The organism is Phycisphaerales bacterium, from assembly GCA_040221175.1.
GTDB lineage: Bacteria > Planctomycetota > Phycisphaerae > Phycisphaerales > UBA1924 > JAHCJI01.
Map to the genome: position 1 here is coordinate 57461 of JAVJVK010000011.1, position 57671 is coordinate 115131.

At 69.4% G+C, this 57671-nt stretch carries 45 protein-coding genes (2 of these 45 running past the window's edge); 23 read left to right on the forward strand and 22 right to left on the reverse strand.

What is annotated here, in order from left to right; all coding sequences use genetic code 11:
* Positions 1 to 1121, reverse strand: partial view of a response regulator gene (locus tag RIE32_09605; GenBank protein ID MEQ9096505.1) — the 5' portion only. 628 nt of this gene lie to the left of the window's left edge; only the first 1121 of its 1749 coding nucleotides appear in the window; it begins with the start codon at positions 1119 to 1121; its stop codon lies beyond the left edge, outside the window.
* Positions 1122 to 1356: 235 nt separating this feature from the next.
* Here RIE32_09605 and RIE32_09610 point away from each other — a divergent pair, with 235 nt between their 5' ends.
* Genes RIE32_09610 through RIE32_09620 form a run of 3 tightly spaced genes read left to right on the forward strand, consistent with a single transcriptional unit; the run spans position 1357 to position 5173 of the window.
* The gene (locus RIE32_09610; protein ID MEQ9096506.1) at positions 1357 to 2337 is read left to right on the forward strand and encodes an ABC transporter ATP-binding protein; all 981 of its coding nucleotides are present in this window, start codon (positions 1357 to 1359) and stop codon (positions 2335 to 2337) included.
* Positions 2334 to 3065: a hypothetical protein gene (locus tag RIE32_09615; GenBank protein MEQ9096507.1), complete on the forward strand. Its 732-nt coding sequence runs from the start codon at positions 2334 to 2336 to the stop codon at positions 3063 to 3065. The genes RIE32_09610 and RIE32_09615 overlap by 4 nt, the downstream gene beginning before the upstream one ends.
* Positions 3062 to 5173, forward strand: a complete 2112-nt coding sequence (locus RIE32_09620; GenBank protein MEQ9096508.1) for a hypothetical protein — start codon at positions 3062 to 3064, stop codon at positions 5171 to 5173. Before RIE32_09615 ends, RIE32_09620 begins: the two co-directional genes overlap by 4 nt.
* On the opposite strand, the gene RIE32_09625 is transcribed toward RIE32_09620, so the two are convergent.
* The 7 genes from RIE32_09625 to coaE all read right to left on the reverse strand — a co-directional run bounded on the left by RIE32_09625 (position 5090) and on the right by coaE (position 12641).
* Positions 5090 to 5641, reverse strand: a complete 552-nt coding sequence (locus tag RIE32_09625; GenBank protein MEQ9096509.1) for a hypothetical protein — start codon at positions 5639 to 5641, stop codon at positions 5090 to 5092. The two genes, RIE32_09620 and RIE32_09625, sit on opposite strands and share 84 nt — an antisense overlap.
* Before the next feature lie 64 nt (positions 5642 to 5705).
* Positions 5706 to 6704 carry a hypothetical protein gene (locus RIE32_09630; protein ID MEQ9096510.1) on the reverse strand — a complete coding sequence of 333 codons (999 nt, stop codon included), beginning with the start codon at positions 6702 to 6704 and terminating at the stop codon, positions 5706 to 5708.
* Positions 6701 to 9283 (reverse strand): hypothetical protein, encoded by a 2583-nt coding sequence (locus tag RIE32_09635; protein ID MEQ9096511.1) that lies wholly within the window; start codon positions 9281 to 9283, stop codon positions 6701 to 6703. Before RIE32_09635 ends, RIE32_09630 begins: the two co-directional genes overlap by 4 nt.
* 46 nt (positions 9284 to 9329) lie before the next feature.
* Positions 9330 to 9662 carry a hypothetical protein gene (locus tag RIE32_09640; protein ID MEQ9096512.1) on the reverse strand — a complete coding sequence of 111 codons (333 nt, stop codon included), beginning with the start codon at positions 9660 to 9662 and terminating at the stop codon, positions 9330 to 9332.
* Between the two features lie 47 nt (positions 9663 to 9709).
* The gene (locus RIE32_09645) at positions 9710 to 10159 is read right to left on the reverse strand and encodes a DUF6334 family protein (protein ID MEQ9096513.1); all 450 of its coding nucleotides are present in this window, start codon (positions 10157 to 10159) and stop codon (positions 9710 to 9712) included.
* Positions 10160 to 10189: 30 nt separating this feature from the next.
* Complete coding sequence (gene rho, locus RIE32_09650) at positions 10190 to 11446, reverse strand: transcription termination factor Rho (protein MEQ9096514.1); 1257 nt, start codon at positions 11444 to 11446, stop codon at positions 10190 to 10192.
* Positions 11447 to 12020: 574 nt separating this feature from the next.
* A complete protein-coding gene (gene coaE / locus RIE32_09655) occupies positions 12021 to 12641 on the reverse strand; it encodes a dephospho-CoA kinase (protein MEQ9096515.1) in 621 nt (206 codons plus the stop codon).
* 285 nt (positions 12642 to 12926) lie between these two features.
* Here coaE and RIE32_09660 point away from each other — a divergent pair, with 285 nt between their 5' ends.
* The gene (locus RIE32_09660) at positions 12927 to 13532 is read left to right on the forward strand and encodes a hypothetical protein (GenBank protein MEQ9096516.1); all 606 of its coding nucleotides are present in this window, start codon (positions 12927 to 12929) and stop codon (positions 13530 to 13532) included.
* Positions 13533 to 13637: 105 nt separating this feature from the next.
* On the forward strand, positions 13638 to 14126 hold the full coding sequence (locus tag RIE32_09665) for a thioredoxin domain-containing protein (protein ID MEQ9096517.1): 489 nt from the start codon (positions 13638 to 13640) through the stop codon (positions 14124 to 14126).
* An 87-nt stretch (positions 14127 to 14213) separates the two neighbouring features.
* Here the strand turns inward: RIE32_09665 and RIE32_09670 are convergent, their stop codons facing one another.
* Positions 14214 to 14864 carry a hypothetical protein gene (locus RIE32_09670; protein MEQ9096518.1) on the reverse strand — a complete coding sequence of 217 codons (651 nt, stop codon included), beginning with the start codon at positions 14862 to 14864 and terminating at the stop codon, positions 14214 to 14216.
* A 927-nt stretch (positions 14865 to 15791) separates the two neighbouring features.
* Here RIE32_09670 and RIE32_09675 point away from each other — a divergent pair.
* A complete protein-coding gene (locus tag RIE32_09675; GenBank protein MEQ9096519.1) occupies positions 15792 to 16028 on the forward strand; it encodes a hypothetical protein in 237 nt (78 codons plus the stop codon).
* Between the two features lie 60 nt (positions 16029 to 16088).
* Positions 16089 to 16784 carry a hypothetical protein gene (locus RIE32_09680; GenBank protein ID MEQ9096520.1) on the forward strand — a complete coding sequence of 232 codons (696 nt, stop codon included), beginning with the start codon at positions 16089 to 16091 and terminating at the stop codon, positions 16782 to 16784.
* Positions 16785 to 16799: 15 nt separating this feature from the next.
* Here RIE32_09680 and RIE32_09685 read toward each other — a convergent pair whose 3' ends face one another.
* The 5 genes from RIE32_09685 to RIE32_09705 all read right to left on the reverse strand — a co-directional run bounded on the left by RIE32_09685 (position 16800) and on the right by RIE32_09705 (position 23882).
* Positions 16800 to 18488 (reverse strand): dihydrolipoamide acetyltransferase family protein, encoded by a 1689-nt coding sequence (locus RIE32_09685; protein MEQ9096521.1) that lies wholly within the window; start codon positions 18486 to 18488, stop codon positions 16800 to 16802.
* Between the two features lie 75 nt (positions 18489 to 18563).
* Positions 18564 to 19538, reverse strand: coding sequence for an alpha-ketoacid dehydrogenase subunit beta (locus RIE32_09690; GenBank protein ID MEQ9096522.1), 975 nt, complete (start codon positions 19536 to 19538; stop codon positions 18564 to 18566).
* A 24-nt stretch (positions 19539 to 19562) separates the two neighbouring features.
* Positions 19563 to 20696, reverse strand: a complete 1134-nt coding sequence (gene pdhA / locus RIE32_09695) for a pyruvate dehydrogenase (acetyl-transferring) E1 component subunit alpha (GenBank protein ID MEQ9096523.1) — start codon at positions 20694 to 20696, stop codon at positions 19563 to 19565.
* Positions 20697 to 20822: 126 nt separating this feature from the next.
* On the reverse strand, positions 20823 to 22883 hold the full coding sequence (locus tag RIE32_09700) for an acyl-CoA dehydrogenase family protein (GenBank protein MEQ9096524.1): 2061 nt from the start codon (positions 22881 to 22883) through the stop codon (positions 20823 to 20825).
* 147 nt (positions 22884 to 23030) lie between these two features.
* Positions 23031 to 23882: a hypothetical protein gene (locus RIE32_09705; GenBank protein ID MEQ9096525.1), complete on the reverse strand. Its 852-nt coding sequence runs from the start codon at positions 23880 to 23882 to the stop codon at positions 23031 to 23033.
* A gap of 129 nt (positions 23883 to 24011) precedes the next feature.
* On the opposite strand from RIE32_09705, the gene RIE32_09710 reads away from it, so the two are divergent.
* On the forward strand, positions 24012 to 24443 hold the full coding sequence (locus RIE32_09710; protein MEQ9096526.1) for a hypothetical protein: 432 nt from the start codon (positions 24012 to 24014) through the stop codon (positions 24441 to 24443).
* A gap of 9 nt (positions 24444 to 24452) precedes the next feature.
* On the opposite strand, the gene RIE32_09715 is transcribed toward RIE32_09710, so the two are convergent.
* Positions 24453 to 25331 carry a hypothetical protein gene (locus tag RIE32_09715; protein ID MEQ9096527.1) on the reverse strand — a complete coding sequence of 293 codons (879 nt, stop codon included), beginning with the start codon at positions 25329 to 25331 and terminating at the stop codon, positions 24453 to 24455.
* 318 nt (positions 25332 to 25649) lie between these two features.
* Here RIE32_09715 and RIE32_09720 point away from each other — a divergent pair, with 318 nt between their 5' ends.
* Positions 25650 to 26327 (forward strand): hypothetical protein, encoded by a 678-nt coding sequence (locus RIE32_09720; GenBank protein ID MEQ9096528.1) that lies wholly within the window; start codon positions 25650 to 25652, stop codon positions 26325 to 26327.
* 48 nt (positions 26328 to 26375) lie between these two features.
* On the opposite strand, the gene RIE32_09725 is transcribed toward RIE32_09720, so the two are convergent.
* Complete coding sequence (locus RIE32_09725; protein ID MEQ9096529.1) at positions 26376 to 27287, reverse strand: enoyl-CoA hydratase/isomerase family protein; 912 nt, start codon at positions 27285 to 27287, stop codon at positions 26376 to 26378.
* Between the two features lie 108 nt (positions 27288 to 27395).
* Positions 27396 to 28277 (reverse strand): OmpA family protein, encoded by an 882-nt coding sequence (locus RIE32_09730; GenBank protein MEQ9096530.1) that lies wholly within the window; start codon positions 28275 to 28277, stop codon positions 27396 to 27398.
* Positions 28278 to 28502: 225 nt separating this feature from the next.
* On the opposite strand from RIE32_09730, the gene RIE32_09735 reads away from it, so the two are divergent.
* From RIE32_09735 to ccsA, 3 genes are all read left to right on the forward strand, one after another.
* Positions 28503 to 29732 carry an amidohydrolase family protein gene (locus RIE32_09735; GenBank protein ID MEQ9096531.1) on the forward strand — a complete coding sequence of 410 codons (1230 nt, stop codon included), beginning with the start codon at positions 28503 to 28505 and terminating at the stop codon, positions 29730 to 29732.
* Positions 29733 to 29820: 88 nt separating this feature from the next.
* A complete protein-coding gene (locus tag RIE32_09740) occupies positions 29821 to 32286 on the forward strand; it encodes a hypothetical protein (protein ID MEQ9096532.1) in 2466 nt (821 codons plus the stop codon).
* Positions 32283 to 34064: a cytochrome c biogenesis protein CcsA gene (ccsA, locus tag RIE32_09745; GenBank protein ID MEQ9096533.1), complete on the forward strand. Its 1782-nt coding sequence runs from the start codon at positions 32283 to 32285 to the stop codon at positions 34062 to 34064. The genes RIE32_09740 and ccsA overlap by 4 nt, the downstream gene beginning before the upstream one ends.
* An 11-nt stretch (positions 34065 to 34075) precedes the next feature.
* Here the strand turns inward: ccsA and RIE32_09750 are convergent, their stop codons facing one another.
* Positions 34076 to 37174 (reverse strand): proline dehydrogenase family protein, encoded by a 3099-nt coding sequence (locus RIE32_09750; GenBank protein ID MEQ9096534.1) that lies wholly within the window; start codon positions 37172 to 37174, stop codon positions 34076 to 34078.
* A 439-nt stretch (positions 37175 to 37613) separates the two neighbouring features.
* On the opposite strand from RIE32_09750, the gene ribF reads away from it, so the two are divergent.
* From ribF to RIE32_09775, 5 genes are all read left to right on the forward strand, one after another.
* On the forward strand, positions 37614 to 38636 hold the full coding sequence (gene ribF, locus RIE32_09755) for a riboflavin biosynthesis protein RibF (GenBank protein ID MEQ9096535.1): 1023 nt from the start codon (positions 37614 to 37616) through the stop codon (positions 38634 to 38636).
* On the forward strand, positions 38633 to 39679 hold the full coding sequence (locus RIE32_09760) for a DHH family phosphoesterase (protein ID MEQ9096536.1): 1047 nt from the start codon (positions 38633 to 38635) through the stop codon (positions 39677 to 39679). Before ribF ends, RIE32_09760 begins: the two co-directional genes overlap by 4 nt.
* Positions 39676 to 40467 (forward strand): DNA methyltransferase, encoded by a 792-nt coding sequence (locus RIE32_09765; GenBank protein MEQ9096537.1) that lies wholly within the window; start codon positions 39676 to 39678, stop codon positions 40465 to 40467. Before RIE32_09760 ends, RIE32_09765 begins: the two co-directional genes overlap by 4 nt.
* A gap of 6 nt (positions 40468 to 40473) precedes the next feature.
* Positions 40474 to 41211: a hypothetical protein gene (locus tag RIE32_09770; protein MEQ9096538.1), complete on the forward strand. Its 738-nt coding sequence runs from the start codon at positions 40474 to 40476 to the stop codon at positions 41209 to 41211.
* 69 nt (positions 41212 to 41280) lie between these two features.
* On the forward strand, positions 41281 to 42795 hold the full coding sequence (locus RIE32_09775) for a PhoPQ-activated protein PqaA family protein (protein ID MEQ9096539.1): 1515 nt from the start codon (positions 41281 to 41283) through the stop codon (positions 42793 to 42795).
* 12 nt (positions 42796 to 42807) lie between these two features.
* Here RIE32_09775 and RIE32_09780 read toward each other — a convergent pair whose 3' ends face one another.
* Both RIE32_09780 and glyA read right to left on the reverse strand, forming a co-directional pair.
* Positions 42808 to 45105 carry a VCBS repeat-containing protein gene (locus RIE32_09780; protein ID MEQ9096540.1) on the reverse strand — a complete coding sequence of 766 codons (2298 nt, stop codon included), beginning with the start codon at positions 45103 to 45105 and terminating at the stop codon, positions 42808 to 42810.
* Between the two features lie 118 nt (positions 45106 to 45223).
* Positions 45224 to 46570, reverse strand: coding sequence for a serine hydroxymethyltransferase (gene glyA / locus RIE32_09785; GenBank protein MEQ9096541.1), 1347 nt, complete (start codon positions 46568 to 46570; stop codon positions 45224 to 45226).
* Between the two features lie 61 nt (positions 46571 to 46631).
* Between glyA and RIE32_09790 the strand changes: the two genes are divergently transcribed.
* The 5 genes from RIE32_09790 (at position 46632) to RIE32_09810 (ending at position 53315) form a co-directional block, all read left to right on the forward strand.
* Positions 46632 to 48104: an aldehyde dehydrogenase gene (locus tag RIE32_09790; GenBank protein MEQ9096542.1), complete on the forward strand. Its 1473-nt coding sequence runs from the start codon at positions 46632 to 46634 to the stop codon at positions 48102 to 48104.
* Positions 48105 to 48107: 3 nt separating this feature from the next.
* Positions 48108 to 48548, forward strand: a complete 441-nt coding sequence (locus RIE32_09795) for a RidA family protein (GenBank protein ID MEQ9096543.1) — start codon at positions 48108 to 48110, stop codon at positions 48546 to 48548.
* A gap of 15 nt (positions 48549 to 48563) precedes the next feature.
* Positions 48564 to 49976, forward strand: coding sequence for a glucose-6-phosphate isomerase (locus RIE32_09800; protein MEQ9096544.1), 1413 nt, complete (start codon positions 48564 to 48566; stop codon positions 49974 to 49976).
* A gap of 9 nt (positions 49977 to 49985) precedes the next feature.
* Positions 49986 to 50348: a cupin domain-containing protein gene (locus tag RIE32_09805; protein ID MEQ9096545.1), complete on the forward strand. Its 363-nt coding sequence runs from the start codon at positions 49986 to 49988 to the stop codon at positions 50346 to 50348.
* Positions 50349 to 50411: 63 nt separating this feature from the next.
* On the forward strand, positions 50412 to 53315 hold the full coding sequence (locus RIE32_09810) for an insulinase family protein (GenBank protein ID MEQ9096546.1): 2904 nt from the start codon (positions 50412 to 50414) through the stop codon (positions 53313 to 53315).
* Between the two features lie 252 nt (positions 53316 to 53567).
* Here the strand turns inward: RIE32_09810 and RIE32_09815 are convergent, their stop codons facing one another.
* Positions 53568 to 55019 carry a hypothetical protein gene (locus RIE32_09815; protein MEQ9096547.1) on the reverse strand — a complete coding sequence of 484 codons (1452 nt, stop codon included), beginning with the start codon at positions 55017 to 55019 and terminating at the stop codon, positions 53568 to 53570.
* Between the two features lie 764 nt (positions 55020 to 55783).
* On the opposite strand from RIE32_09815, the gene RIE32_09820 reads away from it, so the two are divergent.
* Entirely contained in the window at positions 55784 to 56476 is a 693-nt protein-coding gene (locus RIE32_09820; protein ID MEQ9096548.1) for a hypothetical protein, read from the forward strand.
* Between the two features lie 619 nt (positions 56477 to 57095).
* On the opposite strand, the gene RIE32_09825 is transcribed toward RIE32_09820, so the two are convergent.
* Positions 57096 to 57671: the 3' portion of an MqnA/MqnD/SBP family protein gene (locus RIE32_09825; GenBank protein ID MEQ9096549.1), read on the reverse strand. Its footprint extends 375 nt past the window's final position; only the last 576 of its 951 coding nucleotides appear in the window; its start codon lies off the right edge, out of view — the gene reads right to left on this strand; it ends in the stop codon at positions 57096 to 57098.

A 57671-nucleotide genomic window follows, 5' to 3' on the forward strand; every position in this document is an offset into this window, starting at 1 on the left:
TCGTCCAGCGGCTCTCGCAGTTCGCCCTGCATGCGGCCCGAGACGGTCGCGTTGGTCTCGCAACGCTCGACAACCAGGAGATCCAGCACCCGCAGGGCCATGGCCAGGTGTCGCGCGAAGTGTTCGGCAAACCGGCGGTCTTCTTCGTTGAACGCTCCGGGCTTGAGGGCTTCGACGTCCAGCACGCCGATGACGCGATCATGCAGCCGCAGCGGAACGACCATCGCACTACTGGCCCCCTGGAGGCAGGGCAGGAATCGCGCGTCGTGGGCCGCGTCGTTGGAGACTTCGCTGACGCCGGTGGAGGCCACGAAGCCGGCGATGCCGTTGCCCTGTCGCGACGGGTAGAGATCAAGTTCGGCGGCCTGGGGGCTCAGGCCCTCGGAGATCACCAACTCGAGCTTGCCGGTCTTCTCGTTGATCAGGCGGATGGCAAAGTGGTCGAAGTTGAGCAGCTTGTGGGCGGTCTCGATGATCCGGTTCTCGAGCACGCTCAGGCGTTCCATCGCGTTCTTGGAGCGCACGAACTCGGGGTCGATCGAGACCAGATCGCGCCCGGCCTGCTCGATGGCCGTCATCTTGCGATCGAGCCGGCGAGACTCGGAGACGTCGCGGATGACCGCGACCATGCGCGTATCGGCGACGCCCGCGCCTTCGCCCTGGGCCAGCGAGATCACGACCTCGTACCAGTTCTCTGATTCGTCGTCGCCGATCTCGACATTTCGGGTCGTGCACCGGCCTCGCTGGTTGCGGCGTTCGACCAGCCAGTTGTAGCTGTCGCGGGCAGCCCCGCGGACGCGATCGCCCACGTCGGGGTCCAGCGTCCGGAAGAAGGCATTCGCCCACACGATCGAGCCGTCGGGGGCCATCAGACAAACACCCTCGTTGACGGCGTCAAGGAGGGCGTAGGCACGATCCATCTCGCTGAATTCGGGAAGGCTCTGGCCCTTTTGAAGCACCACGACGCGGCCGCCGGCCTCCCGCAGCTTGGCCGCTTTCTCGCGGACCTCGTTCGGCGAACAATGTTCCACGCGGGCAATCTGATCGGCATGCTGGTCAAGCTCGGAAGCATCAGCCTCCGAAGTGCCGACAATCAGGATGGTGTACGCTGGATCACCCATTGCCACCCTGCCCCAGGACGCCCCCGCAGCAAACTCTAGGGGGCTGGCTGGCGAGGAATGCCCACGCCGGCCGGTTTGCCCCGCGATCGTCCACTCCCCAAGATCGGCATTTGACCTTGCCATGTTTCATCCGAACGGATAAACCCATCTCCGCGAAGAATCCATCCCGGCCGTCCAGTCCGGCCAGGCGTTCCAGCCCGCCTTCCGCCCCCGCCTTGCCCAAGATACTCGGACCATGATCGAAGCCCGAAACCTCCAGAAGAGCTATGGCCCCATCTACGCCCTGAGCGGTGTGAGCTTTGACGTGCCGCCGGGGCAGGTCACCGGGCTTCTGGGGGCCAATGGGGCGGGTAAGAGCACGACAATACGAATCATCACCGGATATACGTCGCCCGACGCGGGTTGGGTCCGTGTTAAGGGCATCGATGCTTCCCGCGAGCCAATCAGGGTTCGCCAGCATATTGGGTATCTGCCCGAGTCGGCGCCGACCTACGGTGAGATGCCGGTCGAAGCACTCCTGCGTTTCCGGGCCTCGCTGCACGGGCTGCGTGGGAAGCGCCGCACCCAGGCCGTCGATCGAGCGATCGATACCTGCGTGCTCGAATCCGTTCGCCGTCGTCGGGTCGGCAACCTCAGCAAGGGCTACAAGCAGCGCGTCGGGTTGGCGACTGCCATCCTGCATGACCCGGCCGTGCTCGTGCTTGACGAGCCGTCCAACGGGCTCGATCCCGGCCAGATCACCGAAACGCGGTCGCTCATTCGCCGGCTGGCCGAAGGCCGGACCGTGCTCGTGAGCAGCCACATCCTGCCCGAAATCGAGCGGACGTGCGACAGGGTAATCATTCTCGCCCGGGGGCGACCCTGTGCCGAGGGACCGCTGGATGAACTCCTTGCCCAGGGCGACCACGAACTCGTGTGCGAGGCGCGGTTTGCCGATCATCGGGCCGCGGCCGCGTCCGCGCGACAGGTGGAGGCAACCGAAGGCGTTGTATCCCTGGTCTCGCGAGACATGGACGGCGGTGTCGCTCGCTGGCGCGTGGGATTCGACCCTGCCCGCATCACCGAACCGACGTTGCGCGAGCGCATCGGGGCCGAGCTTTCGAGAGCACAGGCCCAGGTACGCTTGCTGGAGCGTGAGAAAGCCTCGCTCGAGGGGTTGTTCCTTCGGCTCATGGAGCAGGGCCCGCAGCCTGCGAGCGGCGGGAGTGCGGCATGAAGGGGCTCCGCGTGACGTGGGCGATCGCCTGGCGCGAATTCGTGGCGCTGTTCCGCGTGCCCGTCGGCTGGCTCGTGCTGGCCCTGTATGCCGGGCTGTGGGGCGGCATGTTCGTGCAATTCGTACTGGTTCCAGGCGCGCCGGCGACCATGCGGCCCCTCTTTGCCACCGCGGCCTGGCTGATGCTGCCCATTGCTCCGGCGATCTCCATGCGCTTGGTGAGCGATGAACTGCGAACGGGCAGCTACGAACTTCTGGCAACTTCGCCCGCGGGCGATCTCTCCCTTGCATTGGGCAAGTTCGTCGGCGCCGGCCTCTTCCTGCTGGCCCTGCTGGGCAGCACGCTGCCGCTGGTCGGCGTGCTGCTCGCGTTCAGTGATCCCATGCCCGATCCCGGTCCATTGATTGCCGGCTACCTGAGCGTCACGCTGCTGGGGCTCCTGTTCCTGTCGGTGGGCCTGCTGGCCTCCACGCTGACCGCGAGCCAGACGCTGAGTTTCCTTGGGGCCATGCTCGCGTTGTTCGTATGGCTGCTGGCCACGACCGCCGGCAGGGCGCGCGCACCCGACGAGATAGCCGACGTCCTGGCCACCCTGGCCATCACCGATCGCCTCGAGGGCTTCGCCAAGGGCGTCATCGACACCGGCGACGTCGGGTACTTTGTTGTATTGACCGGTTGGTTCGTCCTGGCTGCCTCCATGTGCCTGAGCGTCAGGAGGTGGCTGTGACTCGGTCGAGCAGGCAACGAGGGCCGTGGCGCAGACGGCTGGCGATCGGTTGGCTCGCGGCCACGTTCCTGATCGCCAACGGCGTGTCTGCTGCGTTCCTGATTTCGATCGCCGATCGCCACAGCGTGCGGGTCGACGTGACGGCAACCGGTGAGCATCGGCTGGCGCCCCAGACGCGTCGATTGATCGAGGCCGCCGACCCTGCGTCAGGCTTTGAGCTCGTCGTGGCCGCCGACGCGGCACGCATCGACCCCCGCGCGTGGCAGGCGCTGCTGGACGTCGGTAGCGAGCTCGAGGCTGCCGGAGCATTCACGCTCACCGCGCTCGAGGGCCCGAGCGCTCGCGAGGGACTGGAAGCCCTTGCCCGTCGACTCGCCGAGCGCGAAGCCACGGAAATCGAGGCCCAGGCACGTACGCTGCTGCGCTCGGCGGCGGATCTCCGACGGGCCGCCGAGATCGTCGAGCAAGCCGTCACGCCGAGCCTGAGCGACGCGGCAAAGGCGGCCGACGACGAACAACGACAGATCGCATCGGTCATGGCCGCCCGAGCCCAGACGGCGCCGCGACTGGCGACCGACCTGCGGGCGATTGCCGACGAGGTTCAGGGCCAACTGCAAACGGCCATCATGCCCGGCATCGAAGTTCCGGCGATCGATCGAGCGCGTTCAGGCTTGGCAGCCCGGGCCCGCGACGCGGCCGCACAGCTCTCGCTGCTGGCCGACGAGGCCCAGGTCATTGGGAACGATCGGCAGTACGCACAGGGCCTCCGCCGCGCTGCGATGGAGGTTCGCCGGGCCACCGGACCCGCACGCGACCTGTGCGCGTCGGCGGCGGAGGCGGCCGAGCGGCTGCCCACGCTCGACATCGTCCGCGTGCTGCGATCCGTGGGCGATGCCGCTGCGGCGGTGCTCATTGGCCCCGACGGCGCTGTTGCGATCGATGCCGAGACACTCCTTCCCCCGCCCGGCGTGCTGCGTCCCGAGGCCGCAACGGCGCCCTCCCTGCGCGGACGAATCGAAAGCCTGGTGTCCACGGCCATGCTCACCGCGGTCGATCCACGCCGCCCCATCGTGGTCGTCGCCCATGCCGAGGATGCCAGATTCATTGAGCGTCCTGGCGCCCTCGGCGGCGCCATCACGCACTTACGGCGACAGGGCATCGACGTGTTGGAATGGCCGCTGCTGCTCGAGCCCAACGCCCCGGGCCTGGCAAGGCTGGACCCAACGCGATCGAGACCGGTCATCCATCTGGTGCTGAATACCAACACGAGCGTGCGTTCCCCCGATCCGCTGGCCGCCCGGCCCGACGAGCGCGTGGCCGAACTCGGGGAACTCGTCCGTCGGCTCATCGATGCGGGCGAACCCGTTCTGGTGAACCTGACGCCGAGCGAAGTGGTCGTCGGGGGTGGCATCGACGCGACGGCAGCACCACTGGAGGCGTTCGGGCTCCGCGCCCGCTCGGGCGTGGCGTTGATGAGCAAGCCGGCACAGAGCAAAGTTGTCGAGCACGACGTGCTGGTCTCCAGCCCCGGCGGGGCGCATCCGATGCAGAGCGCCATGGCGGGCCTGATGGCGTATGCCCCGTGGGCGGTACCGATCGAACATGAAGGCGGCGGCGACGCGTGGCCACTGTTGATCGTCGACGATGCCGATACCTGGGGCGAATCGCGATGGTCCGGATACCGCCGCGTGGCCCGGGCCGAACGCCCGCGCGTTTCGAATCCGCCGCAACGAGAACCACAGACCGATGACGTCGAAGGGCCGTGGACCATCGCCTGGGCCGCCGAGCGCGACGTGGGCGAAGAAGTAGGCCGCGTCGTGGTCGTAGGCAGCAACGACTGGCTGGCCGACGAAATCACCAGTGCGGGCCAGAGCCTGGATGGACGCATGGTGGCTAGCTACCCGGCGAACCTGGCGATGCTCGACGCCGCAGTGCTGTGGCTCGCTGGCCGAGATGACTTCATCGCGCCAACCGTCAGTTCCTCGAGCGTCGCGATGGTCGGTCAGATCGACTCGGCCCTGCTCTCAACCCTTCGATGGTCGCTGGTGCTCGGCGTACCGGTCGGCATCCTTCTCGTGGGGGGCGTCTGGCGTTTCATGCGACGCTGAGTTTTCGCGCCCGATGCTCGAATGGCTCAGAAGGTCGGCCATGTCCCTGGGGGCGCGCGACCGCGCGGCCGGCTCGGGTGCCGCCACGATGGCCTGGGCCCGTTGCTCGGCTGCACGCAGGGTGGTGTCATCGATGGGTGTGCCGCATTCGGGGCACACGTTGGCAAAGCCGGGAACGCCCGTGAGGTCGTAGTGACAGCGCTCGCAGCACCATGCCTTGCGAGCATGCGGAATGCACGCAATGAAGAACCCCACCATTCCGACGAGCAGCAGGTAGCTCCAGAGCAACGTCTGCAAGACCGGCAGATAGATCTCGTAGTTGGTCCACGCATTGAGCAGCACGTGGAACTGGATCACCGCGAGCACGCCCAGCAGGCCACCGGTGACCCATGCGAATGCGCGCCAGTTGTATCGCCAGCGAACGGCGCCGTACCAGACCGCGACGGCATAGAAGACGAAGAGCAACACCTCCCAGAATGATAAACGCTCGACACGCAAACCCGCTCCCCTGTACGAGCGTTTAGGGAAGGCCTCAGGTCGTGGTGGGGGAGGTTCGCCGAGGCAGGCCCTTCAATCGCCGCGCGATAAGCGCCAGGCAAGCAAGGCCGATGGGGACGGCCACGATGACCTCCGCCACGCGGTTCAGGACGTCCGCGGTCAGCCCGGCCGAGAGCCCCGCATCGCCGCCGTAGAGCATCGCGGCCGGCAGGTTGGCGGCGAGGGCTCCGATAAGCCACTCTCGCAAACCCAGGCCGTTGCCCGCGAAGGGAACGAGCATGGCGATCTGGCTGGCGACGGCCAGGATCAGGGCGGCCGACAAGTCGATCGGAGCGCCAACGATCTCGAACGCCAGTGCGTATCGGCCGGCCCAGATCGCCATGTCGAGCACGCGCAGGGCGCCCGAGGCGCAGTAGCGGGCGGTGATTGGTTTGGCCTTCCACGCGGCCACGGCGATGACGCCACCCACGAACACGGGCAGGCCCACCATCAGGCTCCATGCAGCCAGGGCGCCGACGCCCCGCAAGAGCAGCGCTCCCAGCAGCATCACACCGCTGGCGACGGCGGTGATGACCGCGCCTTCCAACAGCGTCTGGCCCGTCCGGCGCACCGGTATGCCGTTGACGGCCTTGTGGTACGCCACGCGGCCCACCATGCCCGGCCGCATGGGCAGGTAATTGAGCAGCCAGGCCATGCCCACCAGGGCGCACGTTTCACGTACACCGAGCCGGCCAAATCGCGAGAGCAGGAACCAGATCGAGCCCGAGATGCTCAGCCAGTTCAGCAGCGGCAAGGCGATGAACAACAGCACGAACCACCACGGATGGTCGCCCAGGGCCTGAACCGACCGGTGCATTGCCTGGGGATCCTGGCGGAGCGCCGCGATGATTGCCAGCACCACCAGTGCAGCGCCCGCCACGAAGCCCGCGATGCGGAACCAACGTGTCTGGCGCCACCGGTTGGCCTTGGTGGCCAGGGTGCGCATGCGGCCGGCGGCCGAGCGCGGCAAGCGCTGGCCGGCGATGCGTTTCATGGCGATGCTGGCGTCGTCGCGGGGGTGCCACGCTGCTGACGTGCCTGCGGGGGACCGAAACCCTGGTAGTTCGCGTAGCTGCGGTCACCGTTCTGCAAGCGCGTCTGCAGGAGTTCGGCCAGTTCCACCAGCCGGGTGTCTTCGCTCTGTGCTGCCCGCTCGAAGGCGGGGTCCGCGGCATCGCTTGCACGCGTCAGCAGAGCCGTGGCAAGGGCCACAGGCCCTTGGGCGTTGTCCAGTGCAATCCGATCGAACGGCGCAGTGGCGCGCGCGATCTTTTGGTTCGGAAGGGCCACCATCATCGCCACCTGCACCATCTCGGGAGAAATCTTCAAGCGATCCCCCGCTGCCTCCATCACGGGCACGTATGGCTCAGGGGGCCAGCCCTGTGGCGGCGTGCCTGGCCTGAGTAGATAGCTCTTTATTGCTACAGAGAGGGTTGGAATGACAGCCTGATCGTCAAACTTCAGCCGATCAGACAACCGTGTTATGTTGATGCGCTGGCCCTCGGAGCTCATTTCTGGAAGTGGTCGACGAACGAGCAGGCCTGTCTCGGCGCTCAAGCACATCGGCCCCGGCCGATAGCTTGCGTTTCGGGTGTAGATAAATCCTTGCAGGGCCCGCCACCGTGTACGAGTCGTGCGCTGTCCGGCGGCCTCAAGCACCCAGCCGGCAAGTCCTGCGCCCGCCCAAACGTCGATGACCAAGCGCTCACGCGGCATGAGCCGAAGCCGGGTGTCGACGCTGCACACCTCTGGGATTGCCACGGGCGTCAGTCGTTCCAGGTCGGCGTCGAGCACGGGCGACAACAGGATGCGGCTGTTGATGGGCGTACTGGGGCCAACGCCAAGCGGAATCGGCGAGTTGTTCCGCAGCGTCAGACGCAAACGCGTGATGTCGGTCACGTGTTCGTGGGGCGTCGGTGCTTCGATCGTCAACTGCATGAAGTTCTCTGGTTTTTCGACGATGCGGTCGAGCCAGTCGGGAATCGCTCGCGCGGCAGCGCCGACGCCCTGCGCGTCGGGGTAGGGCGATGCAACGCCCAGGTCGAGCAGTTCCTGGTGGGCCCATGCGCCCCAGGTCGTTGCCGGGTCCTGGCGAACCAAGCCACGGAGCAGCGGAATCGCGTCGATCGTGCGGCCGTGCTCGATCAAGGCGTGGGCGTAGGCCAGAGGCGCCATCGGGGCTGTCTGCTCGTTCATCCGGCGTTCAAGATCGGCGAGCCGCTCGTCGGCCTCGGGCCTGCCGACGGCGTCGATGGTGTCCAGCAGCGCGACCACAAGGGCGAGCTGCTCGCGTGCGGGGGTAATGACCTCGATATCGACCTCACCAAGGATGGTCTCGTCGGCGATCGCTCGGTCCATGGCCTCGTTGGCCTGGCGGATGTCGGCACGCACCAACTCGGTCTGCACGCCAGCCAGCACCATGGCCAGGGCCGTCTCGGCGCGCACCTGCGTCGCGAGCAGGGCCACCTTCCGCGCCTCGTTACGATCGCCTTGCGTGGCCACCAGCATCTGGCGCAGCCGCTCGGCGGTCGAGCCACGCAGATCTTCCGAAGCCCGGCTGGCAGCCGCGGGATCGCCCCCGGCATCGGCCAGCAGCATTCGGAGCAGAGCCGCGTCGGGCGACGGAAGAATGTCGAGGGGTTGTTGCATGCCCTGCGTGTCTTCGCCACGCTGTTGCATCATCTGAAGCATTCGCGCCAGCCTGGCGCGCTCTTGCAAAATCGGCAACTCGAGTTCCTCAGCCAGGCCCTTGGGGCCAAACGCCAGCCAGCGAAGCTGCACGCGGCGCAGGGCGGTGGCCGTGTCGGACGAGCGACCGGCGGCAGCCAGCAGCGTCTGGGCATGATCGTGGAACCGGATGGCCTGCGAGAAGGCGCCGTTCCGGGCCAGGTGGTCCGACAGCTGCGCATGCACCTGCGGATCGACCGGGTCGGCAAGCAGCAGGTTGGCGAGCATCTCGACGCGGCCGATCGAACCGCCGCCGGCCTGGTCGTAGTAGGCCAATGAAATAGCCGCTGCTTCCTTGTTGGTCGAGTCGAGTTCGGCCGCGGTGGCCAGCAAATCGACGAACCGGCGCTCGTCGCCCGTCTCGCGCGCCAGGAGTGCGGCATCCAGCGCAAGGCGGCTGCGAATCGCCGGCGACACGCTCTCGGCGCGCAACAGCCGTTCGTACGCCGACAGGCGCTCTTCGACCGTCTGGATGTTCTCGATGCCCGCGGCGATGACGCGGAGCAAGGCGACCTCGTCGGCCGGGTCGAGCTTGATGAGTTCGCGGGTCAGTTCCAGGGCTCGATCGTCCATGCCCGCCGACCATGCCGCCTCGATCTGGCGACGCAGCAGGATGGGCTCGTCGGGGGCGTAGGTCCGGGACAGGTCCAGCGCCAGCATGGCGATGCGGTAGTCGTCCGGCGTGGGGCTGCCCTGCATGCGCAGGTCGAGAAGGGCGATGCGACCCAGCCCGAAGGCGGCGTACTCGTCCAGCGGCTCGGGAACGGGCTGCGCGAGCCCACGGGCCGCGAACAGCCCTGCGAACGCGAGGATGAGACCAACTGCCAGCCGATACGAACGGGTCAAGAACCACCTCCAACCTGCGTGCCGCGGCGATCGATCCCCGGCCGCCTCAGAACCAGAGCGTCCAGGCCGTGGCCACGAAGCCGATGCAGAACAGGCATACCAGCGCCACCTCGACGATCCAGCCCAAGGTCCTGCTCGCCTTGGGGAACACCCTGTCGGCCACAAGGAACATGAACACGAAGGTCCCCATGGCCACCGCCGTCCAGCCTCCAAGGGCGGCCGGTACCGAGAACATCGGCCATCTGGGCCCCGCGCTAAACACCAGCCAGAGCCCAGCGACGACCAGCACCCCCGCCCACGCCGTGGCCACGAGGGCCAACGCCGCCGTGCTCAGGCGCCTGGGGGTGAGTACGGGGTGGCGGGGGCTGGGTTCGGGCATGGTGCTGCTTCGAGGGGACCATCCGAAACGTCCTTGCTCTCGGTCTGTCACTCCTGGTCGAGTTCGAGGACATCCGGTCTGGGCGTCCATTGCCGAGACAAGACCAGAGTCGGCACGAGCAGGTCTATGCCGCCGGTCGCCAAAAGCATAACGCGAGGCGTGTCTGCAAAGCTGTCCGAGAGGCACAGACCGTCGAAGTAACCCATGCTGTTCTGCATTCGCCAGCGAAACCGCAACTCTCGTCCGATCAGGAGATCCCACGGTTCCCGCTCGGTCATGTCCTGTATCTGAAAGCAGTCAGATTCGGCCAGCGTCGCGGTATCATGGGAATGGCGGAACAGCCGAAGCGTGACCGTCTCGTTGTCCAGAGAAACATGCCAGTCGGATCGATCTGTGCCGAGCAAGAGCGCGTGGATTTCGCCAACTTCGGCGTCCACCATGTGCTTCACGCTGCGAAGCACGAACGACTCGGACAGTTCGTCGGTCCAATCCCACATGGCTCTACCACAATCCTCGGGTCGCTCGACCTACCCCAACTGCATCGTCATCAAGAACTCCGCGTTCGTTTTCGTCTTCTTGAGCCGGTTCAGGATCAATTCCATGCCCTCGACGACGTTCATGTCGCTGAGGACCTTGCGAAGCTTGTAGGTCAGCTCGAGTTCCTTGGGGTCGAGCAGCAGTTCCTCGCGACGCGTGCCGCTGGAGCCGACGTCGATGGCGGGCCACACACGCTTCTCGACGAGCTTGCGGTCCAGGTGCAACTCGCTGTTGCCGGTGCCCTTGAACTCCTCGAAGATGACCTCGTCCATCTTGGAGCCGGTCTCGACCAGCGCGGTGCCGATGATGGTCAGGCTGCCGCCGTCCTCGATCGCGCGGGCGGCGCCGAAGAACTTCTTGGGGCGTTGCAGGGCGTTGGCGTCGATGCCGCCCGACATGATCTTGCCGCTGTGGGGCTGCTCGGCGTTGTACGCGCGGGCCATGCGGGTGATCGAGTCGAGCAGGATGACGACGTCGTCGCCGAACTCGACCATGCGCTTGGCCTTCTCGATGACCATGTCGCACACCTGCACGTGGCGATGGGCGGGCTCGTCGAAGGTGCTGGCGACGACCTCGACGTCTTCGCTGGTGTTGCGGCGGAAGTCGGTGACCTCCTCGGGCCGCTCGTCGACGAGCAGCACGATGATCTTCACCTTCGGGTGGTTCTTGGTGATGGCCTGGGTGATCTTCTGCATCAGCACCGTCTTGCCCGTGCGGGGCGGGGCGACGATCAGGGCGCGCTGGCCCTTGCCGATGGGCGCCACCAGGTCCATGATGCGCGTCTCGACCACCTCGGGCCCGGTCTCCAGGTTGAACCGCTCCTCGGGGTGCAGCGGCGTCAGGTCCTCGTACTGCTTGAGCTTGTGGGCGGCCGAGGGATCGCGGCCGTTGACCTCGTCGACGCGCAGCAGGGCGAAGTAACGCTCACTTTCCCTGGGCGGGCGGATCAGGCCGCGGACGACCATGCCCTTGCGCAGGCCGAAGCGGCGGATCTGGCTGGGGCTGACGTAGATGTCGTCGGGCCCGGGCAGGTAGCTCTGCTCTGCGGAGCGGAGGAAGCCGAAGCCGTCGGACATGATCTCCAGCGTGCCGTCACCGACGAGCAGGCCCTGGCTGGCGGCGCGGAGCTTGAGCAGCTTGAAGATCAGGTCCTGCTTGGTCAGGCCCTCGTAGTCTTCCAGGCCGTCCTTCTTGGCGAGCTTCTTCAACTTGTCCAGGTCCATCTTCTGGAGGTCGCTGATGCTCAGGGCTTCCTTGAGCGCCTTGGGGTCGGCCTTGGCGGCGATCTTCTCGATCTCGGCCGCCTCGCGCTCCAGTTCGTCGTCGCTGGGCAGGCCGTGGTCGAAGCTGCCCTGCCCGCCCGAGCCCTTGCGCTTGCGACGCTTGCGGCGTCCGCCGCCCTCGCTGTTGCCGTCGCGCCGTCCGCCGCCGGAACGCGATCGAGGCCGGTCGCCGCCGCCGCCGCCATCGCGGTCGCGGGTCTCGGCGGTCGCCGTTGCGGTGCTCTCGTCGCGGTCTTCACGCTTTTCGGCTGGCGGGGTCTTCGCCATGGCGTCCTCGCAGGATGTTGGATGGGAACCGGGCTTGCGGAGGGCTGGTGCCGTCACGAGCGGCGACACGGCCGGCCAGAATGCCGGCGTCCAGCCAGGATGGCGTGCCAATCGGTGGCCTGACGACGGCCAACTGACGAGGGGGGCGGGGCGACGCAACGCGTGCCCGACGATTCGCCCGGATTGGCAGGGGAAAGGGTCGCCACGGCTCGCGTGGCTGGCTAGACCATAGCCGGCCACGATGACCCGGGCAAACGGCCCGGGGTGTCGCTTAGGACCGCCCCGCGCCGCTGCGGATCGCCTCGAACGCCGCCCGCACGCGGGCCCTGAGGGCCTCCAGGTCGCCGTCGTTGACCACCACCCGATCGCTCCGCCGCCGCTTTTCGTCCAGGGGCATCTGGGCGGCCTCGCGGCGGGCCAGCTCGGCCTCGCTCCAGCCGCGACCGTCCGACACGCGCCTGAGCCTGAGGGCCCGGGGCGTATCCACGAAGATCACCGCGTCGCACTCGGCGTCCACGCCGGCCTCGAACAGCAGCGGGGCGTCGATGACCACGCCCGCCGCGCCGCGCCTGCGGGCCGCTTCCACCAGCCGCGCGCGCTCCTCGTGCAGCCTGGGGTGGACGATGCCCTCGAGCGTGCGCCGGCGCGCCTCGTCGGCGAAGACCGCGTCGGCGATGGCCCGGCGATCCGGACGCCCGTGCTCGTCCAGCACGCCCTGGCCGAACGCCTCGACGAGTTCCTTGACCACCTCGGGCCGCTCGAGCACGGCCCGCGCGCCGGCGTCCGAGTCGCTGACGATAAAGCCGAGCTCGCCCAGGATGGCCGCGACGACGCTCTTGCCGCTACCCACGCCGCCGGCCAGGCCCAGAATCATGAAATCACCCTTCGCCATGGGGAATAGTTGACACGCCCGCGCGGCTGGGGATCATTCTCCCCCGTCTTTTCCCAGGGCGGGCCCGAAAGGAACCGTGCGATGCAGGTGCTCTACACATCACGATTCGCCAAGGCCAGCGGGCCGGGCGGCATCGTGCGCGCCCTCGATTGGCGTCCGCTGGTTCTTCGCCTGGCCCACGGCTGAGGCCCACCCTTTCCCGTTCATCCCGATTCGTTCCGTTTCACTTTCTGCGATGCCGCGTGCGCGTTCGAGCCGAGCGCGTGCGTGGCGGGAGCGTGCATCATGACCGAGCACCAGCGTCCCCGCGCCGTCCCCGCCCGGGTCCCCGTGTCGTCCGCCCACGCCGTCGAGGGCGTCGTGCGCCTGCTCGCGCCCGAGGACGTGCGGCCCGGCCAGTTCGTGGCGGTCTTCGTGGTCCACCGCGAGGCCTTCCGCGTCGACGAGTGCACCGGGCAGATCGAGCGGCAGGGCGTCGCGGTCCTGCCCGAGGTGGCCCAGCACGAGTTCGGCCCGGCCCACCCCGGCGGGCCGGCGGGCACGCCGCTGCTGGTCGTCGCCGTCGCGCTGCCCTTCGTGGTCGTGCGCCGGCCGGCGATCGCCGTGGCGGCGCCGGTATCGGCCGACCCCGACGAGGGGCCGCCCGAGCCGGGCCCTTCGCCGGTCGCCACGCTCGACCTGCGCCAGGTCTCGCTGGCCGAGGTGGGCGAGGCCTACGCCCGGGCGTTCGCCAGCGCCCACGCGCCCCAGGGCGCGGGCGCACCGGCCGGGGCCGAGGGCGGCGAGGAAGGCGGCGATGGCGGGGGTCCGGACGAGTCCGGCCCGCCGGACGCCCCGGCCCCGCGCCGGGGCCTGGCGGCCCGCCTGCGCATGGCCCGGTGGCGGGAATAAACCCCCGGCGCGCCGTCCTCTCCCCGCTGGACGCCGCCGGGGGCCTCGCCATGGGGCGGGCGCCCCGCCGGGGGCGCGTTCCGCACACCCGCAGGAGACCCCGCCATGCCCAAGCCCGCCACTTCGACCCCCATCCGCACCGCCATCGCCACCGGCCTGCTGGCCGCCTCGCTCGCGCTCACCGCCTGCGCCATCACGGCCCCGGGCGACACCGCCGCCATGACCCCCGCCGACGCCCAGCGCCTGGCGAGCGCCGCCGACGGGGCCGAGGTGGTCGCCGTTGTCATGCGGGCGGACTGGTGCGGCCCGTGCAGGCAACTCGAGCCGAAGTTCGAGGAGGCCCTGGCCGCCCTGCCCGCCGGCCGCGTCCGCGTGATCGAGGCCGACTACACCGACCGGCGCGACCCGAGCGCCACGCAGACGCTCCAGGGCGCGGGCCTGGCGAGCCTGGCCGAGACCAACGGCGGGGCCACCGGCGTGGTCTACCTGCTGGACGCCGATTCGGGCGAGGTCCTGGGCCGGATCGCCGGCGGGGGCGCGAGCGTCGAGGAGATCCGCCGGACCCTCGACGACGCGCTGGCGCAGGCGGGCTGAGGCGCCGCGACGCGGGCGCACGCCAACCGCCGCGGCCCGAACGGGCGCCGCGGCGGGGCGATGGGGTTCGTGCGAAGCGCTCGCGACTTAGGCCGCCTGCTCCCCCGACTGGCTCCCGTTGCCCACGCCCAATTGGACGTTCTTCTCGGGGCCGTAGACCAGCTTGTCGGTCTGCTGGGCGTCGATGGCGTAGACGGCCTTGTCGATGCCAAAGGGCAGGCTCTCGTCCGTGAACACCTTGTCGGTGACGGTCGCGATGACCGTGAAGGCGTTCTCGTTGAGCAGCCGGCGCTTGACGATGTAGAAGGTCCCCCGCGGCCCCTTGCCCTTCCAGGTCAGGCGCACGCGCCCCTGGTCGAGCAGCTCGGCCTTGATGTCGCTGGGGACGTCGGGGGGTGGCGTCTCGCCGGGGCTCGCCTTGGGGCTCACCTGGGCGAGGACGTAGACCTGGGGGTCGTCGTCGACGGCCGCCTTGGTCTTGATCTTGAGGATCAGATCCCGCGCGAAGTCCATGGCCTGGTCGGCCTTGTCGTACCAGTTCTGGGTCGCCGCTTTCGAAGCGCTGCGCGCCGCATCCGCGGCCACCCTCGCTTCATCAGCAGCCCCCGCGAGGGCGACCAGCGCGGCCGGGTCGGTTAATTCGAGCCCGATCGCGGCGGCGTTTTCCTCCCAAGGTTCCAGTCGCGCGTTGATCCAATCCAATGCTTGCCCGCGCTCGGCGGGCATGTTCTTGCCCATGACGTATCTCCTGTCTTGGACGCTTTGGGCCCGACCAACCCGGCCGACGCCCACGAGACTCGGTGGCCGCGGGTCACACGCCCGGGGCCGAAAAGTTGATCGACGGTCTGGAGGGGCGACTTTGGTCCGAGATGGCCGGACCACGAAAGTGTTTTGCAAGTCGCTGCGCAGCAATCAGTTGCGCGCCGAATTTTTTCGGCGGTGGGGGGGCCGACGCCGCGGGATCAACCGTGCACGCCGCGAAACGGCGCCCCGAAGCAGTGGGATCGGCCGGCCGCCGGCGTGCCCGGGGCGTCCGATACCCATGCGCCGGAAGAGCTCCTGCGCCCATGGATGCTCTTCCGGCGCGCGTCGGAGCCCTCCCTGCGCCCATGGACGCTCTTCCGGCGCGCCTCGGAGCCCTTCCTGCGCCCATGGACGGCCTTCCTGCGCCCGCTACCGTCCCCCATGCGCCCCCGCCGCGAAGCGAAGCCGCCGCGACGACCACGCGTGCTCACGTGGCGGCTCGTTATTGTGTCGCTCGTCGTTGGGGGTGTACTGGCGGTGGGGAGCGTGCCGGTGGGGCTGATCGCGAACCATGTGGTCTGGAAGAATGCCTATCGCCACGAACCCATCGAGGTCCTGTTGTTCGATGGGCGTGTGATGACCGTGGACCGGACGCACCACGCCACGACAGACATGACGATCTACGGGAGCGTGGAGACCTCAAGGGCACGGCCTTCGTACGATCGAGGAACGTCCCCCAATCCGGTCCCCGCGGGCGTGGATCCTCGGCCGTGGTTCGCGCGAGCGTATCTTGATGAAGCGGACGGTGGCGTTCACTCGCTTCGCGCCGGCTGGCCGCTCAGGTGTGCTCGGGCGCTTGCGTTTAAGCCGATGGACGGTCCGCTTGCGAACCCCCTCGCGCGCCAACCGGTGGAGTCTGGTGTGTGGCGTTTCTCCGCGCTCGGCCGCAGGTGGATTGTCCCACTCCTGCCAATCTGGCCCGGCCTGCTGGGCAATGCGATCTTCTATGCGCTCTTTGTGCTGATGCCCGTTGTGCTGTGGCGCGGGCCCAAGCTCCGCCGCCGCGCGCGGCGTGGCCTGTGCCTGGCGTGCGGGTACGAGCTGGGCGAGGGCGTCGACGCGTGCCCCGAGTGCGGGCTGGCGCGGGCGGCGTCCTGACGAGCCCGCCGCGTGCTCATCGGCCACACCCCGCCACGGCCCGGCCCGCTACCGTCCCCCATGCGCCCCCGCCGCGAAGCCAAGCCGCCGCGAAGGCCACGTGTGCTCACGTGGCGGCTGGTGATCGTGTCGCTGGTGGTTGGGGTGGTGCTGGCGGTGGTCAGCGTGCCGGTGGGGGCGGTCGCCGGGCGCGTGCACCAGGCGTGGCAGTCGGGCTGGCCGCCGCCCGATTGGCAGGGCGAGATCGACCGGCGCGACCACGTCGTGTTCATCGCACGCTACGAGTGGATCGGCTGGACGATGACCGGCTCCGAACTCGTCCCCACGCCGCTCAATCCCGCGTGGGAGGACTCGCGCTCGCGATGGATCGAGCCGCGCGAGGACCCGCGCCCGCCGTTCGCGCGCACGGGCCTTGCCGGCCGGGAAGGATCGGTGTACCACTTCTCGGCCGGATGGCCGACGGCCGCCGCGGCGGGCCGCGAGGTCATCGAGCCGGCCACCGGGCTGCGGCGCGAGCGGCTCGCGCTCATCACGGTGCGCGGCCAGTTCGTCCGCCTGCCGCTGCGCCCGATCTGGCTTGGGCTTGGCGCCAACGCGCTCTTCTTCGCCCTGCTCGTGCTCGTTCTCACGTGCCTGCTGCGCGCCCGCCGCATCCGCCGCCGCGCGGGGCGTGGGTTGTGCCTCGCCTGCGGGTACGAGCTGGGCGAGGGCGTCGACGCGTGCCCCGAGTGCGGGCTGGCGCGGGCGGGGGCGTGAGCGTCGCGATCGGCGTCAGCGGAGCTCGCCGGGCTCCTGGAGCAACTTGACGATCTCGGCCAGGCACAGCGCCGCCGTCGCGCCGTCGACGACCCTGTGGTCGCAGGCCAGGCTCAGGGGCATCTTCTTGCCAACGACCGCCTGGCCATCACGCACGACCACGGCGTCGTAGACCTTGCCGACGGCGAGGATGCCGACCTCGGGCGCATTAATCACCGGCGTGGCGAACATGCCCGCGTGGCTGCCGACGTTGGAGATGGTGAACGTGCTGCCCGAGAGATCCTCACGCGCGGCGGTGCGCTGGCGGGCGCCGTTGGCGGCGTTGGCGATCGCATCCGACATGCTGGAAACGTCGAGCGCATCGGCATCGCGGATGACGGGGACCATGAGCCCCGCGTCGGTGTCCGTTGCGATGCCCAGGTGCACGGCGTGGTGCTCGACGATCTCCTGATTGTCCTGCTGGCCCTCAACCCGAGCGTTGAGCGCCCCGAAGCGGCCGCCCGCGCGCGGCGCGATGGCCCGGCACACCGCCGCGGCGACGAAGGGCAGGAAGCTGAGCTTCTTTGACCCAGAGGTCCCCGCCTCGGCGAACTGGCGGCGGAGGGCATCCAGGTCGGTGACGTCCGCCTCGTCCATCACCGTGAAGTGCACGGCGGTGTCGACGCTCTCGCGCAGCTTGCTGGCGATCGTGCGCCGCACGCCGCGGAAGGCCGTCGACGCGTCGCCCGAACCGGCCTTGCTCTGCTGGGCGGGGTCGGGAATGGGCCGGTGGCTGGCGGGCACGTAGCCGGGGGCCATGGGGACCCCGCCGGAGCCGCCCATGCCGCCCATCATGCCGGGCATGCCCCAGGGCATCATCATGGGCACGGGCATCATCATCATGGGCATGCCGTATGGCATCCCCATCTGCTGGGGCATGCCGTAGCCCATCTGCTGCTGGTACTGCTGCTGGTACTGGGGCTGGTATTGGGCCTGCTGGTATTGCGGCTGCTGGAACTGCTGCTGCGGTTGCGCCTGCGGGCGCGGCATGGGCTTGCGCGTGGTGCCCGCGTCCTGCGTGCCGCCCTGGCGGGGCTGGCTGGCGGGCTTCTGCGGCGCGCCGCCGGCGGCCCCGCCCGACTCGGCGAACTTCTTGAGGTCCTTCTCCAGCACGCGGCCGCCCATGCCCGAGCCGGGCACCTGGTTGATGTCGATGCCCATCTCGCGGGCCCTGCGACGCACCACCGGCGTGGCGAGCGCCTTGCCCTCCTGGCGCGTCATGCCGGGCATGTCGCCGGACATCTTGCCGACCACCGTGCCCGCGTCCTCGCGCGCGGCGGCCGAGTCGGGGGCGTCGGGCGTGTCGGGCGCCGCCGCGGCGCGCTCGGTGCGGCTGGGCTTCTTGCTGGACTGGCCGCTGTCCTGGCTACCGGTCTGGCTGCCGGGCGCCGCGCCGTTGCTCGCGGCCCCGCCCTCGAAGCTGACGAAGGGCTCGCCCACCTTCATGACGTCGCCATCCTTGCCGTGCAGCGTCTTGATGGTGCCGGCGCGGGGACTGGGGATCTCGGTGAGGGCCTTGTCGGTCTCCACCTCGGCCAGGCTCTGCTGCTCTTCGACGGTGTCGCCCTCCTTGACCAGCCACTTGATGACCTCGGCCTCTTGCAGGCCCTCGCCGATGTCCGGGAGGAGGAAGACGTTGGGATCGGAAGAGACTTTGCCGGCCATGGGAATCCTCGGTTGGTCTGCGGACGGTTCGGCGAGCGGGGCGTGTTGTTGGACGGGGCGGGCGGTCGAGTGAGCCTAGTAGGCCAGCACCTGCTCGATGGCTTCCTTGATGCGCGGGGCCTCGGGCAGGTAGTGGTTCTCGAGCTTGTAATACGGCATGACGGTATCGAAGCCGGTCACGCGCTGCACGGGGGCTTCCAGGTGCAGGAAGCACTTCTCTTGCAGGATGGTCGCGATCTCGGCGCCCATGCCCGCCGTGCGCGCCGCCTCGTGGGCGATGACGCAGCGGCCGGTCTTCATGACGCTCTCGACGATCGTGTCCTCGTCCATCGGGTAGATGGTGCGCATGTCGATGAGTTCGACGCTGACGTCCTCGGGCAGTTCGTCGAGGGCGGCCAATGCCTGGAAGACAGTCGCGCCCCAGGTGATGACCGTGACGTCGTCGCCCTCGCTGACGATCTTGGCCTTGCCGATCTCGACGGTGTAGTCGTCCTCGGGGACCTCTTCCTTGTAGCTGCGGTACACGCGCTTGGGCTCGAAGAACATCACCGGGTCGGGGTCGCGGATGGCCGCCAGCAGCAGGCCCTTGGCGTCGTACGGCGTGCTGGGCATGACGACCTTGAGACCCACGTGGTGGCTGTAGATCGCCTCGGGGCTGTCGCTGTGCAGCTCGGGCGCGTGGATGCCGCCGCCAACCGGCACGCGCACGGTCATGGGCACCGTCACGGCGCCACGCGTCCGCGTGCGCATGCGCCCGGCGTGGTGCACGATCTGGTCGTACGCCGGCCCGAGGAAGCCCTCGAACTGGATCTCGGGAACGGGCCGCATGCCGTTGATGGCAAGGCCGATCGAGGTTCCGAGGATGCCCGATTCGGCCAGCGGCGTGTCGACGACGCGGTCCTCCCCGAAGCGCTTCTGCAGGCCGTCGGTCACGCGGAAGACGCCGCCGTTGAGGCCGACGTCTTCGCCCAAGATCATGACGCGATCGTCGCGCTCCATCTCCTGGGCGAGGGCGAGGTTGATGGCCTGGACGAGGTTGAGTTCAGCCATGGTCGATAGTTCCTTCGTCGTCTCTTAGTGCGCCGCGCGAGCGCCAAGCCCGGCCTGCTCGGGGTCCTGGCCCAGCGAAGTGGTCCGCATCGTGTCACGCTGCACGCGCAGGCTCTCGGGGAGTTCCTCGAACGTGTAGTCGAAGATGTCGGTGATGTCGGGCTTGGGCATCTCCTCGGCGGTCTTGACCACCTCCTGCACGATGGCCTTGGCCTTGGCCTCGAGCGCCTCCTGCTGCTCGTCGGTCCACAGGTCCTTGCTCTCGAGATATTTGCGCAGGCGAATCAGTGGGTCCTTGGCCTTCCACGCGTCCAGGTCCTTGGGGTCGCGGTACCTCGATGCATCGTCGGCGGTGGTGTGGTCGGCCAGGCGATACGTGACGGCTTCGATGAACGACGGCCCCTCGCCCTTGCGGGCCCGCTCGTGGGCCTGGCGCGTGGCGGCATACATGGCGAACAGGTCGTTGCCGTCGACCTGGATCGTCGGCATGCCGTAGGCCAGCGCCTTCTGGGCAAAGGTCTCCGAGGCCGTCTGCTTCTCGCGAGGCACGCTGATGGCCCACGAGTTGTTCTGGCAGATGAAGATGCACGGGACCTTCAGGACGCCCGCGAAGTTGGCCGCCTCGTGGAAGTCGCCCTCGCTCGTCGCGCCGTCGCCGAAGTAGGTCAGCGCGACGCTGTCTTCCTTGCGGATCTTGGCGGCCCAGGCGATGCCCGTGGCGTGCAGCATGTGGGTGCCGATGGGCACGCTCAGCGGGGTGATCTTCACGCCCTCGGGAATCTTGCTGCCCCGCTCGTCGCCCATCCAATAGGTCAACACGTAGTGCATGGGCAGCCCATGCATGAAGAGCGCTGCGTTCTCGCGGTAGGCCGAGACCAGCCAATCCTGGCCCTTGCGGGCGGCCAGGGCGCTGCCGATGGCGACGGCCTCCTGGCCCTTGTTCTGGGGGAACGTGCCCATGCGGCCGGAGCGTTGCAGCTTGAAGGCCACCTCGTCGTACTGGCGGCAGATGGTCATGTGCTCGTAGGACTGCTGGACCTGCTCGTCGCTGAGCAGGTGCTTGCCCTGCTCCTTGGCGAGCTTGGCGTCGAGCTTGCCGTTCTCGTCGAGGATCTGCAGGTGCTCGATCTGGGTCTTGTAGGCGACCTTGCGGGGCATGGGGCCTCCCTCTCGCAGGTGGGGCGGTCAATACGGACGATGGGCCGGGCGCACCATAGCCGTCGGCCCGGGATCGGGTCGGCGGCACGGTTCGTGCTCCGCCGGAGATGCGTCGAACGACAGAGTTTAGGTCGCCGCGCCGGCGTGGGCCTCCAGCCCGATCTTCTGCGCGGCGTTGTCGCCGGGGAACTGCTTGATGGCGTCCTGGTTGACGCTGCGGCCCTCGCCCTTCTGATCGGTCGGCGTGCGTTCGGGGATGATGAACCGCTCGGTGGGCAGCGTGGCGTTGTGGGCCAGCGCCGCGTCGGCCGCCTTGAACAGCGTGTCGTCCGCGTTCTCGTACAGCTCGCGCCAGTTGGCCTGGATCCACGTCTCGGCCAGATCGAAGAAGTGCATCGCCGCGGCCTTGTTGCGCTCCATCTCCGGGCCGGTCAGCCCATCGCGGATGTCCTTGTCAAGGCGGCTGAGCGTGCAGCCGAAGGCGTGCAGGTAGATCGCGTTGAGGGCAAGCCGCGCCTGGGGCACCTGGCGGCTGACGAGTTCGGCGTCGTAGCGCTTCGAGGTGATCTTGAACTGGTGGCTGTGCTCGCGGATGAGCTTGGCCAGCCGATCGGCCTGGGGCCTCAGGCTCGCGTGCACCTTGGTGATGCTCGGGGCCTTTGGCCGGATGCCAAGGAAGACCTGCGCCCCCAGCGGCACGGCGGCCTTGAGGGTCTTGGGCTGCAGCAGGTTGGGGATGATGCGAGACAGGTTCTGGCCGAAGCTCTCGTCCTTGTCCCAGTCGACCTTGAGCTTGACGCCCAGCATGGCCTCGCCGAGCTGCTTGCCGCCGTAGCCGAAGATGAACGACCACATCAGGTCGTTGGAGCCTTCGACGATGATGTTGATGCGGCTGTCGCGGAAGATGCGCTCGACCTCGTTCTCGGTCATGTAGCTTTCGCCGCCCATGATCTGGACGGCGTCGTTGACCGCGCGCCAGCCCATCTCCGAGCAGAAGACCTTGCAGATGGCCGTCTCGACCATGATGTCTTCATCGTGGCGGTCGAGCATGCCGGTGGTCATGTAGAGCACCGAGTCCATCGCGTATGTCAGCGCCGCCATGTGGGCGATGCGCTGCTTGACCAGATCCTTGTCGGCCAGCGGCGCCTTGAACTGGTAGCGCGTCTGGCTCCAGCGGATGGCCTGGTCCATCGCGCGCTTCGCGCCGCCCAGCATGCCGGCGCTGAGCGTGCAACGCCCGTAGTTCAGGCAGGTCAGCGCCACGTTCAGGCCGCGGCCCTCCTTATGGAGCAGGTGGGCCTTGGGCACCTTGACGTCCTTGAAGCGGATGCGGGCCTGCCACGTGCCACGGATGCCGCACTTGCTGCGGTTCTTCTGGTAGATGTCCACGCCCGGCATGTCCGGGTGGCAGACGAGCGCCGTCACCTTGTCCTTGCCGTCGATGTTCTGCTTGCACATGACGGTGAACAGGCCGGCGATCGCGCCGCTGGTGGCCCACTTCTTCTCGCCGTTCAAGATGTAGTACTCGCCGTCCTCGGAGACCTCGCAGCGGGTCTCCTGGCCGCCCGCATCACAACCAACATTGGGCTCGCTCAGGCAGAACGCGCTGACCCACTCCTTGGCCAGCTTGGGCAGCCACTTGGCCTTCTGCTCCTCGGTGCCGAACAGCATGACCGCCTTGCAGCCGATCGACTGGTGGGCGCTCACGAGCACGGCCGTGCTGCCGCAGTACTTGCCGATGGTCTCCAGCACGCGGTTGTACGCCGTGATGCCCATGCCCAGCCCGCCATACTCCTTGGGGATGGTCATGCCCAGGACGCCCAGGTCAAAGAGCTTGTCGATCACCCAGCGGGGGATCTCCTGCTCCTGGTCGATCTGGATGCTGGGGTGCTCGGTGCGCAGGTAGTGCTCGAGCTTCTCGACCAGCGCGTCGCACGCCTTCCTCGCCTCGTCCGACGGCTGGGGGTAGGGCAGCATGAGGTCTTCGCGGAAGCGGCCCCAGAAGAGGTTCTTGGCAAAGCCCATCGACTCGGGCTCGGCGCCCAGCAGCTCCTCGGCCTCCTCGAGCAGCTTGCGGTCGGCCTCGGAAACGCCCTTCATGTTCTTCAGGTCGGCCATCGTGTCGAGCTCCTTGGTCGCGGCGCCGGGCACGCCCTGGCGGGCATCCGGACGGATGCCGTCGGCCATCGGGCCTACCGGACCCAACGCCTGCTGCCCGCAGCGGTGCGTGCGTGTCTGAACCGCATTATTGAGGCAAAACCCACCCCGGGCGAGCGTCCGCGGTCTGGTTTCGGAAGGCCACCGGATGGTGGGGGAAAGCACGCACCCGCGGCCTCACGCCGGGTCCGGACCGGTCATGCGGCCCAGCAGGGCGTCCACGACCGCCCGCGCCCGCGCCAGCCGAACGGCCAGGGCCGTCGCCGGGCCCAGCAGGGCCGCCGAGCAGGCGACCAGGGCCAGCGGCCGCCCCAGATCGACGAACATGCTCCCCGCCGCCACCACCGCCAGCACGGCCAGGGCGAAGCCCCAGCCGGGCAACAGCCCGCGGCCCACGCCCGGCATGCCCGCCCGCCCCAGGATGGCCCCGGCGTAGGCCATCGCCTCGATGGACGCCCAGCCCAGCCCGCCCACGGCCAGGATCGCCGTCGTGGCGCCGTACGCCGGCCCCAGGCTCTGGCCGGTCAGGAACCCCGCGGCGATGAACAGCAGCGCCATGACCAGCCCCGCCATCCCGATGCCCGCCCCCCAGCGCAGGCGGCGGCGCAGGGCGGCCCCGGGGCTGCGGGCGTCGTTTGGGTGGCGGCGCAGCGCCTGCCAGGCATAGAGCACGAACAACGGCAGCGGCACGAGCCCGGCGATCGCCAGCAGCCCCAGGAACATCGCCGTGGCCGCCACCGCGCCGCCGTGGGGCTCCAGGGCCGCGCCAAGCCCGCCCACGGCGGCCGAGGCCAGCACGACCCAGGCGGCCATGGTCGCCCAGTTGAGCATGCGAAGCTCGTCCTGCACGTGCTCGACGTACGGCCGCGCGCACCGGCGCAGGTCCCACACGGGCCAGCTCGCGGGGACATCGAGCCCGCACTCGGGGCACACGCCCCCGCGCGGCAGCCCGGCCAGCTCATAGCCGCACCCCGCGCAGGCGACGCCGGCGGGGATGGTCGCTTCGGCCTGGCGGTCATGGTCGGCCATCGGGTGATCGTTGGCGCACGCGGCCCGGCGCGGGTCGCACGCGAAGGATGCGAAGGGCGCGGAGGTGCGACCAAGCGAGCCCCCCGCGCGAGCGGGATGAATGGCCGCCCGGTCGCACTACGCTTGCCCATGCCCGCCACGCCTCCCCCACGCCTGCACGCCTGGCTCCAGAGGGAAGCGCGACGACTCAGTATTGATTCCGAGCTGCCATCGGCGGTTCGCAGGCCCATGCGATTGGCCATGGGGCTCGCGCTGGGTGTCATCCTCGTCCCGGTGAGCTTCATCGCGCTCGACGGCTTTGGCCTGAACGACCTGATTCCCAACGGCCTGCTGTTCCCGATCGTCTGGCTCTGCCTCGCGTGCGTCTACCTGTGCCATCGCTCGGCGAAACGCGCCCTCCGCCGCGCCGCCGCCCACGACCACCTGCTCTGCCCCGACTGCCTCTACGACCTGCGCAACCTCGACGCCACCGGAACCTGCCCCGAGTGCGGCCGGGCGTCCGAGCACGACGCCGTGCGAGCGCAGTGGGTGGATGCAGAGCGCCGCCTGATCCGGAAATAGCACGGGCGCTCACGCGGGCTTTGCGATCAATCCATCGAGCACGCGTTGAGCCCGCCCGCAACGCAGGGCCACGCCCCCGGCCGCCAGCGCCACGCCCAGCAGCGTTGCCGCGACCACCCACGCCCAGTGCACCACGCTGAACGCGGCGAATGGCACGAGGGCTAGGCCCGCCAGCGGAAGCACGCCCGGGGCCTCTTCGAGCATCGCCCGCCGCGCCCGGACGCCCGCGCGACCGAGGGTCTGGAGCGCATACGCCAGGACGTACACGTGCACGATCAGCCCACCACTCAACCATGCCGTCGCGCCAACGATGGCGAACAGCAGCCCGAGATCCTCCGATGCAACCGAGGCCAGCGGGGCGACCAGGACCGCCGCCAGCGTGCCCGCGCCCAGCAGCGCAGCGCCGACGAGCACGGCCTTGCGCGTCGCCGCGCCCGGCAGCACCGCCCGATTGGGGTCGCGTCGCAGCCGGCGCTCCAGGCCCGCGCACGACGCGAGCATGCCGATGGACGAACCGAAGACCACCAGCGCGCCCACCGCGCCGACCTGCTCGCCCATGCCCCACGGACCCGGCATCGTCTGGGCCCACGCCACGATGGCCCCCGACAGCGCCAGGATGCCCCAGCACCCGGCGACGTGCCGGATCGCACCGAGCTCGCCACGAACGCGCTCGACGTACGCCCGATGGCACGCCCGCAGGTCCCACGCCGGCCAGCTCGCCGCGATCGCCAGCCCGCACTCGGGGCATACGCCCCCGGCGTCGAGTCCGGCCAGGTCGTACGTGCATTGATAGCACAGCACCCCCGCGCCCAGCGGCTCGGCGTCGGGGCCCAACCGCGCCGCGGCGGGGTCCAGCGGCTGGCCATCGGCATGCTCGGGCGGCGCCATCGCGGCATCGTTGGCCCGCGGCGGGCCGCCGGGGCCCGGGCGGGCGTGCTGGCGGGCCCCGGGCGGGCGTCCGGGGCCTCGGGGACCGGTCCTGAGGCCTGCGAGATCGATCCCGGGCCGCTCGTCCTCGATCTCGGGGGCCCTGTGATCGGTCCGGCGGCCCGCGGGATCGGTCCGGAAATCTCGGGGATTGGTCTCAAGTGGCCCGTCCGCATGCCCGAAGAACATCAGGGGGCCATCGGAGCGTCCGATGGCCCGCTCGCATCCCCCCGCCGGCCCGCCCCACGCGGCGGCCGGGCCAGCCAGCGGAGCCCGTCCATGGCCAAGACCATCACCAGCAGCAAGCGACGCACCGTCGAGTTCCTGGGATCCCGGCTGGGGCCGTGGGCCCAGCACGCCGGGCTGCTGCACTTTTCCGATGAGGACCTGGCCGAGATCACCGCCGCCTACCAGGCCGCCCGCGAGGCGCTCCGGCAGGCCGAGCTGGCCCGCGAGAAGGCCATCGCCGCCACCGCCCGCTTCGACGCCCTGGGCGAAAGGGCCGAGGCGGTGGCCCGCAAGGCCGTCCGCCGCATCCGCTTCACCGCCAGCGCGAGCGAGGACCCCGCGGGCGTCTACGCCGCCGGCCGCATCGACCCGCCCGAGAAGCCCGGGCCCAAGAAGACCACGCCCACCCCGGCCGTGCCCAGCCAGCTGACGGTCTCGCTCGACACGCAGGGACGGGCGGTCGTTGGCTTCGCGGCCAGCCGCCGGGGCGGGGCGGCCTTCGAGATCGAGCGCCAGGTGGAGGACGTCGGCCCCCATGGCCGGCGGCGCACCGGCCCGTGGGAGCGCGCGGGCGTGACGCTGGAGCGGCCCTTCGTCGACGAGGCGACGCCCCGCGGCGTGGCGACGATCTGGTACCGCGTGCGGGCCGTCCGCCCGGGGGCCGCCAGCGCCTGGAGCGCCCCGGCGGGCCTGCCGATGGGCGTCGAGATGCGATGCCGGTCGGCGTGAGGGCCCCCGGCTCGCACCGGCCGCGCCCTGCGCTCCCCGCCCGCCGGTCTACTTGCTCTTATTGAAGAACTTCTCGATGGCCTCGCGCCCCGCCGGCTCGTGGCGCAGGCGCACCAGGTGCTGGCGTTCGCACTTCAGCGCGGCGGGCCAGCCGCCGCCGGTCTGGCCGAAGGGCTCGGTGATCTCGCCCTGGGGCGTGCCCAGGCCCACGGCGACCGCCTCGGCCACGGCGCGGGCGGCGCCGGTGTCGGGCAGGGAATCCTCGACGGCCTGGAGCGCCTCGCGCACGGGCTCGGGGTTGCGGCCGATCCACTTCAGGGGCGCGCCGTCGCGGGTGGGGGCCGGGCCCTGGCCGCGGATCCAGTCGGCGGCGAGCTGTCGCAGGCCGGCGGCCTCCTGGGCGATCAGGTCGAAGAGGCCGGCGTCGGCGGCGTCGGGGTAGGGCAAGGGGGCGCCGGCGGCGGTCTTCTCGATGGCGACGGCCGGCGTCATGCGGGCGGGCAGCAGGTTCGTGCCGCCCCAGCCCGGGCAGATGCCAAGGCCGGCCTCGGGCAGGCCCACGGGGTAGGGCTTGCCGCCCGGGGCCCCGATGAGCCCGTCGCAGTGCATGGCCAGTTCGAGCCCGCCGCCGAGGGCGGCGCCGTTAATGGCCGCGGCCGTCCACAGGGGCATCTGGTGCAGGCGGGCGAAGACGGACGCCCCGAACTCCAGGTACGCCATCAGGTCGGCGTCCGAGAGGTCCCGCACGGCCTTGAGGTCGGCCCCGGCGACGAAGACCTTCTCCGACGCGCTGGCCAGGACCACGCCGGCGACGCCGTCCAGGTCGAGACTGGCCAGGGTGGCGTCCAGGGCCTCGAGCAGCGGCTTGTCGAGCACGACGACGGGGGAATCTTGCGTGAGCTCGACGATGAGGACGGGCTGGCCGCGGTCGTCGGTGTGGACGGGCAGGGGGGTGGTCATGGGCAGGGCCTCCGAGGGGTGGTCCGGCGAGTCTACGCCCGGCGCACGAAAAAGCCCGGGCGGGTGCCCGGGCGTGGCGATCGGCTGGCTGATCGGTTCGGCGACGGCTTACTTATCGATCGGGCCGCGGCCGCTGGTGCCGCGGGCGTCGTCGATGGGGGCGTCGACGCTGCCGGGGACGGTCGCGAAGTCGACCTGCATGCCGCCGGTGCTGGGGCGGATGAAGATCTCCACGCGGCGGTTCTGGGGCGTGTTGCCGCTGGAGGTGTTGGGCACCAGCGGGCGGTGCTCGCCCCAGCCGCTGGCCTGGATCTGGCTGGCGGGCAGGCCCATGGTCACCAGCTCGCGCCGCACCGAGATGGCCCGGTGGGCGGCCAGGTGCATGTTGCTGGGGTGCCGCGTGGCGGTGCCGCTGCTGATGGGCTGGCTGTCGGTGTGGCCGACGATCTCCAGCTCGTAACCGCGGGCCTCGGGGGCCTTGAGGATGGTGGCCAGGTCCTGGAGGCTCTGGCGGCCCTCGGCCGTCACGGCGTCGCTGCCGCTGGCGAAGGTCAGGTCGCTGCTGAAGCGGAGCATGCCGCGGTCGGGGTCGTAGACGATGCGGCCGGCGTACTTGCGGGCCAGCTCGCGCAGGGCCTGGTCGGTGCGGCGGTCCAGGGTCATCAGGGCGACGTTGTCGACCTGCTCGCCCAGGCGCAGGAGCTGGTCCTCCATGCGGGCGAGGTCGTCCTGGGCGCCCGCCAGGGCCTGGTTGGCCTGGCTGGCGGCGGCCTCGGCCTGCTGACGCAGGCGGCGCTCGTTCTCGAGCTGGCCGTCGTAGCTGCCGCTCTGCTGCTCGAGCTGGGCGAGCTGGTCGCGGAGCATGCGGTTGTCGCGCTCGGCCGCGTCGAAGCGGCTCTGGCTGACGCAGCCGCCCAGGGTGGACAGGGCGATGCCGCCCATCGTGAGCAGGGCGAGCGGACGGGTGGTCTTCTTCAAGCTGCCGGTCATCTGGATCCTCCGTGCTGGTCCGGTCATTGGCCCGGTCATTGGCCCGGTCCTTCCTGGGCGAACGTGGTCGTTGGGCGTGCGACGCCTCTGGTAGTATCGGAGTGCGTGCACGAACCCCATCACACAAGCCGTCAGACGCACCGGCATCCGCCGGCCTCCGCCGATGATGCCCGGTCCGCGGCCTCACGATATGCCGCGCCCGACGCGCCGGGCCGGGTTTTCTCGGTGCGATGCGCAGGAATTGCCGACGCCCGCGGCACGGTGCGCGCAAGCGACAGCCTGCTCGTGCAAGCGACAGGCCGCTACGCCCGCCGCGTGCTGGCAATCGGCACGCAGGAGGAGGTCCGGACCCATCCCGCTTTTGCCGCCGCCGAGCCGGTCGATTGGCCCGACCGCGTCGTCGCGCCCGCCCTGGTCAACGCCCACGCCCACCTGGACCTGACCCACATCGGCCCTCAGCCCATGGGTGAGGGCGGCTTCGCGTCGTGGATCGACATGGTCCGCCGCGGCCGCCACACGCACGAGGCCGACATCGCCGCCAGCGTGCGCGCCGGGATCGACCTGCTGCTCAGGGGCGGCTCGGTGGCGGTGGGGGACATCGCCGGCTCGGTGGGCGGCGCTCCCTCGCTGGCGCCCGCTCGGGCGCTCGATTCGGCGGGTTTGTCGGGCGTCTCGTTCCTGGAGTTCTTCGCGCTCTCGCCCGACGGCTCGCCGGGGCTCGACCGCGCCCTGGAACAGATGAACGCCTGCACGCCGACGAGCATGTGTCTGGGCCTGGAGCCCCATGCACCCTACTCGGCGTCGCTGGGGGCATACGAGCGAGCCGGGGCGACCGGGGCGCCGATCTGCACGCACCTGGCCGAGAGCATGGCCGAGCGGGAACTGATCGCCCGCGGCGTGGGCCCCATCGCGGCGATGCTCGATGGGCTGGGGCTCTGGTCGAGCGACGTCGCGGCCAGCTTCGGGCAGGGCCTCAGCCCGGTGGCCCACCTGCGGAGCGTGCTGGACGGCGTGCTGGCGGTGCACCTGAACGATCTCAACGACGCCGACGTGGCGCTCCTGGCCGAGAGCGGGGCGCGTGTGGCGTACTGCCCGCGGGCGTCGACCTACTTCGGCGCGCCCGAGGCATTCGGGCCGCATCGCTATCGCGACCTCCTGGCGGCGGGCGTGCCCGTGGCCCTTGGGACCGATTCGATCATCAACCTGCCTGCCGAGAGCATCGAAGGGCGTGGAATCTGCGTGCTGGACGAGGCCAGGCTGCTGCTTGAGCGCGACGGCGTGGCGCCCGAGGTGCTGGCCGCCATGCTCTACCGTCATGCTCCGGTCGCGCTTGGCCTGCCCGAGCAGGTCTTCAAGGCTGGCGCCGAGGTCCTCGGCCTGATCAGCGTCGAGTCGGATGGGGGAGATGCCGCACGCGCGTTGGTGGCCTCCCGGGGCGGCGTGGCGCTGGCGTAAGCGTTCCTGTGCGAGTGGAGTTTTTCCGGTCGTGCAGGAACGAACACCGGGCCGCTTCCCTACCATTGCCGGAGCCCTTGGAGACTCCATGAGCCGGAAGTGGCAGCAGGTCAAGCAGTGGGATGATGCGCACCTGACCGGGCCGTTGTTGCCCGTTCGTTGGGTGCTGCGGCTGTTCAGCAGCGTGCTCTTTGGCGTGGGGCTGCTCGTGGTGGTTGCGTTGTACGGCGCGCTGGCGAGCCTGCCGGTGGGCCTGTTGATCGACGGACTGACATGGGGCGTCTATGGGCTCACGCTGGTCGCGGCGATCGCGCTCGTCGCCGGCCCGACGGCGGCGGCGACGGGCTTGGCAACGCGCGGCAGCGAGCGTGGCTGGCGGTTCTCGTTCGTTCTGCTGGCGCTGCTCGTTGGCGCGGGGCTGGCGATCGTCGGATGGCATCAACTGGTCTGGCCCCACCTGCGATACGAACCGGCGACGGGTGAGGGCTTCCGCGTGCTCGGGTCGGTCGCGGATCGCTACGCGGACGTCACGGTGCGCCGGCTTCCGGCGTTCGAGATGACCGAGTTGGAGTTCTACTCGTGGTGGCCGCTGCGCGTCGTGCTCGTGCTGTTCGTGATGACGATGATCGTGAGCACGGTCCGGCGGATCGCGTTCAACCTGCCCAACCTGGGCGTGCTGACGGTCCACACGGGCATCATCCTGCTAGGCCTGGGCAGCATCTACTACGGCGCGATGAAGCTCGAGGGCGACGTGCTGTTGCTGGCCGGGCCGACGGGCGCCGACGGCCTGCCCACCGATGGTCCCCCGCAGGCGGGCTTCTACGACCGCGGCGAGGTCGCATTGTGGATCAGCCAGGGCCGCGGGTGGGACCAGCGCCTGCTCAGCGGCGTGCCGCGGTACAACGCCTACGCCCTTGCCGCGGGGCTGGAAGACAGCGCCCTGGAGACCGCCGAGGTCCTGCGACCGCTCGAGGAAACTGGTCGCGAGTTGGACGTTGCCGTGCCGCCCACGCAGACCGGCGTGAGTGATCCCGATGTTGGTTTGCGCATCGTGGGTTATGCCCCGTACGCCGAGCAACGAACGGACTGGACGCCCGCGCCGGCGCCCGCCGGCGGGACGGCCAACCCCGTGCACTTCGTCGAGTTCTTCAGCGACGTGACGCCCCAGGGAGAGTTGGTTCGCAGCGACCGACCGTTGTTCCGCTTCTATTTCGTGCCCGATCGACCGCGATTGCGGGTGTCGCAGCTCCCGTTCCTCACGCTCGAGTATCGCCGTCAATTGGATGGACATTCCTGGCGTGAACTCACGGCCCCTGCGCCGTCGGCGGCTCGGCATGCGTTGGCCATCACGATGCCGGGCGAAGCGACGCCCACGGTGATTCCGGTGGGTGAGGGGCAGACCTTCGAATGGGGTGGGCTTGGGTTCGAGGTCGAGCAGTTGCTGCCCGAGCCGCCGTTCCCGATCATCACCGCGGGCTACGAAGACAGCACCAGCAGCGTGGCGATCGTGAAGATCACCAACGGCGACGACGAGATCACACGCTGGGTCTACAGCCGATTCCCCGAGATCAGCCAGGACCTGCGTGAAGGCGAGCAAGCCGACGGGCGGCCGAACCGTGAGGGCGCCGATGAGTCGCTCGTGCGCGTGCGTTACCTCGACCTGACCGGCCTGCACGTGGTGTTCGATGATCGCGGCGACGGGCGCACCCGCGTGGCGATCCGCCAGCCGGGCAACGCGGTGCGCGTGATCGAAGACGCCCAGATCGGCCAACGGTTCACCATCGTGGAGGGGCTGGACCTCAGGCGCAGCGAGTCGTGGGCGCACGCGGCGGAGATAGAGCGGCCGATCCCCGTGCCCGAGATTGATCGCGAAGGCGAGTTCATCGGCACGCACGACAAGGCGATGCTGGCGGTCGAGGTCTCGCTGGGAGACTGGCGTCGCGTGGTCTGGCTGCCGTTCATGAAGTACCTGAACATCGGGCAAAGCGAGGCGACGCGGGTGGAACTTCCCGACGGCCGGAGCATGCGGCTGGCGTTTGCGCGCGCCAGGCGTGCGTTGCCTGGGTTCCAGATTCGCATGGTCGACTTCGAGATGGTGGCCTACGACCACCGCGGCGCGCCACGCGACTATCGATCGACCATCCACGTCGAGCCCAGCGGGGCGAACCAGTGGTTCGAGCCGTACACGCGCAAGACGCAACTCAATGCGCCGCTACGGGCGCCGTTCGTGTGGAGCGACGAGCGCGGGTTGCTTGCCAACGTGCTGGGCTTCGTCGGGTCGCGCCTGGACCCGGCCCAGTTCAAGTTCGCCCAAGCCGGATGGGACGCCCAGGGCTGGGAACGGACGCAAGCGTTGGCCGACCAGGGGGCGATTCCCGAGCCGTACGCACAGTTCACCATCCTGCACGTAGGCAACAACCCGGGTATCCACGTGATCGCCCTGGGCGGGGTACTCATGGCGGTGGGCACGCCATGGGCGTTCTACGTGAAGCCGTGGATGCTCAAGCGTCGCAAGGCGAAGCTGGCGGCGATGCACAAGAAGGAGGCGGCATGACCCGCGTGGTCCTGGCAATCCTGGTCCTGCTGTTCGTGGCGTGCCCGACCCGGGCGCAGCTCGAGCCGGCGGGCAACCAGCATCCCGAGACTTCCGCCGACGTGGACGGACACGGACACAGCGCGCCGTTCGGCCGGCCCGTTCGGCTTGGTCTTGTGCCCGAGCAGAAGGCAGTCTTTGCCGACGAGATCGACCTCGCCCCCTTGCGCGCAACGGCGGTGTTCCACAACGGTCGGGTGAAGATCCTCGATACGCTGGCACTCGAGATGATGCGGACGCTGACCGGTCGCGAGCGATACGAGGAACTCGTGCTGGCTGCAGGGGCATCGCCGCTCTCGAGCGAAGGCGATCGCTACGCCGCGGCGGATCCCGATCGCTTCGACAAGGCGCGGTTCGACCCATTGTTCGTGCTGCTGGACCTGGCGATCGATCCGGCCCATTACGCCGATCGCCCCCTGATCGCGGTCGACTACCTGCCGGTGCGCGAATACTTCCTGGAAGCGGCGTTTCCGGATGATCCCGACCGGCGTGATCTGTGGCTCCGGATGACCCGCGTGAGCCCGATCATGGTCGAGACGCTGGGCCAGCCGATCTTCGAGCGCTATGGGCACCTCGAACCGGTGCGACGGTCCCTCGGGCAGGCCGACAACGCGTTGCGCGTCGCGGCCGGGGCGGGGGCGATGCTGCGCGTGGTCGCGCCCGAGACCAACGACCAACAGTGGGTGCACGTTGAGGACCTGCCCGAGAGCCATCCGGCTCGCGCGGCGGCCATGGAACTGGGTCGGGCGTGGCGATCGCTCGATGCGGAAGCGGCCAACGCCGCGATCGCCACGCTGGCGCGCGAGCTCGCGGCGATCAATCCGCAGACGCATCCGGTCAGCCGGGCGCGGATGGAACTGGCGTACAACAACGGCGACTTCTTCGACATCGGTATGTGGGCCTACGGCCTGAGCTTCCTCGCGCTGGTGCTGGCGTTCGGCACCGGACGCAAGTGGCTCATCGGTGCGGGCGTGGGGTTGCTGGTGGGCGCCGTGCTGCTGCACGCGATCGGATTCACGCTGCGGTGCCTCGTGGCCGAGCGGTTCGCGATCCAGAACCAGTTCGAGTCGATGGTGGGGCTGAGCCTGTTTGCGGCGATCGTGGCGGTCGGGCTGATGCTGCTCAAGCGGCAGTGGCTGTTCGGCGCGGCGGCGGCGGGCGTGGGCTTCCTCGTGCTCATCGCCGCGACGCAGACGGCGATCCCCGGGCAGACCATCGGCCGCGAGGCGGCGATTCTGAATACCAGCGTGCTGCTGAAGTACCACGTCACGACTGTGCTGGTGAGCTATGGGCTGATCACGGTGGGCTTCCTGTGCAGCGTGTTCTACCTGCTCGTGTCGCTCATGAGCCGGCGTCAGTCGGCGCGCGAGGCCGCGGCGGTCGCACTGCACGGCGAGGCGTCGATCGCCAAGGACCGGACGCTCGCGCGCACGCTGGACGACCTGGACAAGGCGCAGATGACGGCGCTGCAGCTCGCCTTCTGGACGCTGGGCGTGGGCATCCTGCTGGGGGCGTGGTGGGCCGACCACTCGTGGGGCCGCTGGTGGGCGTGGGACCCCAAGGAGACTTGGGCGCTGATCACGTGGATCGTCTACCTCATCGTCATCCACGTGCGGCTGATCATGGGACAGGGCAAGGCCCTGCTCACGGCGTGGCTGAGCGTTGCGGGATTCGGCATCATGCTGTGGACGTACTTCGGCGTGAACCTGCTGCTGGCTGGTTTGCACGCGTACGCCTGATCGAGTGAGGCTTACAGCTCGGGCGCGAAGCCTCGTCGCATGGTGTTCTCGCAGCTCGCGCGGGGTTCGACGAACTGGAGCAGGTAGTCGCTCCCGCCCGCCTTGCTGCCCACGCCCGACATGCCGAAGCCGCCGAAGGGCTGGCGGGCGACCAGGGCGCCCGTAATGCCGCGGTTGATGTAGAGGTTGCCCACGCGGAAGTCGCGCTTGGCTTTCTCGATGTGCGTGGGCTTGCGGGTAAAGACGCCGCCGGTGAGCTTGTAGGGGTGGCCGTTGGCGATCTTCAGTGCCTCGTCGTAGCTGCTGGCGTGCATGATGGCGAGCACCGGGCCGAAGACCTCCTGCCGGGCCAGGGTCTTGTCGGGCGTGACGCCGCTGAAGATGTGCGGTCCGACGAAGGGCTTGCCGACGGATTGCTCGAGGCCGGCGGGCACGTCCATGGCCAGTTCGAGCTTCAGGCCCTCTTTCTTCGCCGTCTCGATGTGGCGGCGGATGTTGGTCGCCGCTTCTTCGTCGATGACCGGGCCGACGTCGGTGCCGGGCCTGGTCGGGTCGCCGATGATCAGCGAGGCGGTGCTGGCGACCAGGCGGCGGATGAAGGTCTGGGTGTGCTCGCCCTCTGGGCCCTGCGGGTCGACGATGATGCAGCGGCTGCACGCGCTGCACTTCTGGCCCTGGAAGCCGAAGGCCGAGAGGCGAACTCCGAGGACGGCCTCGTCGAGGTCGGCGCTGCTGTCGACGATGATGGCGTTCTTGCCGCCCATCTCGCAGACGACCTTCTTGACGTGGTGCTGCTCTTCGGGGGTGACGCCGGCGGCCTTGATGATGTCCAGGCCCACGGCCTTGCTGCCGGTGAAGCACAGCAGCGACACGCGCGGATCGCGGACGAGGGCGGCGCCGGTGGTCTCGCCGGGGGCGGGGCAGAAGTGGATGGCGTCCTGGTGCTCGCCGCCGAACTCGGCGTCGATGGATTGCTTCAAGATGTCGAAGCAGATCTTGGCGATCGCGGGCGTCTGCTCGGCGGGCTTGAGGATCACCGTGTTGCCCGTGACGAGCGCGGCCGTGGTCATGCCGCAGGCGATGGCCAGCGGGAAGTTCCACGGGCTGATTACCACCGCGACGCCGCGGGGCTGGTACCAGGTCTCGTCGAGCTCGCCGATGAACCGGCCCAGGCGGTGGCGCTCGAAGAGGGCCACGCTCTGGCGGGCGTAGTACTCGCAGAAGTCGATGGCCTCGGCCACGTCGCCGTCGGCGTTGCGCCAGTCCTTGCCGTTCTCCTTGATGATGACGCCGGAGAGTTCATCGCGGCGCTCGCGCATCGCCTGGGCGGCGCGGACGAGGACGCTGGCGCGCTTCACCGGGTCGGCGTCGCGCCAGGCGGGGAAGGCGCGCTCGGCGCGGGCGACCATCTCGCTGGCCTGCTGCGGCGTGCGGTCGTTGGCGACCGTGGGGACGCTGGCCGATTGCACCGCTTTCGCGAAGCGCTCGCGGACGTCCTTCCTCGAGAAGTCGCGCAGGGGCTCGGTGGTGAAGGGGCGGCCGTCGCCGACGTTGGGGTGGGCGTTGCTCAGCTCGTGGCGCTCGGCGGCCATCTTGTAGAGGTCGTCGATGGCCGTGGGCTGGCCGGCGCGGGGGGCGGGGCGGGCGAGCAGCACCGCCTCGTCGGCCTCGTCCAGGAAGCCGGCCTTCAGCCAGCTCTCGTTGCTGGTGTTCTCCAGCAGCCGGCGCACGAGGTAGGCCATGCCGGGGATCATCTCGCCCACGGGCACGTACTCACGAATGCGCAGGCCCATGTCGCTGGCGGCGTGCTTGAGCTGGTCGGCCATGCCGTGGAGCATCTGGAGCTCGACGGCGGTGCGCGGCAGGCCCTTGGAATCGCTATAGGCCAGCGCCGCGGCGATCGAGCGGACATTATGGCTTCCAAGCGCCAATTTGACGCCGCCCGAGCCGCTGTCCAGGTGCGTCGGGCCCATGCCGCTGGCCTCGGGGGCGACCGGGCAGTGATCCAGGAAGACCTTGCACATGTCCTCGAAGCACTGGTCGGTCTGCCACTTGGCGTTCCAGACCGGGCATGGCCAGCCCTCCTGCTCGGCGTGGATCGTCTCGCTGTCCCAGTAGGCGCCCTTGACCAATCGAACGGTCACGATGCGCCCCGTCCGCTGGGCCCACTCGCTGACGCGCTGCGCATCGGCGACGCCGGACTTCAGGTACGCTTGCATGGCCAGGCCGGCGTGGAAGTCGACCGCCTCGCAGCAGCGGAAGAACAGCTCGAGGGTCAGGTCCTTCAGAGCAAAATGCTCCATGTCGAAGTTGACGAACACGCCCTTGTCGCGCGCGGTCTCGAGGATCGGCGTGAGGCGGGTCATGAGGTCGTCGATCGCCCCGGCGGTGTCGATGGGGTCGGCCTTGGCGCTGAGCGAACTGATCTTGATCGACACGTTCGTGCGCGGGATGCCGCCCAGGTGGTCGCGCTCCAGGCGGGCGTTGGTCTTCCAGCCGGCGACGTCCTCGGGCAGGTTCTCGATGAGGTCCAGGTATTTCGCCTTGTACGCGTCGGCTTCTTCATCGCTCACGCAGGCCTCGCCCAGGAGGTCCACGCTGAAGGCGATGCCGTTGTCCCAGAGCTTCTTGAGGCCCGGCAGCGCGCTCTGCGCATCGGTGCCGGCGATGAACTTCTTGCCCATGCCCTCGATCTGCCCCGAGATCGTCTTGGTCATGAGGCCCTTGGCAAGCGAGCCGGCCTTGAGGCCAAGGTCCATGCCCGGGGGCATGGTGACGTGGTCCTGGCCCAGGTAATCGACCAGGTGCTCGTGCACCATGTCGCTGGTTGTCAGCACGGGGAAGGTGTCGACGAAGCGGAACATCTCGACCTTGAAGCCGTGGTCGCGCATGGACCAGTCCATGAGCTTGTCGGAGTAGAAGCTCTTGCTCAGCAGACCGGCCCGGTGCTTGCGGGCCCGGGCGAGCATGTCCGAGCCGATCGCGGCGATGGCCGGGTTGATCGGGTCGCCCGCGTGCCCGTTGTCGGGGGTCGCGTAGCCGTTGGCGCCGCTGGGTCGGGCGGCGTCGGTGGTGATGGGGCGGGGCTGCTTGCGGCTGAAGATGGCCATGGAATCGATGGTCCTCGCGAGTGGGTGGGCTGGGCGTCGGGCGTGCGCTGGGGGGCCCGTGGCGCGAGCGTCGCGGGGGCCATGGCAATTGTACGGGGCATGGCGGGCGGGCCGTGGGCGGCGGGGCGCGCGTGCGGGATGGTCGCGGGGGTGCGTCCGGCGGGCCGTTGGGGCGCATCGGCCGGCGAATGGTCCGCATCGGCTCGCAACGAGGGCGCATCGGATCGCGAGAGGCGCGCATCGGCTCTCGATGCGGGCGCATCGGGCCGCGAGAGGGGCGCATCGGCTCCCGAAACGCGCGCATTCGCCCTCGACAGGGGCGCATCGGCCGTCGATACGTGCGCATCGGGCCCTGATAGGGGCGCATCGCTTCCCGATGCGCTTGGGTATCGGACCGCCAACCCCGCCTGGCGGCCCGTGGGGGCCGTACCATGCCGCCGTGCCGCCCCCAGGTGACAATTCCGGCGATCTTCCGAACACGACCCGATCAGGCGGGCGGTCCGTGCTGACCATCGGCGTGTTCGATGGCGTGCACCTGGGCCACCGGAAGCTGATCGAGACCGCCAGGGCCATCGCCGACGGGCTGGATGGGGAGCCCGGAACCCCCCCGGGAGGGGCTCGCGTCGTCGCCCTCGCGTTCGAGCCCTCGCCCAAGGCCGTGCTCGACCCCGAGCACGCGCCGCCCCGATTGACCGGCTTCGAGGACCGGGCCGACCGCTTGCTGGACGCCGGGGCCGACGAGGTGCTGCGCCTCGAACCCTCGAAGGATCTCTTGGGGCTGGCGCCCGAGCGGTTCGTCGACGACGTGCTGATGCCCATGCATCCGGCGGCGATCGTCGAAGGATCGGACTTCCGGTTCGGCGCCAAGCGCGCGGGCGACGTGGGGACGCTGGCCGAATTGGGTGAATCCAGGGGCTTCTCGGTGCGGATCGTCGAGCCGGTCGAGGTTTCGCTGAACGACCAGAGCGTGGTGGCCGCCAGCAGCAGCCGCGTGCGGTGGCTGCTGGCCCACGGCCGCGTGGCCGACGCCGGGCGTGTGCTGGGCCGCGCGTACGAGATGGTGGGGACGGTCGTGCAGGGCGACCAGCGCGGGCGGACGATCGGCTTCCCGACGGCGAACCTGGCGAGCGACCAGACGCCGCCGGGCGAGGGCGTGTACGCGTGCATCGCGACGCTGGAGGATGGCCGGGCTGTTCCCTGCGCCGCCAACGTCGGCGAGCGCCCGACCTTCGACGGCGCCGAGCGCCGCGTCGAGGCGCACCTGATCGGGTACCAGCGCGGGCGCGACGAGCCCGAGTACGGCTGGCCGCTGCGGCTGGCCTTCGTCTCGCGCCTGCGCGACCAGGTCCGCTTCGATGGAGTCGAACACCTGACGGCCCAGCTCGCGCGCGACGTGCAGCGCGCGAACGAACTCTTGTCGACGACCGTGCCCTCGTGGCAGGAAATGGAACAGAACGCATGAGCAGCGCCACGGAGAGCCCCGCCTACGAGTCGACCGTCTCGCCGAAGGAATTGGCCGAATGGCTGCGCGAGGCGGGCCGGCTGCTGGTCATCTGCCACACGCGGCCCGACGGCGACGCGGTGGGCAGCACCCTGGCGATCGCGCGGGCGGCAAAGATGGCCGGCGTGCAGGTCCAGCTTGCCTACGCGGGCGAACTGCCGCCCTGGATGGACGAGATATTGGGCGAGGCGAGCTGGGTGCACCTCGACGCCGGCGACCCGCCGGCGGCGTTCGATCGTTGTTTAGTCTGCGACACCGGCGCCTGGAGCCAGCTTGAGCCATACAAACCCTGGATCGCGGGCAAGGCGGACCGGGTGGCCGTGCTGGACCACCATCGCAGCGGCTCGCCGGACCTGGCCGAGGCGCGATTGATCGACAGCGACGCCGCCGCGGCGTGCGAGATGGCCGCCGAGGTCTGCACGCTGCTCCTGGGGATCGAGCGCGCCAGCGACCTGCCGGTGGACATCGCCGAGCCGCTCATGCTCGGGCTGGGCACGGACACCGGCTGGTTCCGCCATCCCAGCGTGACGCCCCACGTGCTGCGTTTGGCGGCCGATCTGGTCCAGGCCGGGGCCGAGCATCCCAGGCTCGTGAAGATGACGATGCTGAGCGACCCCATCCAGCGCCTGAAGCTGATGAGCAAGGCGCTCGGCTCGCTGAGCCTCCACGAGGACCTGGGCGTCGCGGTCGTGCGGGTGCACGCCGAGGACATCACGAGCATCGGGGCGAGCGTGGGCATGACCAGCGGGTTTGCCGACCCGGCGCTCGCGGTCAAGAGCGTGCGCGTGGCGATCGTGCTGGTCGAGCTGCCGCCCGAGGGCGACGGCACGAAGAAGGTCAAGATCAGCATGCGCAGCAAGGTGGGCGGCCCGGACGTCGCGAAGCTGGCCGGCGCGTTCGGCGGTGGCGGGCATATCCGCGCCGCGGGCGCGCGCAGCGAATTGAGCCTCGACGAGACGGAGAAGAAGCTGCTCGAGCTGATCGCCCAGGACGCGTCCTCATGAGCGAGCGAGGCCCGCAGAAGGCCAAGCCGGGGCCGCCCCGCTGGCAGGACGTCGCCGGCGACCCCAAGGTGCGCCCGGGCAAGCGCCCGCCCATGCGACCCATGACCACGACCTTGTGGGCCTACCCAAGCCAGCACTACGACGGCGCCAAGACCGTCCAGGGCGACAAGACGTACACCGGCGGCACGCCGAGCTGGGTGATCTGGCAGCTTCTGGACCGATACACGCGTGAGGGCGACGTCGTGCTCGACCCTATGTGCGGCGGCGGCACGACCCTGGACGTGTGCGCCGACATGGGCCGCAAGGGCATCGGCTACGACCTGGTCCCCAGCCGACCGGACATCAAGCAGGCCGACGCGCGCGAGCTGCCGGTGAAGGATGCATCGGTCGACTTCGTCTTCCTCGACCCGCCCTACTCGACCCACATCGACTACAGCAACCACCCCGACTGCATCGGCAAGCTCGATTCGAGCGAGGCGGCGTACTACGAGGCGATGGCGGGCGTGTTCGACGAGGTCTACCGCGTGCTGAAGGACCGGCGGTACATGGCCGTCTATGTCAGCGACTCGTGGCGCAAGCAGAAGGGCGTGGCCGGCGGCACCTTCATGCCCATCGGCTTCGAGCTGTTTGCGATGCTGCGGGAGAACTTCCGGCCCATCGACATCGTGTGCGTCGTGCGGCGCAACGCGAAATTAAGGCAAGGAAACCGCCACATGGCGGCGGCGAAGGACAACTTCTTCATCCGGGGGTTCAACTATCTGCTGATCTTCAAGAAGGAAGCGGGCTGAGTCGCCATGGATCGTCCGCTCTTCATCACGACCATCCCCAAGGCGGGTACCTACTTCATGGCTGCGCTGCTGCGCGAGCTTGGCCTGCGTGATCTGCGGCGGCACGTCTATCCCGACTGCTACCACGACTATGGCCAGGCGTTCTACAAGGACGGAGGTCGCGGCATTCCCAAGGAGATCAAGCGGCCCATCGAGGCCTTCGCCGAGGACGCCGGGCCGGGTGGCTTCGCGGTGGGGCACCTGCACTGCGGCGATCGCGAGCGGGCGGCGCTGTCGGGCTGTCGCGTGGTGTACCTGGTGCGTGAGCTGCGTTCGGCGATCGTGTCGTCCATGCGCTTCGAGGCCTATACCGGCCGGGACACCCGCGCGTGGACGAGGGTCGAGGACCCGCGCGAGCGGCTTCTGGGCTACCTGGAGCACCACGACATCGTGCTCTATCGCGCCCGGCACACCGCCGATTGGCGGTGGCACGCGAACCTGACGCTGGACTTTGCAGAGCTCCGCCGCCCGGCGGTCGTCGAGCGGCTCATCGGCTGGCTGGGGGCCCCGCGTGGCGACGCGGCGGCGGCGATCGAGGCCGCCCGCGGCCAGGACACGCTCACGCGCGTTCCGCCCGACGAGCGGGGGTACTGGTCCGGTCCGGCCGAGGATTGGTTCGTTCGCCACGGCGGACCGGCCCTGAACGAGGCGCTGGGCTACGACGACGACGCGGCCCGGGCAGCGATCCGACGGGCCGAGGGCTGAAGAGCCGGTCGGGCGTCCGCGCACGCGGGGCGGCAACGGCGCGGAGTGCGCGACGGGCTAGCATCGGCCATGAAGCGAGCCGCCGTCCTGTTGCTGTCGTGCCTGCTGCCCATCGCCGCCTGCGCCCAGACGGGCGAGCGTGCCGAGCCCCAGCCGACCGTCCCGCCGGGCGAGTCTCCGCTGGATCGCTACACCGCTGCGCGCGATGACTCGTTCGCGTGGAAGGTCGTCAAGGCCTACGCCGGCGGCGCCGGGCGCGAGGACCTGACGGGGTTCGCCATCGACCTGACCAGCCAGACCTGGCGCACCGAGGGCGAAGTTGATTACCCCGAGTGGACCCACATGATGCAGGTCGTCGTGCCCGATTCCCCGCGGCACGACACGGCCCTGCTGCTGGTGGGCGGCGGGCAACGCCAGTCGCTGCCGCCCGAGCGGCTCCAGGAGGAGCTGTGGATCATCGCCGAGGCGACGGGCACCATCGTCGCCGCCGTGCCCAACGTGCCCAACCAGCCGCTGTCGCTGCCCGAGCCCGACGGGACGCTGGGCGACATCCGCTTCGAGGATGACCTGCTGGCCGAGAGCTGGGTCGTCGCCAAGCGGACCGGCGATGACGGCTGGGTGATCCATCTGGCGATGGTCGAGTCGGTCGTCGCGGCGATGGATGCTCTCCAGGCCTTCGCCCGGACCGAGGAGGCCGGCGGGCACGCCATCGAGGGCTTCGTGGTCTCGGGCGGCAGCAAGCGTGGGTGGACGACCTGGCTGACGGCCGCCGTCGACGACCGCGTCGAGGCCATCATCCCGATGGTCATCGACACGCTGAACCTTCCTGCGACCATGCGCCACCACTACGGGGCCTACGGCTTCTTCGCCCCGGCCATCGGCGACTACGCGGGGCGGAACCTGATGCAGCAACTCGACACGCCCTTCGGCGAGCGCTTGCGGCGGATCGTCGACCCGTACCTGTTCCGCGACCGGCTGACCATGCCGAAGTTCGTGCTGAACACCAGCGGCGACGAGTACTTCCTGCCCGACACGCCGCGCTACTGGATCGACGACCTGCCCGGTGAAACGAGGCTGCGCATCGTGCCCAACTGGGACCACGCCATCGACCGCAGCGGCGACGCGATCTTCAGCGCCATCGGCTTCTACGAGGCGATCCTGTGCGAGGTCGAGCTGCCCTCGCTCAACGTCGAGGTCATCGAAGACACCGGCGACGCCGTCGAGTGGGTGATGGAGGTGGTGATCCCCGACGAGCGCGTGCACCTGCGCCGCCTGACGCTGTGGCCCGCGACCAATCCCGACGCCCGCGACTTCCGCGAGGAGGTCGTCGGCAAGCCCTTCCGCATGCGGATGCTGACGCCCGAGGAAGACGGCCCGCACGCGGGCAGGTACCGCGTGCGCATCGAGAAGCCCGAGGCCGGCTACACGGCCTTCTTCGTCGAGGACCGCTACGACGTGCAGGGCCAGAACCTGCCGCTGGTGTTCACCACGCAGGTGCAGATCATCCCAGACGTGCTCGAGCATGCGTTCGAGGTTGAGGGTGACGCCGCCGAAGGCGAGCAGCCGGTGCCGGTCGATCCCTGAGCCCGGCGGGCCCTACGGGCAGCCGGCGTCGAAGGCGTTCTGAAAGGCGAGGAAGTCGAAGAGAGTGAGCGAACCGTCGCCGTCGAAGTCGGCGATGGGGTCGCCGGCGTCGAAGAGGTTCTGGAAGGCCAGGAAGTCGAAGATGGTGAGGACGCCGTCGGCGTCGAGGTCGGCTGGGCATGGGCCGGGCGGGCAGCGGTGGGGCAGGATGGCCACGACCCCGACCCCGAAGCTGGACACGAAGATGTCGGGCAGGCCCGCGCCGCGAACGTCGGCGACGGCCAGGCTATCGCTGCACGAGCCCTCGGGGATGTAGAGCGACGACGACTCGAAGGCGAGGCCGCCGCCCGCGTGCGAGGTATTGAAGAACACGCCCGACCCAAACACGATGTCGGTCTTCCCGTCTCCATCGACATCCGCGAGTGCGACGTCGCAGGCATCGGTGCCAGCGGGGAACGTTGCCGAGGGGCCGAAGGTGCCGTCGCCGTTGCCCAGGCTGACCCGGACGCGAACGGTCTCGCCGGTGATCAGGTCGATCGCACCGTCTTGGTCCACGTCGCCCAGAGTCGTGCCGTAGCCATGGCCCGGCACCGTGGGCGCCAGAACGAACTCGCCGTCGCCCCGGTTTCGCAGAACGCCCGCGCCATCCCGGGTACCGACGACGGCGTCCAGGTCGCCGTCTCCATCGATGTCCGCCAGGCTCACGCGGCCCGGCGCGTCGCCAACCGGGTAGATCCGTCCGGGCATGAACGCGCCGTCGTTCTCGAAGATGTAGAGCAGGTTAAAGTCTCCGCGAGCGACGGCGGCCACGTCCAGGTCGCCATCGCCGTCGATGTCTCCGAGCGCGAGATTGCGGCACTCTTCCACGCCCGACAAGAGGATCGGGCGATCCAGGGCGCCCGTTCCATCGTTGTACATCACGATGACGCGATTGGCCGCTGGCATGGCGACCGCCACGTCGATGTCGCCATCGGCGTCGATGTCGCCCAGGGCGAGCCTTCCGGGCTGGAAGCCGGCTACGAAGGTCTGCATCGGCTGCAACGTGCCATCGTCGTTCAACGCGATCCCGACGCGATGTTCGTCGAAGAGCGTCGTCACGAGGTCCGGGTCGCCATCGCCGTCCATGTCGGCGAACGCGATGGGGCCTGGGTAGGCGCTGCCGATGTCTCCGGGCTGGTAGACGCTGTACGTCTCGAGCCCGCCCAGGCCGTCACCGTCGATCGCGACGAGGCGGCCGCCCTTGAGCGTGAAGAGGTCGAGGTCCGCATCCCCGTCGCCATCGGCCCAGACGACCTGCTCGGCCTCGATCGGGGCGATGTCGGTTCGGGGCGTGAACTGGCCGAGGCCGTCGTTCTCCAGCACCCGTGCGGGACCAAATCCCAAGAGCGGGGCGAGCGCGAGGTCGGTGTCGCCGTCGGCGTCGAAGTCGCCCGCCGCGATGGACTGGTATTGTCGGCTGGGATCGACCGCCAACTGCAGCGGGAAGGTTCCATCGCCGGCGCCCAGGAGCAGCGAGACCCCGCCCACCCCCTGGCCGCTCACCGCCGCGTCGAGATGCCCGTCGCCGTTTGCGTCGAAAAGTGTGATGTCGTCGGGATTTCGTCCGCCGGCCGGCCGTCGCTCCACAACCGCGAACGCGCCCGCGCCGTCGTTGGCCAGCACGACGAACTCGCCATAGAAATCGGCGAAAACCAAGTCCATGTCGCCGTCGCCGTCGGCATCTCCGGCGGCCATCACGCTGGCCGAATCGCCCACGGCGTACCTGACCTGGGGACCGAATGTGCCGTCTCCGCGATTGAGCAGGATGGAGACATCGCCGCTTAGGGCGTTGTTGACCGCGATATCCAGGTCGCCATCGCCGTCGAGGTCCTGGATGTCCACGCCACGAGGCAGGGCGCCCACGGCCAGGATCACGGGGTCCGCCAGGCCGCCATCGCCATCGTTCAAGAGTAACGCGATGTCGCCGATGCGTTGCAGAGCGGCGACCACGTCCAGATCGCCATCGCCATCGATGTCGCCCGCGTTCAATCGGAACGCTTCACCCGGTGTGTCAAAGAAGACCGGACTGGCATAGGAGCCACTGCCGAGCCCGAGCGTCAACCACACGCCGAACGAACCGCTGCAGGTGACGACATCGGTGATGCCGTCGCCATTGAAGTCGGCGGCAAGCAGATCCTCGGCCTGCACACCGCCCACTGGAAAGGTCTGGCCGGGATAGAGCGGCCCGGGGCAACCTTGGGCCCAAGCCACGTGGCCGGGCATGATCGCCGCGAGCGTCACCAGGATAGCCAGACCCGTTGCTTTGTCCACTTTCGCCCTCCTCCGTTCCGATAGGCTAACCGAAGCCGTGCGAACGTGCAACGGGAATATCCTGGATGATCTTCGCTCGAGTTCTTGCCGCGAGACCGTGAGCCGAGTCACCCACCTGCTATCCATGACCCGGTAATGCAAACCGCCCGCACAACCCCCGCACCTCCTCGCGCACCTTGCTCGCCTCGCGGTCCAGCTCGCCCTTGAGCCCGGCGGTCAGCACGCGGTCGATCATGCCGGCGACCTGCTGCATCTCATGCTCGCCGAAGCCGCGGGTGGTGACGGCGGCGGCGCCTAAACGAATCCCGCTGGTGGTCTTGGGCGGGCGGGGGTCCTGGGGCACGCCGTTCTTGTTGCAGATGATGCCGGCGGCCTCGAGCCACTGCTCGGCGTCCAGGCCGGTGAGCTCGTCGCTCTTGCCGCGCAGGTCGACGAGCATGAGGTGGTTGTCGGTGCCACCGCTGGTGATGCGATAGTCCTTGCTCGCCAGCGCGCCGGCGAGGGCGTGCGCGTTCTTGATCACGTTCTTCGCGTAGGTCTTGAATTCGGGCTGCAACGCCTCACCAAACGCAATCGCCTTGGCGGTAATGATGTGCATGAGCGGGCCGCCCTGCATGCCCGGGAAGACGGCGCGGTTGAGCTTCTTGGAAAGCTCCTCGTCGTTGGTCATGATCAGCCCGCCACGCGGCCCGCGCAGGGTCTTGTGCGTGGTGGTCGTGACGACGTGGGCGTGGGGGAAGGGGGACGGGTGCTCGCCCGCGGCCACGAGCCCGGCGATATGGGCGATGTCGGCGAAGAGGATGGCGCCGACTTCATCTGCGATCTCCCGGAACTTCTTGAAGTCGATCACGCGCGGGTAGGCCGAGTAGCCGCACATGAGCACCTTGGGCTTGTGCTCCAGGCAGACCTCGCGGACCTTGTCGTAGTCGATGCGCTCGAAGTCGGGGTGGGATTCGTCGTAGTGCAGCGGGTAGTGCACCGGCTTGAACCACTTGCCGCTCATGTTGACCTTCAGGCCGTGGCTCAGGTGCCCGCCGTCGGCGAGAACTAAGGACGCGAAGGTGTCGCCCGGCTGGAGCAGCGCCAGGAAGGCTGCCGCGTTGGCCTGGGCGCCCGAGTGCGGCTGCACGTTGGCAAAGTTGCAGCCGAAGAGCTGCTTGGCGCGGTCGATGGCCAGCTGCTCGACGGCGTCGTGGTTCACGCAGCCGCCGTAGTAGCGGGCGCTCGGATAGCCCTCGGCGTACTTGTTGGTCATGCACGTGCCCGCGGCGGCCATGACGGCGGGCGAGGCGTGGTTCTCGCTGGCGATCAGCTCGATGGTGCTCGCCTGCCGCTCGCCCTCGGCGTCGAGGATGGCGGCGACGTCGGGGTCCTGCGAGCGGATGAGTTCGACGGCGGCCGAGTGGGCGTCGGCGGGTGCGGCGTTGGCAGCGGTAGGGGCGGCGGTCGTGGTCGTCGGGGTCATGGTGCAGTGTAGGGCGAAGCGGCCGCGAAACCCGCGTGCCGGCGGGGATCTACAGTGCCCGGTGAGCACCTCTACCGCCAGCACCGCGACCCATCTTGCCAACTGGATCGGCGGCCAGCCCAGGCCCGCCAGCGGCGGCGCGACGATCGACAACGTCGACCCTGCGACGGGGCAGACCATCGGCACGATCCCGGCTTCGACCGAGGCCGACGTGGACGCGGCGGTGGAGGCGGCGACGGGCGCGTTCGACGCGTGGGCGAGCCTGGATGGCGAGGCCCGCTGCGACGCGCTCATGAAGCTCGCCGATGCGGTAGACGCGGACCTGGACGCCTTCGCCCGCGCCGAGAGCATCGATAGCGGCAAGCCGATCTCGGTCGCTCAATCGATCGACATCCCCCGGGCCGTGCGGAACCTGCGTTTCTTCGCGACGGCGGCGGCGCAGTTCGCCAGCGAGAGCCACGACGTGCCGGGCCAGATGCTCGGCTACACGCTGCGGCGGCCCAAGGGCGTCGTTGGGGCCATCAGCCCGTGGAACCTGCCGCTGTACCTGCTGACCTGGAAGATCGCGCCGGCCCTGGCGGCCGGGTGCACCGTGGTGGCCAAGCCCAGCGAGCTGACACCGACGACCGCGAGCATGCTCGGCGAACGGGCGGCCAAGGTGCTGCCGCCGGGCGTGCTCAACATCGTGCACGGCTACGGCGAGCCCGCGGGCGCGAGCATTGTGCAGCATCCGGGCGTCGCGGCGGTGACGTTCACGGGTTCGACGAAGGTTGGCCGGTGGATCGGCAAGGTGTGCGGCGAGTCGCTCAAGCCCTGCTCGCTCGAGCTGGGCGGCAAGAACGCGTTCGTGGTCTTCGATGATGCCGACGTCGAGCAGGCCAGCGCGACGGCCATCCGGGCGGCGTTCAGCAACCAGGGCCAGATCTGTTTGTGCGGCTCGCGCGTGCTGGTGCAGGCGGGGGTGTACGACCGCGTCGTCTCGGCGCTCGTGGAGGGCGCGAAGGGGCTCAAGCCGGGCGACCCGCTCGAGGGCGACACCCGCTTCGGCGCCCTCGTCAGCCACGACCATCGCGACAAGGTGGCCGGGTACGTCGAGCGGGCGTTGGGGGATGGGGCGCGTGTGCTCGCCGGTGGCAGGACGCCCGATTCGGCGCCCGATCGCGTGAAGAACGGCGCGTTCTACCTGCCCACGGTCCTCGACGACGTTCGGCAGGACTGCCAGATCATCCAGGAAGAGGTCTTCGGCCCGGTCTGCACCTTGCAGCGGTTCGAGACCGAGGCCGAGGCGATCGAGCTGGCCAACGGCACGCCCTATGGCCTGGCCGCCAGCGTGTGGACCAAGGACCTCGCCCGCGCCCACCGCGCGAGCGCGGCGCTCCAGGCCGGCATCGTGTGGGTCAATTGCTGGATGCTCCGCGACCTGCGCACCCCCTTCGGCGGCGTCAAGCAATCGGGCGTCGGCCGCGAGGGCGGCTGGGAGGCCATGCGTTTCTTCACCGAGCCCAAGAGCGTCACCATCAACACGGGTGGGTAACTCATGTCTGACTCGATCTCAACCGATGCCGCTCCCAAGCCCGTCGGGGCGTATCCGCACGCCCGCCGCGTTGGCGACCTCCTGTTCTGCTCGGGCGTCGGCCCGCGGGCGCCTGGTGATAGCTCCGTGCCGGGCGTGACGCTCGACGACGCGGGCGAGCTGGTCGACTACGACTTCGAGGCCCAGTGCCGGGCGTGCTTCGAGAACATCCGCGCCGTCGTCGAGGCCGGCGGGGCGAGGTTCCAGGACATCGTCGACGTGCAGGTCTACCTGACCGACATCCCGCGGGACTTCAAGGCCTTCAACGCGCTCTGGAAGGAGTACTTCGCCGGCGAAGGGAAACCGAATCCCTGCCGCACGACCATCGAGGTCAGCCGCCTGCCGCAGGGGGGGAACGCCCCGATCGCCGTGGAGTTGAAAGTGGTGGCCGCCCTGCGCCGATGACCGATACCCTCGGCCATGCCCGCAACGACGACCACCGCCACCACCCTCGCCCTCGACACCGCTCGCTGCCTGAGCACCGCCGTGCACGACCACGGGCTGGACCCCGACGTGCTGGCCCCGGGCGGTCCTGCGGCCGCAGCGGCGGTGGTGCTGACCCAGCGGCTGGAGACCAGCCGCGGCACGGGCTGGGAGCGATGGCGGCTGCTGGCCGAGGGGGCGATGCGTGAGGAGCACGTCAAGGCCGTCAAGGCGATCGCCAAGAAGTACGCGGGCCAGCTCGACAACGTCGTGGTGCTGGGCATCGGCGGCTCGGCCTTGGGCAACATCGCGCTCCAGAGCGCGCTCAACCCGCTGACGCACAACCTGGCGAAGGACCGGACGCACCCGAGGCTCTTCGTGCTCGACAACGCCGATCCGATCCCCTTCCACCAGACGCTGGGTTTCATAACAAATGAGGACCCCAAGTTCGACCGCACGCTGTTCGTGGTGATCAGTAAGAGCGGCGAGACGGCCGAGACGGCGGCGCAGTTCCTGATCGTGCGCGACATGCTGCAAAAGGCCCGGGGCGATGGGCACGTCGATCGCTTGATCGCCGTCACCGACCCCGAGAAGGGCACCATGCGCCGCTTGTGCGATGCGGCGGGCTACGAGACGCTGCCCGTGCCCGAGGGCGTGGGGGGCCGATTCAGCGCGCTCAGCCCGGTGGGGTTGATCAGTTGCGCCCTGTGCGGCATCGACATCGACGCCCTGCTCGATGGCGCCGCCGCAATGGAGCAGGCGTGCCGGAGCGAAGACCTGCACGCCAACCCCGCCGCCATGCTCGCCACCGTGCTTGTTGAGCTCGGCCAGCGGCAGGGCAAGACGGTGCACGTCATGATGCCCTACGCCAACCAGCTCTACCTCATGGCCGACTGGTGGCGGCAGCTCTGGGCCGAGAGCCTGGGCAAGATCGTCAAGGGCGTGCAAGGCGTGACGTACGCCGGCTTCACGCCCGTCAAGGCCCTGGGCGCGACCGACCAGCACAGCCAGGTGCAGCTCTATCGCGAGGGGCCCAACGACAAGGCGATCATCTTCCTGGAGGTCGAGAAGTTCGCCACCGACGTGGCCATCCCCGCCGGCCTGGGCGAGGACGCGCTGGCGTACCTCGAAGGCTCCAGCCTCGCCACCCTCCTGAGCGCCGAGAAGAAGGCCACCGAGTTCGCGCTCACCGAGAGCCGCCGCCCCAACCTGACCATCAAGTTCCCCGAGGTCACCCCCCACACCGTCGGCCAGTTCATGATGCTCTGGCAGATCGCCACCGCCTACGCGGGGCTCATGTTGGGCGTCGACGCGTACGACCAGCCGGCCGTCGAGCTCGGCAAGAAGGCGACGTTTGCGTTGATGGGCAAGCCGGGGTTTGAAGAACTCGCCGAGCGGCTGAAGTCATAGCCTCCGGGCATGACCCCGCACACCCTCCACACGCTCGCCGACCTGCCCTCCGACCAACCCATGCCCCTCATCGACCGCCGCCGCATCATGGGCGGGCGGATGATGATCAGCGAGGTTGTGCTGCACCCGGGCTTCGAGGTCGCCAGCCACAGCCACGAGAACGAGCAGATGGTCGTGATGCTCGAGGGCCGGGCTGAGTTCACGATTGGAGGCACGGAAGGCGGCGACGGCGAGAAGGTCATCGTCTCGGCCGGGCAGGTGCTCGAGCTGCCGCCCAACCTGCCCCACGCGTGCAGGGCGCTCGAGCGGTGCCGCATCCTCGACCTGTTCAGCCCGGTGAGCGAGAAGACCGGCGTGGACGCGGGCTCGTGATCGCCTAGGGGCTTCCCGCCCCTGCGGAGGCCCGGCCCCGCCCGCGCATCCCTATCGTGGACCATGACCACGCTCACCAACCCACTCGCCCGCCTCGCGGCTCTGCTGCTGGCGGTCGCCGTCGCCGTTCCGGCCCTCTCGCAGGACGACCAGGCCCGGGGCGGCCCCCAGTTCGACCCGGCCGAGAAGCTCCCCGAAGACCCGCGCCTCGTCCGCGGCACGCTCGACAACGGGCTCGAGTACGTCATCGTGCCCAACGCCGAGCCGCCCGAGCGGGTCGAACTCTGGCTGCACGTGCACTCGGGCTCGCTGAACGAGGAGGACGACCAGCGCGGGCTGGCCCACTTCCTCGAGCACCTGGCCTTCGCCGGCAGCACGAACTTTCCCCCCGGCACGGTGCGCCCGTTCTTCGAGAACATGGGGATGAGCTTCGGCCGCCACCAGAACGCCGTCACCGGCTTCGACCGCACGGGCTACACCATCAGCCTGCCCGATACCGAACCCGCGTCGATCGACGCGGGGCTACTGTTCCTTAGCGACGTGGCCAGCAACCTGCTGCTGCCCGAGAGCGGCATCGAGCAGGAGCGCAAGATCATCCTCGAGGAACGCCGCGCTTCGCTCTCGCCCCAGCAGCGCGTGCTCTACGACCTCATCGAACGCATCGCCCCCGAGAGCGAGTTCGGCCGGCGCATCCCCATCGGCACCGAGGAAGTGCTGACGACCGCCGGCCTGGAGCCCATCAAGCGCTACTACGACACCTGGTACGTGCCCAGCAACATGACGCTGCTCATCGTCGGCGACGTCATGCCGCAGGACCTGACCGGCACCATCGAGGAACTCTTCGACCAGGGCGAACTGGTCGAGCGCCCCGAGCCGCGCGACGCCGGGGTGGCGCCCACGCAGGGCCGCCGCGCCATCGTCGCCAGCGACCCCGAAGAGACCCGCGAAGAGGTCGCCATCAACTTCATCGGCGTGCCCGGCGGTCCGACGACCACCATCGGCCAGTACCGCGAAGATCTGGTGCGTTCGCTTGCAACCGCCATGATGAACGACCGGCTGGGCGAGGGCGTGCAGAACGGCGAGCTCACCATGCTGGGCGGCAGCGTCAGCACGGGCGACTTCGCCGGGGCCATCCAGTGGACGCAGGCCACCGGCCGCAGCGAGAACGGCCGCTGGAAGGACGTGCTGAAGGAGATCGGCCGCGAGGTCCGCCGCGCGACCATCCACGGCTTCACCCGGCCCGAGCTCGAGGACGCCAAGCGGCGGCTGCTGTCCAGCGCCGAGCGGGCGGTCGAGGGCGAGGCGACCCGGCCCAGCCGGCTGCTCCGCGGCGCGGTGGTCGAGTCGATCGCCAGCGGCGAGCCGTTCATGAGCGTCGCGCAACAACTCGAGCTGCTCCGCGAGCTGCTGCCCACCGTCACGCTGGAAGAAACCAACGCCGACTTCAGAGACGTCTTCGCCTTCGACGACGCCGTCTTCACGCTGCAGACGCGCGAAGACGAGAACACGCCAACCGAGAGCGAACTCCTGGCCGCCGGCAACGCGGCCCTCGCGGCAGAGCCGGAGGCCTACCGCGCCCAGGCCCGCGCCGAATCGCTGCTCGACGAAACCCCCGCCCCCGGCGGCATCGCCGAGAAGACCACCCACGAGGACACCGGCGTCACCAGCCTGTGGCTCGAGAACGGCGTGCGCGTGCACATCAAGCGCATGACCGAACGCCAGGGCGAGGTGCTGGGCTCGATCCACGTCTACGGCGGGCTCGTGCACGAGGGGCCCGAGACCCGCGGGCTGACCGACGCGGCGACCACCGCGCTGGCGCGCCCCGCCGGCGGGGGGCTCAGCTCCACGCAGATCGACGATCTGACCACCGGCTGGAAGGCCCGCGTCCGCGGCGGGTCCGACGCCGACGGGCTGACTGTGGGCTTCTCCACCACGCCCGACGAACTCGAGAACGCCCTGACGCTCAGCCACCTGCTGCTGACCGACCCCATGGTCGAGGACGCGGCGATCGAGCAGTGGCGCCGCGGGCAGCTCCGCACGCTCGAGATGCTCGAGACCATGCCCCAGGGCGCGGCCCTCAAGGCCGTCATCGAGGCGATGTACCCCGCCGAGGACACCCGCCCGGGCCTGGTGCCCAAGGACAGGATCGAGGCGATCGAAACCGCCGCCGCGCAGGCCTGGCTCGACGAGCAGCTGAGCGGCCCCATCGAGCTGGCGATCGTGGGCGACCTGGACGTCGACGAAACCATCGAGCTGGTGCAAACCTACCTGGGCTCGCTCGAGTCGCGGCCGCGCGTGTCGAACCGGACCAACTGGCAGGCCCGGCAGATGGACCGCCCGCAGGGCCCCATCGAGCTCTTGAAGGAGCCCAAGGTCTCCACGCCCCAGGCCTACGTCATCGCCGGCTACTACGGCGCCAACGAGTGGGACACGCGCGATGTCCGGGCCCTGCGCCTGGCCGCGCGCGTGCTCAACAGCCGCATGATCGATCGCATCCGCGAAGAGCTCGGCCTTGCTTACAGCCCCAGCGTCAGCCACCGGACGGCCCGGACATGGCCGGGCTTCGGCCTGCTCAGCGTCCAGACGACGACGGACCCCGCCCGGGCCGAGGAACTGGCCGGCGAGGTCAAGGCGATGTACGAGGCCTTCGCCAGCGAGGGCCCGACCGAAGAAGAGCTCGCCATCGCCGTCGAGCAATTGCGCAACGTGCACGACGAGACGGTGCGCAACCCCTCGGCGTGGCTGCGCGAGCTGCGCACGCTGACGTACCTGGGCGGCTCGCTGGACGAGATGGCGAAGGAGCGCGAGGCCCTGGGCTCGTTCACCCCCGCCGAGCTGCGCGACGTGTTCGCCCGCTACGCGGTGGAGGATGGGCGGATGAGGATCATCGTAAAGCCGGCCGAGGGTGACTCGGCTGCGCTGGAGGAAGAGGCGCGGGCATCGCAAGGTGGAGAGGACGGCGGCTGACGAGCGGGCGTGCGTTCCCGCCATCGGCTTGTCGCAGGAAAATGAACCGTCGCCGCCCACCGGCCGATTCGCGTGGCGCCCCGACCGGTGGGCGAGCGAGCGGTTCCTCCCTCTGTTGGAAGCTTACCCCAAAAAGGTCCGAACGCGACACCAACTTTTGTGAATATTTGGTGAAGGGCCAGTAGATCCCCTTGTCGGCCTGGGGACTCCTGCCTATGCGGGCCCGCGCCGCGCTCAGCGAGCCAGCTGCCGCTAGGGGCAGCCCGCGTCGAAGGCGTTCTGGAAGGCCAGGAAGTCGAAGATGGTCAGTTCGCCGTCGCCGTCGAAGTCGGCCTGGCACGCATGGGCGAAGATGAGCTGGGCGTCGCCGCCGGCCACGCCGTCGCGGTCGCCGTCGAGGGCCTCGCCGGTGGCGATGCTGCGCACGCTATCGGCGATGGTGACGGTGTAGGCGTCGCCGTCGAGGGGCGCACCCAGGCCGATGAGCATGAACTGGCTGCCCGAGCCCGACGCGTCGAAGGCGACGGGGTTGCCATCGCCGTCGATGATCGTCACGTCGGCGTCGTCGAAGCTGACCGGCTCGTTGAAGATGATGCGCAAACTCGTGACGGGCGCTCCGGTCAGCGTCGAGCGGGCGGGCACCGACGGGCTCGTCTCGATGACCACGGGGCCCGGCTCGATGCCGCTCTGACGAATGAGCCAGACGCCGAAGTTGTCGGAAACATACATGCTCTGACCATCGGGGCTGATGCTCAGCGCGTCGATGTCGGTGAAGCCGGTCGCCCACGTCGTGTGGGTGCCGTCTGGTTCGACGGTCTGAACTTCATCGGTGAGCGTTTCGGTCACGTAGAGCAGGCCCCCAGACGGCCCCGCAAGAAGGCCGTCGGTCGCGAGGGCGAGATCGCCGTACCGCCGCAGCGACCAAGAGACCGGGCCGTAGATCGCGCGATAGCTGCCGCCGCCGTCGACGTCGCGCAGCTCGTAGATAGCCGTTCGGCTGTCGGTGTTGTCGGTATCTGCCAGCAGGACGCCTCCGCCATACCTGCCACTGAGATCGACCTGCATCCCCACAACGTCGGTATCCGAGCGAGACGCGGGGACTGAATCGGGATCGACGACCGAGACCGCGTAGCCCGTGTCCATCCTTGCGAGCTTCGTTCCGTTGGTGGCGTCTGCGTCCAGAAGAACCGCACCCACCGGATTGCCCGCCTGCCCATTGGTGATCGTGAAGTTGTACGCGGTTTGGTCCGAGGACGCGCCTTCCAACCAACGCTCGCGCACGGTTCCATCGCGGTCGATGGTCACGAAGCGTGTCGTGTTGCCGAAGGGCCGAGGTTCTGAACCAGACACAATGGTCGCATTGAGCGGGGAATCGAAGATGCCGGCACGATCGAACGCCACACGACTGACAAACGTTCCACCGTCGACGAGCGTCGTGCCCAGCACCGAGATGGTTCCACTTGGGCTGACAAGTCGGAACGTGGTCACTCCATCGCTCAACGTGGCGGTCACGACTCCAGTCCCAAAGCCATCCGGATCCTGGATGGCCTCCATCCGGGGCGGCTCCCCATCCAGTAGCGGCGCGATCCGGCGGATCGTGAACCCATCGGGCACCTCAGGCTGGGCCAGCGCGGCGGCGGGAGCGAGCGTGGTGAGGACGGCGGCGATCGAGGCAGTGGGGGTCCTGGCGACAAGTCGGGGCATGGTCGGTCTCCTCTGGCGGGCAGCATACCCGAAACCGCCCCCGGCCGCAAGGGCTTTTCGGACGATGGTCCGCCCGCCATCCCACGCCGGGCCCGCGCCCCCTCGCCTCGGGACGAAAGTTTCCCATGGGAAGCTCGCGCCGCCTCATGGGAAGACGGAGTTTTGACCCCACAAAGTCTCGTCCGCTCATGAGAAAGTTTCGTCTTGACCCCGCAAAGTCTCGTCTTCTCATGAGAAACTCTCGTCCCCAGGGGTCAAGACGAAGTTTTCTGGGGTCAAAACTTCGTCCTCCCATGAGAAACTCGCGCCGCCCCATGGGAAGACGGGATCTTTCGGGCTGGCTGGTGGGGTGACCGACCCGCCCCAGAGGTCGTGGGGGGCCGTGAGGCCCGTTCTTCCGAACGAAGGGAGATCAGATCGGGTGGGGGGCCGTGGGGGGGCGCGGGCCGGGCCCGGCGCCATCGCGGCCGTGCGGGGAAATAAGTACACGAATCCGGCGGACCCCGGGTGAAGTCGGGTCCCAGAACGCTCGATGAGGTTCTCGGCCCCGCCGGTGTGGCGGGGCCGAGTTTCTCAGGACGCGGTCGCCCGCTCGTGGATGTTCGAAGGGCGCGGCCGCCGCAAGGAGCGATGCAGATGCCCACGGCATGTTGCACGAAGCCGTCGGCGGCCCGGCTCGTTTGGCCCGCCACGTTCGCACCCACCATCGCCCTCGCCGCGCACGCGGCGCATGGGCCCGCCGCCGAGGCGACAGGAGCAATCTCATGAGCACCATCCCAACCCAACCCGAGCAATCCATCGACTGGGTCCAGGCCCACATCACCCCCTGGACCGACAACGCCGTGCTGCTCAAGCTCGATCCGGCGGTGATCGGCGAGCTGAGCGCCCTGGCCAGCGCGGCGGCCAACGCCCGCACGGCCAAGATCAACGCCAAGACGGCGTACCGCAACGCCGTCGCGGCCTTCGACGAGGCGGTCGCGTCGATGCGCAGCCTGGCTTCGGGCCAGGTGACCATCATCCGCGCGACCGCCCGCAACGCCGAGAACCCCGAGGCCATCTACACGGCCGCGGTCGTCCCCGCGCCGGCCGATCGGACCGCGACGCCCGCGCCCGGCACGCCGACGATGTTCAAGCACAGCCTGTCCATCGGCGGCGAGCTGACCGTGCGCTTCGCGTGCCCCAACCCGGCCCGCGTCGGCCCGGTGACCTACCGCGTCGAGCGGCGCATCGGCGGCACGAACAACCCGTTCGTGCCGTTCTTGACGCTCAAGGACCGCGAGCTGACGGACACGGGCATCCCGCTGGGCACGCCCGAGGTGGCCTACCGCATCACGCCGCAGACCTCTACCAAGGACGGCGGGCTCGCGCAGTTCGCCATCCAGTTCGGCGCCGGCAACCAGGCGACCCTGGTCGAGCAGGTGCCCGAGGGGGTGGGCGAGGCGAAGAAGGCGAGCTAGGGCTCGCGCGATTCGACGGATTGGGATTCGACAAACCGGGGTTCGAAGGCGAGGGGCGTGCACGGGCGCGCCCCTCGTGCTGCGCGCCGCGAGGGCACACCGTGCACGAGCGCCCGCACCGTGCCCCCGCGCCGCAGCATCCGCCGAGCGAGTCTTCGAGCGAAAGCGCATGCGCAGGCGAGGCCCGCCAGGGCCCGGCCGAAGGCCGCCAAGCGAGCAACGCGAGCGCCTCAAGAAAACCCAACGTGGTCGAGCCGCAGCGCAGCCGCCGCGTCTTCGGGACGGCTCCGCGCAGGCGTCGAACTTCGGCGCACGGCCGGGGCCGATGCGCAGGGCGTTCCGTGCCGTGGCGGGGCACGGCCGCTCGGGCGCACCCTGCCGCGGGGCTGCAACGGTGATCCGGGCGCACCGCGATCTGGCGGTGCGCCCAAGTTCGACGCCTGCGCGGAGCCGAAGACGGCTGCGCTCCGGCTCGCTCAAATAGGGCTGTTCTTGAACGCTCGCTCCGCTCGCTTGGCGGGCTGTCGCCCGGGCGGCCGGGGGCCGCCTCGCCTCCGCATGCGCTCTGCTCGAAGACTCGCGGCGCGGATGCTGTGGCGTTCGGACGGGGCGGGCGCGGCTACACCACCACCGGCTCGACCGCGCGGTCGAAGAGGCCTTGGCTCGCGCCCTCTTCGTACAGCTTCGTCAGCGCTGCGCGGCCCGTGTCGCCCATGCTCGCCGTCAATTCGCTGACGTACATCGAGAGGTAGCGGTCGAGCAGCGCATCGTCGTGCCACTCGGGGCGTGTCGCGGCGTGGAGCTTCAGGTAGGCCCGGGTGTCCTGCGGGTTCGCGCGGGCGTGGGCGACGCTCTGGCTCAGCAGCGCGCTGATCTCGGCGACGGTGCCCGGGCCGTGCTCGGCGTCGAGGTCCTTGCGGACGACGTTGAGGCCGAGCGGCAGGGGGTGGTTGGTTTTCTTGGTCCACCACGCGCCCAGGTCGAGCAGCTTCTTGAGGCCCATCGACTCGTAGGTGAGCTGCGCCTCGTGGATGAGCACGCCCGCGCCGACGCGGCCATCGAGGACGGCCGGGGCGATCTGCTGGAAGGGCATCTCGACGAGCTCGATGTCGCTGCGAGCGTCACCAAGGACCATCTTGAGCACGAGCGCCGCGGTGGTGCGCGCGCCGGGGATGGCAATCGTTGGCTTCTGGGC

Bases quoted from the DNA above. Each gene is read 5' to 3' on its own strand.
- RIE32_09800 (MEQ9096544.1), top strand. From the start codon at position 48,564: ATGCCCGCAACGACGACCACCGCCACCACCCTCGCCCTCGACACCGCT.
- RIE32_09700 (MEQ9096524.1), bottom strand. From the start codon at position 22,883: ATGGCCGACGGCATCCGTCCGGATGCCCGCCAGGGCGTGCCCGGCGCC.
- ccsA (MEQ9096533.1), top strand. From the start codon at position 32,283: ATGACCCGCGTGGTCCTGGCAATCCTGGTCCTGCTGTTCGTGGCGTGC.
- RIE32_09690 (MEQ9096522.1), bottom strand. From the start codon at position 19,538: ATGGCTGAACTCAACCTCGTCCAGGCCATCAACCTCGCCCTCGCCCAG.
- RIE32_09670 (MEQ9096518.1), bottom strand. From the start codon at position 14,864: ATGGGCAAGAACATGCCCGCCGAGCGCGGGCAAGCATTGGATTGGATC.
- RIE32_09610 (MEQ9096506.1), top strand. From the start codon at position 1,357: ATGATCGAAGCCCGAAACCTCCAGAAGAGCTATGGCCCCATCTACGCC.
- RIE32_09630 (MEQ9096510.1), bottom strand. From the start codon at position 6,704: ATGAAACGCATCGCCGGCCAGCGCTTGCCGCGCTCGGCCGCCGGCCGC.
- RIE32_09770 (MEQ9096538.1), top strand. From the start codon at position 40,474: ATGGATCGTCCGCTCTTCATCACGACCATCCCCAAGGCGGGTACCTAC.
- pdhA (MEQ9096523.1), bottom strand. From the start codon at position 20,696: ATGCCCCGCAAGGTCGCCTACAAGACCCAGATCGAGCACCTGCAGATC.
- RIE32_09765 (MEQ9096537.1), top strand. From the start codon at position 39,676: ATGAGCGAGCGAGGCCCGCAGAAGGCCAAGCCGGGGCCGCCCCGCTGG.
- RIE32_09665 (MEQ9096517.1), top strand. From the start codon at position 13,638: ATGCCCAAGCCCGCCACTTCGACCCCCATCCGCACCGCCATCGCCACC.
- RIE32_09705 (MEQ9096525.1), bottom strand. From the start codon at position 23,882: ATGGCCGACCATGACCGCCAGGCCGAAGCGACCATCCCCGCCGGCGTC.
- RIE32_09720 (MEQ9096528.1), top strand. From the start codon at position 25,650: ATGGCCAAGACCATCACCAGCAGCAAGCGACGCACCGTCGAGTTCCTG.
- RIE32_09750 (MEQ9096534.1), bottom strand. From the start codon at position 37,174: ATGGCCATCTTCAGCCGCAAGCAGCCCCGCCCCATCACCACCGACGCC.
- RIE32_09775 (MEQ9096539.1), top strand. From the start codon at position 41,281: ATGAAGCGAGCCGCCGTCCTGTTGCTGTCGTGCCTGCTGCCCATCGCC.
- RIE32_09795 (MEQ9096543.1), top strand. From the start codon at position 48,108: ATGTCTGACTCGATCTCAACCGATGCCGCTCCCAAGCCCGTCGGGGCG.
- RIE32_09660 (MEQ9096516.1), top strand. From the start codon at position 12,927: ATGACCGAGCACCAGCGTCCCCGCGCCGTCCCCGCCCGGGTCCCCGTG.
- RIE32_09810 (MEQ9096546.1), top strand. From the start codon at position 50,412: ATGACCACGCTCACCAACCCACTCGCCCGCCTCGCGGCTCTGCTGCTG.
- RIE32_09725 (MEQ9096529.1), bottom strand. From the start codon at position 27,287: ATGACCACCCCCCTGCCCGTCCACACCGACGACCGCGGCCAGCCCGTC.
- RIE32_09685 (MEQ9096521.1), bottom strand. From the start codon at position 18,488: ATGGCCGGCAAAGTCTCTTCCGATCCCAACGTCTTCCTCCTCCCGGAC.
- RIE32_09740 (MEQ9096532.1), top strand. From the start codon at position 29,821: ATGAGCCGGAAGTGGCAGCAGGTCAAGCAGTGGGATGATGCGCACCTG.
- RIE32_09640 (MEQ9096512.1), bottom strand. From the start codon at position 9,662: ATGCCCGAACCCAGCCCCCGCCACCCCGTACTCACCCCCAGGCGCCTG.
- RIE32_09680 (MEQ9096520.1), top strand. From the start codon at position 16,089: ATGCGCCCCCGCCGCGAAGCCAAGCCGCCGCGAAGGCCACGTGTGCTC.
- coaE (MEQ9096515.1), bottom strand. From the start codon at position 12,641: ATGGCGAAGGGTGATTTCATGATTCTGGGCCTGGCCGGCGGCGTGGGT.
- RIE32_09615 (MEQ9096507.1), top strand. From the start codon at position 2,334: ATGAAGGGGCTCCGCGTGACGTGGGCGATCGCCTGGCGCGAATTCGTG.
- RIE32_09805 (MEQ9096545.1), top strand. From the start codon at position 49,986: ATGACCCCGCACACCCTCCACACGCTCGCCGACCTGCCCTCCGACCAA.
- RIE32_09820 (MEQ9096548.1), top strand. From the start codon at position 55,784: ATGAGCACCATCCCAACCCAACCCGAGCAATCCATCGACTGGGTCCAG.
- RIE32_09815 (MEQ9096547.1), bottom strand. From the start codon at position 55,019: ATGCCCCGACTTGTCGCCAGGACCCCCACTGCCTCGATCGCCGCCGTC.
- glyA (MEQ9096541.1), bottom strand. From the start codon at position 46,570: ATGACCCCGACGACCACGACCGCCGCCCCTACCGCTGCCAACGCCGCA.
- RIE32_09715 (MEQ9096527.1), bottom strand. From the start codon at position 25,331: ATGGCGCCGCCCGAGCATGCCGATGGCCAGCCGCTGGACCCCGCCGCG.
- RIE32_09645 (MEQ9096513.1), bottom strand. From the start codon at position 10,159: ATGTGGGATTGGACCGACGAACTGTCCGAGTCGTTCGTGCTTCGCAGC.
- RIE32_09710 (MEQ9096526.1), top strand. From the start codon at position 24,012: ATGCCCGCCACGCCTCCCCCACGCCTGCACGCCTGGCTCCAGAGGGAA.
- RIE32_09760 (MEQ9096536.1), top strand. From the start codon at position 38,633: ATGAGCAGCGCCACGGAGAGCCCCGCCTACGAGTCGACCGTCTCGCCG.
- RIE32_09730 (MEQ9096530.1), bottom strand. From the start codon at position 28,277: ATGACCGGCAGCTTGAAGAAGACCACCCGTCCGCTCGCCCTGCTCACG.